The organism is Pseudovibrio sp. WM33 (assembly GCF_001623165.1).
Classification (GTDB): Bacteria; Pseudomonadota; Alphaproteobacteria; order Rhizobiales; family Stappiaceae; genus Pseudovibrio.
The window spans coordinates 57,672-115,342 of the sequence record NZ_LMCK01000110.1; the positions used below are offsets into that span (position 1 = coordinate 57,672).

Consider the following 57,671-nt stretch of genomic DNA (forward strand, 5'->3'; position numbering starts at 1 on the left):
ATGCCTTCCACGCCCATAAACTCCAGCAGCTTGGTGAACAAACCGAAGTTGGGGGCATAAAACCATGAGAAGATGAGGCCAACGACGATCTGGCTGATGACAAACGGGAAGAAAAACAGAGACTTATAAATACGGATGCCAGTCACAGTCTGATTGAGGAAAATCGCAATCAGCAGCCCGGCAGGCACTGCCAGCATATACAGCACGAGCCACAACACGTTGTTGTACAGTGCGGTGTAAAACGCCTCGTCATCTATAAGCTCAATATAGTTTGCAATGCCGATGAAGGTTTTGACGCCGATGCCATCCCACTCATACAAGCTGATCCAGAGTGACTGGCCGATTGGCGCGATCACATAGACCAGAAACATCACAACACCCGGCGCTAAAAACAGCCAGGGTGCAAGTTTGCGCTGGTTGGCAATCCACTTTGACGATCTGGTTTTGCTGGCGCCTGATGTGGCAGGTCCTCCAGAAAACTTTGGTGAGTTTCTGGAAGATACAGGAGCCAAGGCCTGCTCGCTCATCTATGTCCTCCTGCAGAAGATCATGCTTCTGCGCTATTCATTCCTAGAGCATAGGGCGGCGAAATCTTCCGCCACCCTACTTAAGAATTCCGCCTATCTACTACTTGTAGACACGGGTCCGGATCTTCTCGAGACGGTCCAGAATGGCGTCAGCCCGCTCTGGCTTCACCATGAATTCCTGGAAGCCTTCCATGCCTGCTTTTGCCATTGCTGCCGGAGCATCACGGTCGTAGAACTGCGCCAGCGCATACGCATTGGAGAGCATGTCGAAGCCCTGTTGCAGGATGCGCTCTTCAGGACGCTCTGCACCGGAGTTTACTGGCAACTGACCGAGCGTGACGTTTGTTGCTGTCTGCACATCTGCACGCGCCATGTAAGCAAGGAACTTCTTCGCATCCTCCTTGTTTTTGGCATTTGCCGGAATGTGAATGGTGTCGGTCGGCGCATCTTCAGCCATTGGAATGCCCGGTGTGATTTCCGGGAACTGCATAAAGCCGATCTGCTCTTCCTTCAGGCCACCGTTCTTGAATACGTCAACCGCGAAGTTGCCCATCAGGTACATTGCTGCTTTGCCCTGCACGAGTGCTGGCACAGCTTCCTGCCAGTCCAACGCTGCATGGTTTGCGTTGTAGTAGCCTGGCTTGACCAACTCGGCCCACTTGTCGAAGGTCGCTTTCACACGCGGGTCGGTGTAAGGCACCTTGCCTGCGGTGAGGTCCATGTGGAACTCGTAGCCGTTGACGCGCAGGTTCATGTAATCAAACCAGCCGCCTGTTGGCCAAAGTGCTTTTGTGCCGATTGTGAACGGGTCAATGCCAGCTGCTTTGAGCTTTGCGGAAGCTGCAACCAGCTCGTCCCAGCTGGTTGGAACAGCAATGCCCTTCTCTTCGAAGATATCTTTGCGGTAGTAGATGCCCCACTGGTAGTACGTGTAGGGAACACCCCATTTTTTGCCATCAATGGTCATGGATGCGGCGGCTGATTTCAGCTGCTCGTTAAGGCCGTTTTCCTCCCAGACATCCGAGACGTCTTCAAACAGACCGGCATTGACGAAGGGTGCCATGCGGTTGCCTGCGTACCATGTTGCCAGGTCCGGCGCGTCTGCTGTGAGGAAGTTGCGAATGGAGGTTTTATAGCCCTCCTTATGCATCGTGTTGACGATGACGTTCACATCCGGGTTCTCCTTGGAGAAGCCAGCCACGATGTCTTCAAATGCTTTTTTTGGAGCCGGATCCGTCTGGTCGAGATTGATAATCAGATCGCCAGCGGCATATGCGGAACTTGAAATCATAAATGCTGCAGCGAAACCGCCCGCAGCTACTTTGCTAAAATTAAACACCTAAACCTCCCAATATCGCCAAGAAATAAGTTCCATTGAATGAAACTTCGTTTTGACCATTGAAATAGTTACGTGCTAGTGCATAATTGTCAACCAAAGGAACTAGGAAGGGATCTGTATGAAAATTGCAGATTTCCGGAACGGGTAAGGAAACAGCAGGAAATGGGCGCACAAACTCTGAGTATCTCTGAGGAAACCGAGCAAGACCTCACAAGCCCCATTTCCAAGGCACTGGTGGTGCTGGACGCGGTTGCAATGGCAGAATCACCCCCTCGGTTCGTAGAGCTTTTGAATGCTTTGCCGCTGAGCCGGGCCACGTTGCACCGTCAGCTACGGCAATTGGTAAAGGAAGGCATGCTGGTGCATGACGAGGTGCATCAGACCTATTCCATTGGCATGCGGGTGCTGCGGCTGGCCCATTCTGCCTGGAGCCGTGCCAGCCTTGCCAGTGTGGCGCGGGATACGCTGGACATGCTGAGCACGCAGATTCCGGAGACCATTCATCTGGCTGTGCTGGACAACAATCAGGTGCTTTACGTGGACAAGCGCTTACCACCACGCAGCGTTTCCATGTTCTCCAGTCCCGGCAAGATTGGTCCGGCCTACTGCACAGGCGTGGGCAAAGCGATGCTTTCTGCTCTTCCTGAGGCGCGGCTTATTGAGGCGATCAAGGCGCAATCATTCCAGCGCCATACAGATAAAACGCTGGTGAACGAGACAATGCTGCGCGATGAGCTGGCTCGTATCCGTGAGCGCGGACATGCCTATGACGATGAGGAGCATGAAGGCACCATCATTTGTGTGGCCTTGCCGATCCTGAACAAGCGCGGGGAGTCAATTGGCGCGCTTTCCGTGACCAGTACAACCTATGTGACCTCGCTCGACACTATGGTCGAAACCTATTTGCCTGCCATGAAGGCAGCAACCAATGAGATTTCAGAGAACGCTCAGATTGCACTGGGTGTTTGATTTGCGGGGCTTTGGGAGGCCCTTGCTCAGATATTGAAGATATTTTTCGGGAGGGGAACAAATGACCGCAGTTGTGTTGCGCGATCTAAAGAAGAGTTATGGCGACACGCAGGTGATCCACGGTGTGGACCTGGACATTGAGGAGGGCGAGTTTGTTGTTTTCGTTGGACCCTCTGGCTGCGGAAAATCCACCTTGTTGCGGACCATCGCCGGATTGGAGACCAGCAACAGTGGAACCATCCATATTGCGGATGAGGATGTGACGGACATCGATCCCTCCCAGCGCGGCATTGCCATGGTGTTCCAGAGCTACGCGCTCTACCCGCACATGACAGTTGCGGAGAACATGGGCTTTGGCCTGAAGATGACCGGTCATCCCAAAGCCGAGATCAAGCGGCAGGTGGATGAAGCAGCGCGTATTTTAAAGCTGGAAGAGTATCTGGACCGTCACCCGAAAGCGCTTTCCGGCGGCCAACGGCAGCGCGTGGCGATTGGCCGGGCGATTGTCCGCAATCCGAAGGTCTTCCTGTTTGACGAACCGCTTTCCAACCTTGATGCAGAGCTTCGCGTGCAAATGCGCATTGAGCTTGCCAAACTGCACAAGGACGTGGCAGCCACGATGATCTACGTGACCCACGATCAAGTGGAGGCCATGACACTGGCTGACAAGATTGTGGTGCTGGAAGGTGGTTACATCCGGCAGGTAGGCAAGCCGTTGGAGCTTTACGATAACCCCGCAAACCAGTTCGTGGCAGGCTTTATCGGTTCTCCCAAGATGAACTTCCTGAGTGGTAAGGCTGTACGCTCAACCGATGCCGGACTAGAGATCTCCGTATCCGGTTTTGACGGGCAGACGCTGGTCGTGCCGGGGATCACCTCCTCCGTGGTGGAGGGCGCAATGGTGAGCGTTGGCATTCGCCCGGAACACTTTGTGGTCGGCTCAGGTGAAGGCGGAGTTGGCGCCGATGTGAGCGTGTCACTGGTCGAGAACCTTGGCGAAACCAGCTACGCCTATTGCACCTTGCCCGGAGGCGTTCAGGTCATTGCAGAAAGCCGCGGCAACCGCCTTGAGCAAAACAGCAACACCCTGCACCTGACCCTGCCCGCCTCACGAGCATTGCTGTTCAAGCCCGATGGCGAGCGGTTGCGTTGAGGGACATGATGTGCGTTGACCTGCGGTTGCCAGCCAGCATGATTTGCCTTCACTTGTGAAACTCGGTCGAAGCGGATTTTCACTGTAAGTATGAGAATTCAGGTAAACTAAATGAAGTTGTTCGCATCAAAGGATAACAACGGAACTTTTGGTGGTTATGCTATCAAAGGGAAAGGTAGTTTAATACAAAACAGCTGGCATCACTCTCGCAGTACATTTGTCATCACATTGTAACGCAAAAACGAAAACTCAACTTCAGGCAAATAGAGCTAGAGATGACGGCCACACGAGCCATAGATGCAATCCATGGCTCCTGGAAACCTGGGCTTCAAATCACTAACAATGATTGGTTGAATACCATCTGCGAACAGAGTGTTTACGCCTTAGATCAGCATAAGAAAAGCAAAAAAGATCAAGGTCATGCCATCGTAGGATTAAAGCTGGACTTCAGGACATGAGGCTAATGAACCGTACCATAGTGCTCCCCACAAAAAAATAGCAAAGACAATTCCTAGCCAGTTGGCGAGTATATCCCACCTACCGCTAAACCCAACTTTTTTGCTGCTGCTGTCTATGTAGTCTACAAGATGACCACATAATCAGATGCTGTTCTGTAGCCCTGTAAAGACCTCTTGCAATTTCTGTCTCCTGACGGAATTTATAAGCAATTTGTATAAAACCCTACCCCAATAAACATTAGTATGAATGCATAGCATCATATTCTTTTAAGAAATAATATCTGTGAAACGAATCTCTAGAGGGGCTGATCCCAAAAGCCGCTTCAGATGCATCTCCAAGACTGGCAGGGCTGGGGTGACAAATCAAATCCACTATCACGATGAAACAACGGGATTAACTTTGGTTCTGGCAGAGGCAAAGACTTCACCGGAATTGTGGCAGGCGTTTCTGGCTGGTGCGCGTCGGCGCTACAAGCTCTACGATGCAGAAGAAATGGTTTTTGCTTCACAAACTGCGGTTTTGAGGGGAATTGAGAGGTTTTCCGTTGTGATGCTGGATGGCAGGCCAATCGCCGGGGCCAGGACCCGGGGGGCTCTTAGCGAAAATGACCTTCCGGTTTGTAAGGAGCTTGATGGTTTCCCTGCTTTCGAAATGATCCACAACAAGGTTCGGTCGCGCCTGAGCGAAGGTGTTCTGGAAGGCAAGACCGGATGGATGGATAACGAGTTTCGTGGTGACAGCACATCGATTGCCCCACTTTTGGTCGCGGGCCTTTATCTGCAGTTGCCTCAAACGGGCTGCCGCTGGATCGTTGCTGCCCTTTCACCATTCTCAGTTCCGGTTTTCACCCGCTATGGCGGGGTAATGGACAGTGATATCAAGCCGGTTCCCTTCCCCAAGCCTGATATTCTCACAGGTGTAGTTTGGTTTGACAGGAACCGTCTTGAAGCACAGATCGCCAAGTTCCTACCAGTCTCACATAGCATGAATGCAGGATGTTTTTGACGATGACAACACTATGGAAGCCAGAGATCCTTGACCCGGCAAATGTCAGCGATGCCGCACGCATTAAAGAGTTGATGTCAGATTCTGTTCAGCTTGTTGATCACGGTCCAGCCTTGCAGGATGAAATTGGCAAGTGCCTGCCGGACGTGAAAGAAGTCTCATACCGCATAGTTTACTACCCGTGGCGCAATCTTGCGCTGCGCCTACCAGAAGCGGGTGCATTTCATGGCATCCGTGAAAACCGGAATAGATTGAAAATCGATGATCATGCGGCGGAACTTATTCATGCAGCGCGCGTGGGGATCGTTGGGCTTTCAACTGGCTACGCGATTGCAATAGCGATGGTTTCTCTTGGGTTCCAGCGCTTTCGGCTTGCAGATTTCGATGCGTTGGAGCTGACTAATCTTAATCGCATTCCTGCCTCCCTCATGGATATTGGTCTCAATAAATGCGTTTCCGCAGCGCGGCGCATGGCTGAGATCAATCCCTATTGTGACATTGAGATCTATCAGGACGGAGTAAACCCTGACAATTGCACTGATTTCGTGGCTGGGCTCGATCAATTGATCGAAGTTTGTGACAGCTTTTCCATTAAGGTGGCTCTTCGCGAAACCTGCCGTACAGCGCGTGTTCCCGTCATCATGAATACTTCTGACCGCTGCATGTTAGATGTGGAACGTTATGATCAAGAGCCCGAGCGTGCCTTGTTTCATGGTCTTGCTGGCGATTTGAATGTTGCAACCCTCTCAAATATGGGAGCTGATGAGCGCGTGGGGCTTGCTTTGCGGATCATCGTTGCCGACAATGTTTCGACCGGGTTGGGCGCTTCGTTGTTCGAGATTGATCGGACCCTGCAAACCTGGCCGCAACTCTCCAGTGATGTTACCTCAGGTGCGGGAGCGGTGGTGGATATTGCCCGGCATATCGCGGTCGGCCTGCCCGTGGCCTCGGGGCGGTCATTTGGTCAATCTTATCTCGACCTTGTTCAACCTGAGCCAGACTACGCGTCGTTCCCTTCTGCCCCGCCGCGCGATACCAATTGTGCAACCGGCGATTTAAAACGGGATATGATCGCTGCTGCAAAACTGGCCCCGTCCGGGGGCAATGCTCAACGCTGGCATTTCGAGTGGCAGGATAACCAGCTTGAACTTGCAGTCAGCGACGGGGTGCAGGTTGCCATGGACATTGACCAACGTGGTAGTCTGGTTGCGGTGGGGGCTGCCTGGATGAATGCCCGTGCACTGGCTGCCTCCCGGCGATCACTTGGGGATGCCCGATTGAGTTCAGGTGATCGTGCACTGGTAGAACTGGGTGACGGCGACGGTGGTTTGCCCAACTATCTGGCTGAGTTTATACCAAGGCGAATGACCAATCGGCGGCATCTGGAAGCCCGTGGTCTTTCAGTGGAAGACATAGCCGCGCTCAAAAATGCTGCCTGGGCTGAGGGCGGAGAGCTTGTTCTGTTTGAGGGGGAAGCACGTAACAGCTATGCCAATTTTCTGGCACGAGCCGAGCGACTGAGGTTTCTTTCACCGCAATTGCATGATGATCTGGCCCGCGAACTGGTCTGGCCTGGAGAAGAGCCGGTCCGTCAGGGACTTGATGTGCGAACACTTGAGCTGAGCCCACCCGATCTTGAAAAGGTGAAGCTTGCCATGCGTCCAGATATTATGGCAGCGCTTCGGGAACGGAACCTTGGGGCCGCCCTCGGTGATCCAGTAAAAGATGCTTTTGCGGCTGCCGGACTGGGGTTTGTGATTACGATTGAGGGTGAAGGGCAAGAGGCCTATATGCGCGGAGGTGCCGCGCTGCAGCGTGTTTGGCTCGAGGCTACCTGCCGGAGGCTCTGGGCGCAGCCATGGTCGCCCTGTTTCCTTTATGCGCAAACAGGAGATGAGGCGGCATCACTAATGCCTGAAGAGTTAAAGGTTGAAGCCAGAGCTTTGCACGAAGAGTGGGTGGAAACTGTTGGTCTTGGCGCTCGTAAGGCAGTCTTATCATTGCGTATGGGATATGGGGCTCCGCCAACTGCCGTAAGTATGCGTGAGTAATCCCAAAAAGCTATGGCAACTCGGACGATGTTCGCTCCCGCAATCATAATTGGCCCATTGGGTACATAGCTGTCGTTATTTGAAACCCGTTTGCTCGCCCAAGTGTTTTTGTTCAGGTTAGAAAAGAGTTATATAGAGGTAGTCTCGTGTATTTGCGCACGTTGACGGTCAGATTGAAATGAAATATTTTAGCCGGATCTCAGCTTGCCTTAGGAACAGCAAACCAATCTTTTGTTTGTCCTCCCTTTATCAAAAGCAAAAGTGGACGCCCTGCTCAAACGCAAGTTTTGTGAGCGTAGCAATGCTCCGGCTTATAACATCACTCTGGCAGGGAACTTGCCAAGTAAGTTCGTAGGTCCACTTTGGTCACCCAACGCCTCTCTACACCGCGAAGAGTTAGACACTGTCGAACTTCCGTGAAGGGCTCAGCATGAAAGAGTTTCCCACACCCACGAAGGCATGCCTGAGGGAAGACCTCAGGCGATTTCTTCTGCGTAGAATGGGAGATGTTTGCGGAGGCGGATGTAGGTGATTTCGCATTTGAGGTCTTCGTCGAACTTGGTGGCCTCGCGCACATCCTCGTATCTCATGTGGTGATAGAGGCCCAGAGCGCGTTCGTTCTGGATGAGGACCGAGATTTCTGCGGTGTGGTAGCCACGGGCGGCGATGCGGCGTTCCGCTTCTTCTGCCAGCGCGGTGCCCAGTCCGCTGCTCTCGTAGTCCGGATCAATCCAGAGGTCAGTGATGAAGTTGTCGGCATGTTCTGTTGCAGCAAAGCCGAGCACACGATCTTCTTTGACTGCCACCACAATCTGATCCAGACAGGCGCTTGCAAAATCGGTGAAGGAGGCTTTGCTCATGGTATCGTGAGCAACCTGTGGCACGTGGGGGCCGATGCCCCGTTTCCATGAGGCGAGACCGACCTCTCCGATCTGCGGGATATCTTTTGAGCGAGCACTACGAATTTCAAAGGACTTCATCAGACTGATCCACCTCTCTGCGGGCCTTTCAACATCTCTCGCAAGTCTCGCTTAAGGATCTTGCCATAATTGTTCTTGGGCAACTGATCCATGGCGACGTATTGCTTCGGACGCTTGAAACGCGCGATGTTATCAATGCACAGCTGATCCAGCTCTGCAAAAGCGACGGTCTTTCCCTTCTCTGGCGAGATGATTGCCACCACCTCTTCGCCCCACTCTTCATGGAACCGACCGACAACTGCGACTTCAGATACATCCGGATGCAGCAGAAGGATCTCTTCCACTTCGCGAGGATAGATATTGGACCCGCCCGAGATAATCATATCCTTCGAGCGGTCGTGCATGGTGAGGAACCCATCCTCATCCAGCGCACCCATGTCGCCTGTTTTCAACCAACCATCGACAATCGTGGAAGCGGTTGCTTCCTCATTGTGCCAGTAGCCTAGCATGACCGCCGAACCTGACACGACAATCTCGCCAATCTCACCGACGGGCAGGTCTTTCATGTCCTCTCCTACCACACGAACATTCGAGACAACTTGAGCTACCCCAACTGATTTCAATCTTTCTTCCCAACGGGGATGTTTTCTGTTGCAGACCTGCTCCCGGCTGAGGACTGTGATGCCCATTGGGCATTCGCCCTGCCCGTAGATCTGCGCGAAGCGTGGGCCGAGAACATCAACGGCTTCAACGATATCAGCGAAGTACATTGGACCGCCAGCATAGATGATGGTGTCCAGCCCCTCACCCGTTGCGCCTGTGGCTTTGGCCACTTCCACCAGCCGGTGCACCATTGTGGGTGCCGCAAACATGGCGATCCTGCCGACCTGTGGGGCGATTTCCAGAATCTCTGCAGCGTCAAACCCGCCAGAGACCGGACAAACGTGGCGACCACCCGCCACAACGTGCATGAAACTGTAAATGCCTGCACCGTGGGACATGGGAGCTGCGTAAAGCGTGGCGTCTTCGTGCGTTGGTGTGCCAATGCCTGCATAATACCCGAGCATCATGCTCTGGATGTTTTGCGAGGACATCATCACCCCTTTAGGGCGGCCTGTGGTGCCGGAGGTGTAAAACAACCAGACCATATCCTGCGCGTCAATGGGTACAGGCTGCGCCAAAGGCTCTGCGGTGAGCATCTGCTTGTAGCTGTCCTGATCTACCGAGATAACCTTGGTTTTGGACTGGTCAATCTCCCTGATCAGATCCTCCCCCACATCATCAGAGATGAAGACGGTGGTGGCCTCAGCATTCTCAATAATCCATGCGGCTTCTTTCGGGTGCAGCTTGGCATTGATCGGAATTGCAGCGGCGCCAGACCACCAAATGCCATAGCTGGCTTCCAGATACTCTGTGCGGTTTTTCATGAAGATGGCAACACGGTCGCCCTTGGAAACACCATAGTCACTTTGCAGAGCACCGGCGATGGCAGCGGAGCGCGCGCCAAACTGACCGTAGGTTGCCACAAGCTGCGTTCCGTGAAAGAGCGCAGGTGCATCGGGTGTTATTCTTGCTGTACGGGCCAGCCATTCTGCCAGGTTCATTCGGTCTCCCCCTCAAATCAGAGTGCTTTCCCTCAAAAGCAATCTGGCTGCTACCGTCTCATCGCCCGTTTTTCTTCTGGCGATCACGCACTGTTCACTCGTCTCTTATTATTGGTCTGGGAGCGTCGTGGTGACGAATTATGGTCGGCTGCTTCAACACAAACTTTCAAACTGCGAATACTATAGTTTTTTGCAAGTCTGGGTATACGCCTCTTGTTTAACGCAATTTGTAAGTTTACGCTGCGGCTTTCTGCACTTTACATTTCTTTGTTGCTCAGAGCATCCCATGTTCTGCCTGAGTTCAATTATGAATATTAAGAGGGACCCCTGCCATGAACCTTCAAAAAGCTGGAGGAATAGCCTCTCTTATTGAAGCGGCCACATACATTATTGGCTTTGCTCTTTTAACCACCTTGCTCGCGGATGCCGGCTTTGGCGAAGACGGCAGTGATGCGAACCTGCTGGCATTCATCGTGTCCAATCAGAGCCTTATGTATCTCTGGAATTTCATCATCTACATCGTCAATGCAGTGCTTCTGGTGGTGTTGGTGATTGCGCTGCATGACCGGCTGAAAGCTGCAACGCCGGGTCTCTCTCAGGTTGCCGCTGCTTTCGGGTTGATCTGGGCGGGTCTGATTTTGGCCAGTGGCATGCTAGCCAACATTTCTCTGGCGGAAGTTTCAACCCTTTACGTACTGGACCATGACGAAGCACTGGTGATGTGGGCAACCCTGAGCAACGTGCAGGAAGGTATTGGCGGGGGCAACGAGATCACCGGTGGCCTGTGGGTGTTGCTGCTGTGCTGGGCTGGCCTGCGTGGCTCCAGTCTTTCCAAGGGACTTGGCTGGCTTGGCATTATCATCGGTCTGGCAGGGATTGCCACAGTCATTCCAGGCATGAGCGATCCGGGCGGTATCATCTTCGGCCTTGGCTTCATTCTCTGGTTCATCTGGGCAGGTATCTATCTGCTCAGACATGGTGAAGCCTCTGGTTAAGCCGGTTGCAGAATGGTCTCAGCGATCAAAGCACCCTCAAGGAATTTGGGCAAGCTAAGGTCGCCAGGCAATGAAGAGGAATTATCTCAATTAAAACAGCATGTTACATGATGCAAAATCTTCTTGAGAATCGACACAGTTATATTTTGGGAAGGAACGTGGCTGGTAACTGGAATGTGCATGCACAGAGAACAGCATTTAAGCCAGTGTTACTGACTGCTCATTACAGGCTTTAGAGAACGCATAAAAGCTATGTTTAACTCTAGGCTAGTCGAATAAATTTTCAGGAGAAAATGGCTGGGGTGGTAGGATTCGAACCTACGGTACACGATACCAAAAACCGTTGCCTTACCACTTGGCTACACCCCATCGCTGTGTGTGGGGCGGGTTATAGCTTTATGATTTGGAATAGGCAACCACTCAATTTCTTTTTGCTGTGAGAAACTTACAAGTGTTCCACAGGTGAGCATAAAAGCGGATTGTGTGAGTGCTGGAACTGGCGTGCTGCTCTGGGCTTTTGCCTTTGTAATTTCTTATCTGAAACCTGCTTCTTTCATTTCCCAGAGGGGTTGAAACCTCAAGGAATTCTGCCGTTTTGAGAGTTTGCCCTGTTTCACTGCGCTATCAGGTTGGGTCTGGTTCACCGTTTCCCTTTGGCAATTCCTCCGCTTTATCATCGGGTTGTGCCAGTTTGGAGCGATCTTGTGCAATGAGCATGTAGACATTTGGGACGACGAACAAAGTGAAGAGTGTTCCGATGGACAAGCCAGTCGCAATCACCAGCCCCATGTTGAAACGAGAGGCTGCGCCTGCTCCGCTTGCCAGCACTAGCGGGATCACGCCAAGCACCATGGCGGCGGTTGTCATCAGGATAGCGCGCAGGCGGATTTGCAAGGCGCCAATCACGGCTTCACGTTTGGTTGCGCCCTGATTTTCCTGGAGTTCGCGGGCAACTTCCACGATCAGAATGCCGTGCTTCGAGATCAGGCCCATGAGCGTGATGATCCCAACCTGCGTATAAATGTTAATGCTCGCTCCGCCCAATCCGATATTGATGAAGAACAGCGCCCCTGCGATGGACATTGGAACCGAGACGAGAATTATGATCGGGTCACGGAAGCTTTCGAACTGGGCTGCAAGTGCCAAAAAGATAATAAGCAGCGCAAACACGAATGTGACGACAAAGCCGCTGCTTTCTTGCTCGAACTGGCGCGACTGTTGGGCGTAATCAACATCATAACCTTCTGGCAGTTCTTCTGCCGCTATTTGCTGCAGGACTTGCAAGGCCTCCGCCAGAGGTACCCCAAAGCTGGGTACGCCGGAGAGCGTCATGGAGTTTTGTTGCTGGAAGTGCGGAATGAATTCTGGCGTGACCTGCATATCCAACGTTGCAACGCTGGAGAGCGGCACGATTGTACTGCGCGGAGCATTGCTGCTTGTGTTCGTTCCTGACGCACCTGCTGCCGATGAACTGGCAGCGGAGCTGGGTGACGAGCTTCCGCTTTGCGCCGCACTGCTTGGAGTTGCCGAGCTGTTCGGCACCCGGATATAGGTGTCCAACAGCTGTTCCGGATTTAGGCGGTCATACTGAATGATTTGCGGGATGACCCGGTAAGAGCGGCCATCAAAATCGAAGTAGTTGATGTAACCGCCACTCATGAGCGCTGTGAGGGATTGCCCCACATCCTGCAGAGTGAGCCCGAGCTCGGCGACTCGATCCCGATCGATGTTGATTTTGCCCTGCGGCTTATCGATCTTCAAGTCCTTATCAATAAAGATGAACTTACCCGTGGCCTGCGCTTTTTCCAGCACTTGTGACCCAACAGCGTTGAGTTTATCGACGGGTTGGGTGGTTTTGATGACGAATTGCACGGGCAAGCCGCTGCTGCCCGGTAAGGGCGGGTTTTGGAACATCACGGTTTTGAAACCTGCCACGCCTTCCATCGGGGGCTGCATGGCGTATTGCAGTTCGGTGGCCGTTTTGTCGCGCTCATCCCACGGTGTCAGCAGAACGCCAGACAGCACGCTAGAGGACAGTACCAGCTGGAACACGCCTTCAACCTCAGAATACTTTCGGGCGATGCGATAGATTTCTTCTGTGTAGAGCATTTTTTGTTGCAGGGTGGCCGAAGGTGCTGGCGTTGACTGCGCCAGAACAAGGCCCTGATCTTCCTGAGGTGCAAGCTCTTGCTGGGAGGTGGAATAGAGTGTGGGAATACTGGCGAGGATCAGAAAGGCAAAGGTGAGAACGACCAGTCTGTTGTCCAGTGAGGCTTCCAAGGCGCGCAAGTAGCGTTTGCGGAACCGGTCGTAGATATCATCAACCGTGCGGGTCATGGCATCATCCCAGCCTGAGGTCTCCTGTGATCTCGCTTTCAGGATCTTGGAGCTCATCATGGGTGTCAAAGTGAGCGCTACAATGGCTGAAATGGTCACCGAACCAACCACTGTGAAGGCGAATTCTGTAAACAGGGCTCCCGTCAAACCGCCCTGAAAGCCAATGGGGGCATACACTGCTACAAGCACGACCGTCATCGCGAGAATGGGTCTGCCGAGATCTTGTCCGGCCTGAATAGCAGCCTGAAACGGGGTACTGCCTTCCGAGATGTGTCGTTCCACGTCCTCCACCACGATAATTGCATCATCCACCACGAGGCCGATGGCGAGCACCAGGGCCAAGAGTGTGAGCAGATTGATGGAGTAGCCCAAAACCAGCATGATGAAGAAGGTGCCTATGAGCGATAGCGGGATCGCGATGATGGGAATGGCTACCGTGCGCAGGGAGCCGATGAAGAGGAAGACCACGAAGGTTACGATCACTAATGCTTCAAGAAGGGCGCTGATTACCTCATCAATTGCAGCGTTGATAAAGAGACCGGAGTCGTAGACGATCCGTGCTTCCAGTCCCGGGGGCATTCCATTTTGGATTTTGGGCACGACTTGACGTACTTGGTCCAACATGGCAAGCACGTTTGCGGCTGGCGCGGCCTGCACCCCAATATACACGGCCACCTTGCCGGAATAGAGCACAGCCAGATTATAATCTTCTGACCCCAGCTCCACTCTGCCCACATCACGCAGGCGAATGATCGCACCATCACTTTCTGCCACAGCAAGCTGACGGAAATCTTCAACATCTGTCAGATTGGTGTTGGCAGTGAGTTCCACCTGCACCATCTGGCCCTTGGTGTTGCCTACGCCGGAGATAAAGTCATTGCGGGCCAGAGCATTTGCGATGTCTGTGCCAGTGAGGCCATAGGCAGCCAGTTTATCCGGATACAGCCAGGCGCGGATTGCAAAGCGTTTTTCGCCAATAAGTTCGGCGGTTTGAACTCCGTTGATCGCCTGTATTTGAGGCTGAACAACACGGACGATGTAGTCCGTGAGCTGGTTACGGTCGATCACGTCGGATGTGAAACCGATGTACATAGCATCGATGGTCTCACCGATTTGAATTGTGAGTACCGGGTTCTGCGTTTCCTGCGGCAGCTGGTCCAGCACCGAACTGATGTGAGTGTTGATCTCCGTAAGGGCTTTGTCCGCGTCGTAATTGAGCACCAGATTGACTGTGATGGTACTGACCGTGCTGGCACTGGTCGAGGTCATGTAGTCGATGCCGTTGGCCTGCGCGATTGCTTCTTCCAGCGGGGTGGTGATGAAGCCCGCGACAGTCTCAGCGCTGGCGCCGAACAAGGTGGTTGAAATGGTGATGACAGCGTTTTCCGTCTTTGGATACTCCAACACCGGTAGTAAGAAGATTGCGCGCAAGCCCAGCGCCAAAATCATCAGGCTGATGGTGGAGGCCAGAACGGGGCGACGAACATAAATTTCTGTGAAACTGTTCATGGCCCACCTATTGCTCTACGGGTTTCGGGTCAGGGTCATTGAGTGGCAGCACTGAGTTGTCGATGACGACCTTGGAGCCATTGCGGAGCTTGAGCTGCCCTGCACTCACTACGAGTTCATCCACCTTAAGACCTTTTGAAATCACGATCTGGTCACCTCGTTTTGCACCGACCTCGATGAAGCGCTGCTTGGCAGTGTAGACAGGTTTATCCATGTGCTTTTCGTCGGTCTTAGTCAGCACATAAACGTTGACCCCATAGGAGTTGTAGGTGATTGCCGTTTGCGGCACTGTGACCTGCTCTTTTGGCGCAGATATCACTGTTTGCACATCGACGAACATGCCCGGGATCAGTTCTTTATTCGGATTTGCAAAGCGACCACGTACTCTGGCGTTACCGTTGTTGATGTCAACCTGCGCATCTATGGCAACCACTTTGCCTTTGATGGACTTTCCCGGATAGGTATCAGCCGAGACCTCAATTTCCTGAGCGCGCTTGATGGTGCCCAGAAAGCGCTGGGGGATGTAAAAATCAACGAAGAGATCATCAAGCTGCTGAAGGTTGACGTAGGGCTGGGCCACATTGAGATACTGGCCAACGCTAACCTGGCGGATGCCCAAACGGCCTGAGAATGGAGCACGGATGTTTTTCTTGGCAATGATCGCAAGCTGGTCTTGCACTTGTCCCTGAAAGTCTCTCAGGCTCGACCAGTCGGAATCGATCTGCTGTTTGCTGACGGCGTTGACTTTGTATTGCTTCAGGTCTCTGTCCAGTGTTTGACGCGCCAGAGTTTCCTGAGCCTGTAAGGACTTTAGTTGCGCAATCTCCTGTGTGGTATCCAACTCAATCAGCAGCGCGCCTTTCTGGACGTCCTCACCAGATGCGAAGTTGATATGGGTCACCGTACCGGGAAGTTCAGGCGACAAATCAGTACCCATGATTGCTACAAGCGTGCCAACTGCCGAGACTTTTTCGGTCCAGAGTTGTTTGGTGGATTTGTAGGAGGAGACGGTCTCGATCTTGTTTTGCAGACCTGACACGACCTTCCCAAGTATTCTGGATTTGTAGAGCTGAAATCCGTAGAGCCCACCAAACGCTATACCGACGCAAATCAGCATAATGATCATGTGTTTTTTGGTGTTGGGCTTTTTGCGTTCATTCATGGCTGGTTCACCGGCTGAATCTGTTTGCGATTGAACGGCGGGACAGCCGAGATGATGGTCAGAGGTCTTCCATCCCTTATTGGTGCGGCATTGGGACGGTTCCACCACCCTCCGCCGAGCGCAAAGAACAGTGCGACAGTGTCTGTGAAACGTGCGGCTTGTGCCTGCACCAGATTTATCTTCGCTTGCTGATAGGTTTGGACTGCAAGCAGCAGTGTTGTGAGATCGATAGCGCCTAAATTGTACTGTTGCTGGGTCAGGCGCAGGCTCTTTCTGGCAGAGCGTTCGGCTGCAAGACTGGCCTTCAGGGCGCGGGCATCATTCTTCAAAGCGCTGACCGCATTGGAGGTGTCGCCAAATGCGGTCAGCACAACCTCGCGATAATTAGCGGCAGAGGACTCGAACGCTGCAACCGCAGCTTTACGCTGACTGTTGAGCGCTCCAGCATCAAACACGGTTTGAGCTACGGATGTTGTTATTTGCCAGGCACCCGTTCCGGAGAAGAACAGACGGTTGAACACGTCGGAGTCGTTGCCCACGTTGCCGGTAATCTGGAAGCTTGGGAGCTGGTTGGCTAATGCAACACCGATGTTGGCACTGGCTTGCCAGAGTTGCGCCTCAGCAGAGCGGATGTCTGGCCTTCGCGCTACGAGCTGCGAAGGCAAGCTTAGCGGCAGTTTTCTTGGCAGTTTCAGATCAGAGAGATCAAACTCCTTCACGATGTCCTGGGTGGGGTAGAAGCCGCCCAACGTTTTGATCTGATTTTTCTGCACCACCAATTGTTGCTGGAGTGGTGGCAAAGTCGCCTTGGTTTGCTCAAGCGTTGCCAGTTGTTGCAGGACCTGACTTTCATCCACGCCGCCTAACCTGAACTGTGCTTGGAGAATGGAGAGTTGCCGCTGTTGTGCCTTGATTATCTCTTCAGTTGCGCGGATCTGACCTCTGAGTGAGGCTTCCAAAATGACGGCATTCAACAGGTTGGATGTGAGCGTCAGGTGTGCTGCCTCGACCTGAAACTGCGAGTACTGAATGTTAGCGACCTGAGATTCAATGTTCCGGCGTGTGCCCCCCCAAACATCAAGTGTATAGGAGATGGCCAATGACAAGCTGTAGGTCGTGAAGAAAGGGTTCAGGTTCGCAACAATCTCACTTGCTCCGCCGCCACCTATGGGGAACTTCTGTCTGTTACGGCTTGCATTGCCAGTGACGGTTGGGTAGAGCCCAGCACCAGCCACATAGGCATTTTCCTGTGCCTGTCTGAGATTGGCTTCTGCCTGCGCAATTGTGGGACTGTTGGCGACGGCAAGGCTGACATACGTGTTGAGGGCATTTGACTCAAACAACTCCCACCATTCGCCTGGCAGATCTCTTTGGGTAGAGAAGGATTGAGAGGCTCCGCCTTGTATGTCTGCGGACACAGTTGCTCCGGGATCATTGCGGGTAAACTTGGCTTCTGGTGAGAGCTCTGGCCTTTTGAAATCCGGGCCTACCATGCAGGCTGACAGCAGGAAGAACAGCATAAGAGAGGAACGCCGACGCACCGTAGGCGCAGGAGAACTCCTCGTCTTGCTACAAAAACCGAACCAGACACTCAACAGTGGTGCTCCAATGACCTGTATCTATTGTTAGCGGAGAACGAAGCTGTACGCACACTCAAACACTGGCCAAGAACACGGCTGACCTTATGGTACTTGATGCAGATTTTGCAGGTCAAACACGCTTGTGGTCTGTGCCGGGTTATCCCACGTTAATGACGTGAGGCACCCTATTTTACCTAGTTATATTAACTAGTTAGGCTGAAAATTCCATGGAGGTCACTCTTAGTGCAGATCTGTGACACGCTCAGAAATCATGGAGAGGAGCAGTTTCTCATAGGCATCAATTGCACGTTCCTGAGAGAAATCACGTGCTCTGGTGGCCAAAGTGTCGTCAGATCTGTCGCATTTCACTGCGGCGAGGATCGCTTCTGATAGTTTGTCCGCATCACCTGATGGAACGAGCCAGCCATTGCGGACATCGCTGAGCACTTCGCGGGCACCAGCGCCACTGTCGAGCGCTATGATGGGTGTTCCCAGGGCCATTGCACGCACCAACTCGCCGGACACGCTGTCTTGTTGAGATGTTGAGACATACACATTGGCTGCTCTAAGGAACCTCTCCGGTTTGACGACTTCGCCCGGCATGGTGACGATATCATCGAGTGCCAGATTGGATGCCAGCAGCTGGAGTTCTTCCTGCTCCTCTCCCTTACCCAACAGATACGCCCGCAGATTATCCTTGTAACGGCTGAGTGCCATGGCGCGGAGGAGTTGGTGATGGGCATTGCGACTGGACGGGGCCCCGACGCTTATCACCTTGCTGGTGCCGTGCGTTTCGAACCACTCCTCTTTAATCGGCTCTGCTGCCGTTTCAAACACATTCATTTCGACAAGAGGATTGTAGATGACACTGATCTTTTCTTTGGGCACCTGCTCGCAAAGATCAACGACATGTTCGATAGACTTGAGCGTACAGATCACCCGCTCTGCTTCACTGTAAATCAGCGGCACTGCTATGGTGGCTGCGCTCTTTTGGGTTTTCAGTGCGAGACGATCTGAAATGTTAACCGACGAATGGAGCGTGATCGCCACAGGCACCTTCAAACGCGAGCGTGTCTTGACCGCGGACAGACAAGCTATGTTACTGCCTGTGCCGTGAGAGAGAATGATATCCGGCTTCTCTTTCTCGACCAGTCTGGCAACCCCTGCTGCTGCGGCTGCAGCTCTGGCCTTTTCCAGAAAGACCGGCGTAATTCGCGGTGAGTAGTGGGAAAGGTCTCTTGGTTTGCCCGTCAGAGTGATCAGAGTGATGTTGTGTTGACGCGCAGCAAGGCCGTTGGAGACCACCTCGGTGATCTCAGTAATGTCTTCATCAAGGAAGCTTTCCTGTACTATAAAGAGCTTCATGACGCGCCCCCGGCCCACCGGTCGAACAGATGCGCCTCCAGACACTCGAAAATCTGGTTTTAAGAGCACGCACCGAAGCTCAATCTAGAAATCTACGGTGTTGTTCTCAATCTGGTTGATTTGATACCCAATTATCTCCCAATGCATTTATCAGGGTAATTCTCTACTTGGCACCCTATCTCCTGTGTATCTGGATCTGTCTGCACAAGCTTAGTGGTTTTAGTGGTTTCTACCGTGAGTATGAAAAAGAATCACATTGTTGCAGCACAATGCTTTTTTCTGCGTCCCAGTGTTGATTTACCCTTTAAAAATTAGGTACTCCCGCCTATTGTGCGCGGCAGCAAATTCAGTTCAAACGTGTAGATTAAGCCTCTTATGAACACCAAGGCCAACTATGTGCTCACCCTTTCCTGCGGAGACAGAAAAGGGATCGTGGCAGCGGTTGCAAACTCAATCGCTTCTCAAAACTGCAACATCTGTGAAAGCGCTCAGTACGGCGATGCAGAGACAGATCGCTTTTTTATGCGCATCTCTTTCAACGCACCGGACGGGATGATCAAAGAACAGTTTGAAGAGGGCTTTGGCCCTGTTGCAACCGGCTATGGTTTTGACTGGAAGGTGCATGATCTTTCCAAGAAACCTCGTGTTCTGGTGCTGGTCTCACAGATGGGGCACTGTCTGAACGACCTGCTCTACCGCAACTCCACTGGACAGCTGCCGATGGATCTTGTGACGGTTGCTTCCAACCACACTAAGTATCAGTCCCGCGTTGAGCATGAGCAGATTGCCTTTCACTATCTGCCAGTGACCAAAGAGACCAAAGCGGAACAGGAAGTCCAGATTGTTGATTTGGTAGAGCGCGAAAACATCGATCTGGTGGTGCTCGCGCGTTACATGCAGATTCTCTCCAATGAGCTCTGTGAGAAGCTTGCGGGCAAGGTGATCAATATCCACCACTCTTTCCTGCCAAGCTTTATAGGTGCAAAACCGTATCACCGGGCCCATGCACGCGGCGTCAAGATGGTTGGAGCCACAGCGCACTATGTAACCGCAGACCTTGACGAAGGACCAATCATCGAGCAAGACGTGAGCCGGGTTGAACACTTCCATTCGGTGAACGAACTCATCGCCCAGGGGCGTGATACGGAAAGTCAGGTTCTTGCTCGCGCTGTCCGCTATCATCTGGAGCACCGAATTCTCCTTAACGGTGACCGTACCGTGATCTTTAAATAGGACTTACCATGAGTGAGGCTCTTATTATCGACGGCAAAGCCATTGCTGCATCTGTCACTGACGAGATTGCTGCACGTGTCGCACGCCTTGAATCTGAGACAGGTATAAAGCCGGGTTTGGCTGTTGTGATTGTGGGTGAAGACCCTGCCAGTCAGGTTTATGTACGCAACAAGGGCCGAACCGCAAAAGCATGTGGTTTCAACTCCGTCACACACACGCTATCAGCTGATGTGAATGAGGAAGAGCTTCTGGCTCTTGTCGCATCACTGAACGAAGATGACACCATTCACGGTATTCTGGTTCAGTTGCCTTTGCCGAAGCACATCAGCGAGAATAAGGTCCTCGATCTCATTAAGCCTGAGAAAGACGTCGACGGGTTCCATCCGATCAATGTTGGCCTGCTGGGCAGCGGTAATACGGACCGTGCGCTTGTGCCATGCACCCCTGCTGGCAGCGTATTGCTGGCAAAGAAAGCACTTGGCAACAACCTTTCCGGCAAAACCGCTGTAATCGTTGGCCGTTCCAACATTGTTGGTAAACCGATTGCTCAGCTGCTGCTGCAAGAGCACTGCACAGTGACGATTGCTCACTCCCGCACCAAAGATCTTCCTGATGTGGTTCGTACTGCAGATATTGTTATCGCTGCAGTGGGACGCCCGCAGATGATCAAAGGCGACTGGTTGAAGCCGGGCGCGACTGTTATTGACGTGGGCATCAACCGCATTCCAGCGCCTGAAAAAGGCGAAGGCAAGACCCGCCTGGTGGGCGATGTGGCGTTTGATGAAGCACTCGGTCACACAGCTGCTATCACCCCAGTTCCGCGTGGTGTCGGGCCAATGACCATCGCAATGCTGATGAGCAATACCCTGACCGCCGCGCGCCGCCTGATGGGACTGGACGAAGAACCGCCGCTCTTTGAAGCCCTGAACGGTTAAGGCACTGCGCCAGCCAGACAAACATTCTTTGTCTCTGGCTCACCTATACAGTTGCAATCGATTTATAGATAAGGCTCCGAAACATCTTCGGGGCCTTTGTTATTTGTAGTGGTGTTCAAGTTCAAAATATCTTGAGCTTTCCAGCACTTTATTTTTATTTGCATTTTCAAATAGATTGTTTCTTTCAGCACATCGCAGGCACTGATGACTCGCTAACTTCTTCTTAAGCAACGTATTTGAGGGGAAACACGATGCATAACGCAAACCGAGACATCACAGGTATTCGCAAGATAGGTAGTCTACCAGAACTGGTGTACCACGAGGCTGATCATGTGGTGCAGCTTGTCGATGGCCGACGTTCAGGGCGGCACTGACTGCAACAATCTGAAATCCATCCAAGCTCGCATATTGAAAGCGCTACTTGCCGGAACTGTCTGTCGGCTTACTGATGGCCAGAACAGGATTGTCGCAAAAGGAATGCTAGTCTGATTTTAACAGCAGAAAGTGTTTAAGCCGCAAGGTTTGTCTGCTTCAGGAAAGTTGAGAAAGTCATGCATCAACTACTAGATGAACTCTTTAACGAGATCGGGCGAAGGATTGGCCTTGATGGTCTGTCTTTGAATGAAGACAACACGCTCTTGCTTGGGCTGGAGCATGAGCTCTTTATGAACGTGCAGTGGCGCGATTCGACACAGACGCTCTTGTTCAATGCCGTGCTGTGCACGCAGCCTTGCAGTGACCTGGAGAAGCTGCAGGCTCTCATGCAGACAAACTGTGTCCTCACACACGGACACGGCATGAGCTTCAACCTTGATCCGGCGACAGATCACATCAATCTGTCTCAGGTGGTTAGCATTGCCGATAAGTCCTCTTTTACGCTGCAGGAAAAGCTGGATCTGTTCATCAGTACATCTGCCGCCTGGCATGAACGACTGAACAGTACCGCACCTCTTCAAATGGACTGGCAACACTCTACGCCTGTTATCGCTGAACCTTCTTTTGAAACTTTGGGTATGAGAGTATGACAGCAATTAATCTGAGCATTTTTCAAGGTATCTCTGATTTTGTCGGTCGGGATCAGAAACTAACTATCACTGATGGCAGCTTAGCAAAACGGGAAACCCAAACGACACATTTGGGGCGTGTGGTTTCCTGGGTTAAGCAGCACACAGTTGATCATACTCGAAAAACAGTCGATCAAGGCACTTTTCGTACTGCACTGCAAAACGAATACGGCAAAAGGTCGGGTAGTCAGGCTTACCAGTATGCTTGCAAAGCCTGCGGTTATACGGATGGAAAATCACACAGTTTGACTGCAAAGCAGATCTCGGCAGGCGTCTACTTCGCTGAACAGCGTAAACAAGAAGCTGAAGAGCAAAACAAGAACATCATTCAGCACTTTATAAAGAACCCAGATTTGCTGAAGAGCGTGGGGATAGCTCGTGTACCTGGTCAACGGGCTAGTATTCAGCAGCTGATTGCCGCTCGACACTCCGTGGATTTTGAAAGCTTTTCAGAACACGACCTCACAAGTGTTTTCAAGCAAAATCTGAGAGATAACCTGACAAATACTGAATCTGCAAAAATGTTGGCCTTCATGAGAGACTTCGATCTTCCCCTTTCGTTACTACCGGGACCCGGAAACTTGCCACCGGTAAATGAGTTACCCGAAATGGTTCAAGACGCTGTCAAGTTTTCAACGATGGTGCTCGAACATCAATCGAAGAATAAAATGGATGCACGAAACATTGGAATTGTAATGGCTCCCAACATTGCTGAAGGCAACAACGCGGACCCGATAAGGGCACTTGCTCTCAAAACCAATTTCTTCAATGCACTAATTAACCGCGCTGACTAGCAGTCATCACTCATACAGAATAGGCCGCTGAGTTTTATTCTCAGCGGCCTATTCTGTAATTCTCAGGCTGAATTACTTGCTCAGTTTTTCAGCCATGATCTGGATTGTTTTGACATATACGCCAGCACGATTCCAAGAGCGGATCACCCCGTAGTTAGGTGTGCCCGGTCCCCAAGGTTGACCCGGCCGCCAACCGTAAGACATGAGGAAGTGCGCGGTGGAAGCCAAAGTATCTGAGGTGTTGTACAGCAGATCCCGTTTGCCATCACCGCTGTAGTCAATCGCGAACTTGATGTAGGAGGATGCAAGGAACTGGGTCTGGCCCAACTCACCTGCCCAAGCTCCCTTCATTTCGCTCGGCTTCAAGTCGCCCTTCTGGACGATGAGCAGCGCATGATAGAGCTCATTGCGGAAGAAATCAGCACGGCGGCAATCATAAGCCAAAGTTGCCAGAGAGCGTATGGTGCTCATATTGCCTATGCCACGCCCGTAACCAGTCTCCAGGCCCCAGATGGCGGTGATGATCTCACGAGGAACTCCAAATTCGTTCTCTATACGCGTGAAAAGCCTGTCGTGTTTCTTCATCAATCTACGGCCCTTGTTTATGAGGGCGTTGTTGACGCGGAGCTTGTAGAACTCCTTAAAGCTGAGCTTGAAAGATTTCTGATTCCGGTCGTAACCGATCACCTTGCGGTTATAAGTTACGCTACTCAGAGACCTGTTTAACGTTGCTTTTGAGATCCCCTGGGACTGGAGCGTCTTTTTGTAGGATGACAGCCAGCGGTCAAAGCCTGCCCCTGTATCGCCACAGGTTGCGGCTTGAGCAGAAGATACGCCTAGCAACACCAGACCAGCGCCAAGTAATAGCCCGGCTTTTCTGGTTTTGAATTTAACCTTGTCAATAAATGATTCGAACACCCCAAACTCCTGCATGTTCACTAAGCAATTTTGATCTTTCTAACGAATAAAAGTAGCCAAATTGGCGGATAACTGAAAATTTTTGCAGTCCTGATATATTTATTCGCATTTTAACCTTGATCCTACCACCGGCATGTGTCCAACTAAAGACCGTACACATAACTGTTTTCAACATGCCTGATCGTTTTGGACAACCTATAAGCGCATAATTAAGGACAAGCTAACACTTAGCTGGACTTACGCAGGGGAAGTTATGCACTTAGACGTTCACCTCAATGAGGTGAGTCTCCAGGTTGGGATTTAGTGGTGAAGACGGACTTGGTGACGGGGCAACGTGAAGATTTCCCATTGGGATATAACGGAGGAATGGGTATGAAATCCATCAAAACCATCGCTGCAACTGCAGTATTGGCAGCAGCAATGAGCACAACTGCTATGGCAGCGGACTTTAAGCCTGCAGTTATCTTTGACATGGGCGGCAAGTTCGACAAGTCATTCAACGAAGCTGCCTATAATGGTGCTGAGGCTTTCAAGGCTGAGACCGGTATCGAGTATCGCGAATTTGAGATCTCCAACGCTTCCCAGCGTGAGCAGGCTCTTCGCAACTTTGCGCGCCGTGGCATGAACCCAATCGTTGCAATGGGCTTCGCGCAGGCTGCTCCAGTGGAAAAAGTTGCTAAAGAATTCCCAGATGTCAGCTTTGCTATCATCGACTCTGTTGTAGATCTGCCAAACGTACGTTCTGTTGTCTTTAAAGAGCAGGAAGGTTCTTACCTTGTTGGTATGATGGCAATGCTCTCATCCGAGACCGGCAAGGTTGGCTTTGTGGGCGGCATGGATATTCCGCTGATCTCCAAGTTCTCCTGTGGTTACAAGCAGGGCGCACTGACCACCAACAAAGACGGTGAAGTCTTCGCAAACATGACTGGTACTACACCAGCTGCATGGAACGATCCGGTTAAAGGTGGCGAGCTTGCTAAGTCTCACTTCGCACGTGGCGCAGACGTAATCTTTGCTGCTGCTGGCGGTACCGGCCTTGGTGTTCTTCAGGCAGCTGTTGATGAAGACAAGAAGTTCATCGGCGTTGACTCCAACCAGAACCATCTGGCTCCAGGCAAAGTGCTAACCTCCATGGTTAAGCGCGTTGACGTGGCGGTTGCAAATGCATTCATGGATGCAAAAGAAGGCAACTTCACCACCGGCATCCAGTCTCTTGGCCTTGCTGAAGACGGTGTTGGCTACGCAATGGACGAAAACAACGCTCCACTGGTTAGCGAAGAAATGAAAGCAGCAGTTGAAGCAGCTCGCGCAGACATCATTTCCGGCAAAATCACCGTTCATGACTACATGAGCGACATGGCTTGCCCATACTAAGATTTGCTTAGTATGCTGGCTTAGGTCAGAGATTAGCCCCTGCCTGAACACAGGCGGGGGCTTTTTTTATGCTCTACCCCACCATTGGTCTTGGGGTCTGTATGACTTCCAGATGTTCGATTGACGCTTTCAGAAGAGATATCGCTTCTTCAAAGTGCTTATGATGCGCGATCGTTGACAGGCTGACACGCAATGCGTTGATGTCCGTGCGTGGCATTGCCTGAAAATTGCGGTGCGACAGGACTTCCACGCCCCTCAAAAGAGCCGCTTGCGCCACCAATTCTGCACTTTGCTGTTCTGGGAGTTGCAGCCATGTGAAGAGTTTTTCCTCACCGCCTTGCAGCACGTTGTTTGGAAACATCTCTTTGATGTGCAGATAGCGTTGCCTCAGAACTTCTCGTTTTCTCTGCAGCGTTTCTTGCAGTTCCCCACCTGTAATCCATCTGGACACAATCTCCACGTTGAGCGGAGCTGCCATCCATGTGCTTTCACCAATGGCGTTGGCAAAGGCTGTTTTGACATTGCCCGGGACATGGATGTAGCCAGTGCGCAACCCAGCTGACATGACTTTGGAGGGGGAACCGATCAGAACAGTGTTCTCTGGCACCAGCTCAAGAAAGCTCTTCTGCTTGCGGGAAATGAAGGGCGTATAGGGATCGTCCTCAATAACCGTGAGGTTGTGCTTTTCGATCACAGTTGCCAGTCTCTGGCGCTCGGCATTACTCAGCGTATGAGTTGTCGGGTTCTGTGCGTTTGGTATCAAAAAGACGCCACGGATGTCATGCTTAGTGCAAGCCTCCTCCAATGCATCAGCAGACATAGCCCCCATATGCCCGTTCTCATCCCGTTCGGCTTCAATGGGTACAATTTGTAGGCCCAGAGCCGGGAGCACAGACAGAATAGGCGGATAGATCATCTCATCTACAGCAACGACATCACCACGGTTGAACATGGCTAACATGGCGATCTGAATGCCATGTTGTGCCCCACATGTAACGAGTGTCTGGTTGGCATTCGCAGGCGCGCCATAGAACTCTGAGAGAAACTGCGCGCCTATCTCCCGATGATAGAACGTCCCCTCAGACGGACCGTATTCATTCAGTGAGTTGACCAGAGGGTCATTGCTCAATTGCTTGAGTATTTGGCCAAGATCCGGGTTGAGGTGTGCCAGACCCAAGTTGCGAGCTAAATCATAGCTCTGAATGCCTTCTGTATTTGGCATCAGCATCAGTGGTGAATGCACATTTGCTGTCTTGGCAATGAATGTGCCCCTGCCCGTTTCTCCACGCACCAGTTTTCTACGCTCAGCCTCGGCATAAGCCCGCGTGATTGTACCAAGCGTTACTCCAAGCTGATAGGCGAGCTCGCGCTGAGGCGGAAGCTTGTCACCTTCCACAAGGCGGCCAGTTTGGATGTCTTGTTCCAAAGCCGTTGCAATACTTAGGTATTTTGGGCTTGAGAGCTTGTTTGGGTCAGGCTTCCACATTGTATTCATAACAATAAAGAGATTGATAGATACGATCGATACAATAATTTAGCACATCGTGTAGATTGTATCAATTGACTGGAATAACAATATGGATTGGGCAACGCTCAGCGCATTCGCGATTTTTGTAGCCATTATGACCGGCACTCCGGGGCCGGGAAACCTCACCTTCATGGCGATTGGTGCCAGCGCGGGTTATCGCACTGCCTTTCCGGTTATCATAGCGGCAGAGCTGGGCAGCCTCCTGCTCAACCTCTGTGTGGCTTTCGGACTGGGGCAATTAATGGCGCGCGGGGGGCTGATGGTCAATGCCTTAAAATTTGCCTCGATGGCCTACATGACATACCTAGCCTGGCGCATTGTGCAGCTGAACATCAAGCCAAAGGGCGAAGTTAGCTTGCCGACATTTTGGGAAGGTTTGCTCATTCATCCACTTAGCCCCAAAACCTGGGCAATGAGCCTGGTGGCGTTTACCAGCTTCTTCGCGGCCAATGGTATGGGGCTTTATGAGAATGCGGCGATCCTGACAGCTGGCTTTTTGATCGGCGGAATGATCTCTCACAGTGTGTGGGCAATGGTTGGGGTTTCAATTCTTAAGGTGATTGGCGAAGGCGCTTTGATGCGCGGCATCACAATAGCTATGGCAGTCGCGATGCTTGCAGCAACTGCATGGTCCTTGCTGCTCTAATGTTTTCACTGGTGGCGCGAGGCAAGCGCTGCCAGTGTTCCTTCCAATATACGTTCCACTTTAGGGCGGTCTGCCCGCTCCATGATGCCGATAATAGGTGCCTGCGTTTTACCCTCGTGATCCAGAATAGTCGCACCGCGGGCAAACTCTCCACCTGTTTCAACGAGTACGCCGCAAACAATGGTTCGGGCTATGACCTCAGAGTCCAACAGGGCAGCAGCGGCCAATGGATCAGGCAGGATGAGAAGGTCTTCGTGGTACCACGTCTTGCCACGCTCTCGCATGAACGTACACATATGCTCTGCAAACTTGGCTGGGATCGTATCTCCCAAACGCTCAAATATACCATCGACCACATCCCCCGGGAGGGCATCATGGAGGCTTGGTTCCCATGGAATGAGCGTTGTGTTGATCGCCTGCGAAAACACTGCTTTTGCCGCTTCCGGGTCGCAGAGGATGTTGAACTCAGCGGCAGGCGTAACGTTGCCGCGTCCATGGCAGGTTCCACCCATAGACCAGATGCGATCAACTCCTTCGACCAGATCCGGCTCCTCGCGCAAAACTTCTGCCAGATTTGTGAGTGGTCCAATGGTCAAGATCTGAAGTTTTGGCCCACCGAGTGCAGCTTTGCGCAGAACATCCCGGAGAGCATTGTGTGCTGTCTCACCTGAATGCCTCAGGAGGTGCCGGGGGCGTTCCACTCCGCCTAATCCGTCTGGTCCATGAACATAAACCGCATCGATACGCTCACCAGAAATTGGATCAGATGCACCTTTATGGACCGGAATATCTGCATTGCAGATGGCGAGCGTGTCCAGAATATTCTTTGTTGCCTGCTCCAGATCGACATTGCCAAATGTGGTCGTGATGAAATCTATCTTCTTGCCTGAACCAATGAGCATCATGAGCGCGATGGCGTCGTCAACACCGCCATCCGTGTCCACTGCAAAAACAAAATTATCCGGCACGTCATTCTCCTGGCACGCCTTTTTGGCAGTGCGTATCCGTCAATCAAAGCCAGTTTCAGCATTTTGCGTTGGTGAGCAAGCCCTCGTTTCCTCAGGTCTTCAGGCCACCTTGCCGTTATCCATATAGGGCGGAAGATACCACGAAGGGTTATTCAAATGATTTAACTGCACATTTGCCAAATTCAGCCGTCTTGCAACATCCCCCCAGGGGGGATAAAAGCGAGATATGACTGAAAAGCACACACACCAGTCCCATCCGGGAATTGTTAATCGCCTTAAACGCGCTGATGGGCACCTCAAATCCATTATTGGTATGATTGAAGATGGTCGCCCGTGCGTGGAAATAGCCCAGCAACTTCATGCGGTTGAGAAGGCTGTCATGCAGGCAAAGAAGACCCTGATCTACGATCATCTGGACCACTGCCTTGATGACACGGTCAACAATCCGGATGCAAATTCCGAACAGACGATTGAAGAGTTCAAAGCAATCTCCCGTTACCTCTAGGGGGATATAGTCAACTCAAGAAAACAAGAAGCCAAAGGAGTTTCCGCGTGCTGTCCGTACTCGCGAACCGAACCTATCGCCACCTGTTTCTTGCTCAAGTCATTGCCTTGTTTGGTACTGGCCTTGCCACTGTCGCCCTAAGTCTTCTGGCATTTAACATCGCCGGAGAAGACGCCGGTTCAGTGCTTGGAACTGCCTTTGCGATCAAGATGATTGCCTATGTTGGGCTGGCCCCGATTGCAGCTGCGTTTGTTGAACGGTTGCCGCGACGTGCTGTGCTGGTGGGGCTGGATCTCATCCGTGCAGTCGTTGCTCTTGCCCTGCCGTTTGTAACTGAGATCTGGCAGATCTATCTGCTTATCTTTGTGCTGCAGTCCGCTTCCGCTGCCTTCACTCCCGCATTTCAAGCCGTCATTCCTGATGTGCTGCCGGAGGAGAAAGACTACACCAACGCTCTATCCTTGAGCCGCCTTGCTTATGATCTAGAAAATCTGCTCAGCCCGACGATTGCGGCTGGCTTGCTGTTGGTGATCAATTTTCATGGTCTGTTTAGTGGCACGGTGATCGGTTTCCTTGCTTCTGCAGCTCTCGTTGTTTCGGTGACTTTGCCAAAGCTCAAACCGGCCAAAAACCAGCGCACCATCAAGCGTATGACGCAAGGCACCCGCATTTACCTCAGCACCCCTCGCTTGCGCGGAATGTTGGCTGTTTATCTGGCTGTTGCGGCAGGTGGATCTATGGTGATTGTGAACACCGTGGTGATTGTACAAGGCACGTTTGGCCTGCAAGCTGATGACGTTGCCATTGCTCTAGCCTGTTTTGGTGCTGGCTCCATGATTACAGCGCTCAGCCTTCCTAAAGTTCTGGAGCGTTTTAAAGACAGAAGCGTCATGATCTTGGGCGCCAGTGTCATGGCCGTTTGCCTCAGCTTCGGATTTATGTTGAGCAGCTTTACGCAGTTGCTTCCGCTCTGGTTCCTGATGGGCCTTGGCTATTCTGCAGCACAAACACCCTCTGGCCGGGTTTTACGACGCTCTGCGAGAGGTGGAGATCTTCCGTCAGTGTTTGCAAGCCAGTTTGCGCTCAGCCATATATGCTGGCTGATTGGTTATCCAATGGCTGGCTGGGTTGGCGCTCGTCTGGGCATTCCGGTCAGCTTTCTCTTCATGGCGGTATTGGCGTGGATCAGTGTTTTCGCAGCAATGCTGCTGTGGCCGAGCAAGGATGCAAAGAAGTTGCGGCATTCCCACGAGGACCTGCCAGACAATGATCCACATTGGTCAAAGGGCGTCGACAAAGTAGGCAAGAGCCACGTGCATGAGTTCAAGATTGACGACCTACACACACGATGGCCTAGCAGCCTATAAAGCAGCTGTTGCTCAGAGACGGCCCAGCCGCATTGCGATGGGCCAACTGATCTTGCGGGGTTGCTGTAGATCTCCCCAAAGGCTGGTCAGCTCTTTTGCAAAGCTCTCCATCAGGCTTTGCTTGCCAGCCTTTGCTGCTACTTTGACAGAGGACCAAGTGCGCACGTAACCGAGGAAGTGCTCCAGCGCCCATTCCCGCTCAATAGACATCTCCGGATACTCCAGCTCCTGAAACGGAAAATCAAAACTGGCGTATCCGTTGTCAACGTGCTGGCGCTCTGGAGGCCAATAAGGACCGATTTCATCGTAATAGAACTGGCGAAAGCGGGCGTTGCATTCGGTATGATTTATGGAGAGAACACCATAGCTGACGAGTGCGAGCACACACTCTGGTGCTGCAACACGTCTGACTTCCTCATAAAAGCTTGTCAGATCAAACCAATGTGCAGCCTGTGCAGCGACAATCAGATTGAGGCTCGGTGTCTTCAGCTGAGCAGCGCTCTGCTGGTTCCACTGCAAAGCGAATGTTTGGAGCAGGTGCTGCGTTTTCGATTTGAGAGACGCTGACATCTGTGGCTAGCACCTGCCTGAAGTGCCTTGCAATCATGCTACTGAACTGACCATTCCCGCAGCCAACATCCAAAGCCAGATTGTGCTGCTGGCATTTTGAGGCCAAAAACTCAACAAGCTCGGAAGGATAGGTTGGGCGATACTTTGCGTAACTCTCTCCAGCATTCTGGAAATGTGATGCAGCCAGATTATCCTGCGTCATGTGCAAGCCTCCCCTATTTACGGCGGGAGACTAACAAAAAACGCGGCCCCAGCAAGGGACCGCGTTCTAAAACTTTTGCCTGTCTGAAAGATTAGTTCAGAGGAGACAGGACGATTTCTACGCGGCGGTTCTGCGCGCGGCCAGCTTCAGTTGCGTTGGACGCGATCGGGCTGGTCAGGCCGTAACCTGCTGCGGAGATGCGTGCACCGTTTACACCCTGATTATACAGGTAGTTGCTGACGGAGTCTGCACGGCGCTGAGAGAGCTGCAGGTTGAACTGAGCGGAACCGGTGTTGTCGGTGTGGCCGTAAACGTTCAGTCGAGTCTGCTGGAACTCTTTCGCCACCAGAGCAACACTGTTGAGGACCTGCATTGCGCGGGAAGACAGAGATGCCTGACCAACAGCAAAAGTCACATCGTTTGGCATGTTCAGCACGATCTGGTTGCCGTTACGGGTTACGGAAACACCAGAGGACTGAAGCTGCTGACGAAGCTGAGCTTCCTGACGGTCCATATAGTTACCGATACCGCCGCCGATCAGACCACCTGCAGCTGCACCAACGAGTGCACCTTCAACACGAGCACTTTTACCGCCAGCGATTGCGCCGATGATTGCGCCAGTGGCTGCACCAAGGCCTGCACCGCCTGCAGTTTTGGAAACGCGGGACTCACCCGTGTATGGATTGGTTGTCGTACATGCTGCAACGGAAAGGCCGAGAACAATAGCAAACGCGGCGTGCATCAGTTTTTTCATTTAAAATTCTCACATCGTAATTTTTGGGGGACAGATGAATCACAATGAATCTGTCTCCCTATCGAACATTAACCCTATCAAAAGCCACTGAGCGCCTAATACAAGTGCCCAATAGGAGTGTGTCCTTGAATTCCACCGGATTTGTCGCTGAAAACAGCCATTTTCTTTGGTTTGTGATGGCAGTCACACAAATCATCACTGAATTAAACAAAGCCTTTTGACACTCTAAAATTTGCCACAATTTCCGCAAGGCAATTTAAAGCATGCTGTTTAACGCCGTTTTTTCCTAAAAGATGAACACTGAAGGAAGCCCAAAAACAAATAAGAAGGTGGGGTTCCATGAAAACGGTGCTTGTCCTTGCATTCAGCATTCTCAGCATGACGTGGTCATTTGCTCAAAGCCCAAATGCAGATGACCAACTGCTTTTTGCCCCTGACCAACCAGCACCGCCTGAGCAGCCCTGCATCACTCTCAGTAATAAGAAGATCCTTTGCGGAAAAGCTGATGATGCCGGAAGCCAGCTTCTTAGCGTGTTCAAGGGCGTGCAGTATGGGCAAGCGACCCGATGGCAGCCTTCCAGTGTGTTTGATGAGTATGAGCCCAACGGCTACGAGGCATTGCAGTACGGCGCTCGTTGCCCGCAACCGATTTGGAATCCCAAAGATCAGCTGCGTGGTGAAGAAGACTGCCTCTATATGAATATCTGGGCACCGGCTGACGCTATCAAGAACCTCAGCAAACTGCCTGTCATGGTGTTTTTCCATGGTGGTGGTTTTATGGCTGGAGGAGCAGACAAGGCCTATCACGCTGCTAATAAAGAGATCATTGAGCTTTATTCCGGCAAGTCTTTTGCTGCTGATCAGAACATTGTGCTCGTAACCGTCAACTTCCGCCTTGGCATTCTCGGCACTCTTGCGACTGACGGGATCACCGGACAAGAGCCTTCCAACGGTGGCAATTACGGCTTGCAGGATCAGCAGACTGCACTGAAGTGGGTGCAGAAGCATATTTCATCATTTGGCGGAGATCCTGAGCAGGTCACGATCTTTGGTGTGAGTTCCGGCGCGATGGCTGTTGGCCTGCATATGTTCAGCGCTGATAGCTCTCAGGATCTGTTCCGCGCAGGCATCATGCAAAGCAGCGCATCTGCCTATAAGTATCGCAACAAAGAGGGAGGGCGTGACCTCTTCTACTTCTATCTAAAATGCCTGAGAGCTGTCATTCGCAATCCAGACTCGGATGAATGTGCATTAACAGCACAGCTTGATGATCTTGAGAAAGCGAATACGCGACAAATTCTTCTGGCTCAGGCTTTGCTTCAGGATACGCTCTTCAAAAAAGGAGTGTTCCTGAGCGCCCTGCCTGGCAGCATAGCCTTTTCCCCCATCATCGATGGCAGTTTCCTAAAAGAGCAGCCCAATGTGCAGATGGAAAAGGGTAATGAAAAGCCCTTGATGTTGGGCTTTAACAAGAACGAAGGCGTTCTGTTCGCGAACACCATTGACGCGACCGGGAAGCTAAACGCTGTAACTTTCAATGGGATATTGGGTCGGGATTACGAAAACCCAATGTTGATTGTAGGCCGTACTGGATATGGTGCACAAACTCCTGCTGCATATGGCTTGCGCCCAAAGACACCGGCCACGGCTCTTTCCAACCTGATTGGGAACTCAGTGCTCACCTGCCCTACTATGTCCGCCAACAGCGAGCGGGAAAAGCCGAGCGATAACACGTGGCTCTATTTCTTTGCGCAGACATCTGTCGAGAATATGGAAAAACCGCCTACAAACCCGAAGGTGAATAATGTTTGCGGCCCACACAACCAGTGGGACAACGCCTGCCATGCTTCGGAATTGCCGTTCGTGTTCAACACTATTCCACCGGACGCGACACAAGAAGACAAAGACCTTGCTGTGAAGATGAACGCGCTTTGGGCGCAATTTGCAAAGACACCCACAGAGGGACCATCCAAAGACTGGAAATTGTGGAGCTGGCCGAAAATTGGCAACCCATCAAACTTCAATGTCCTGCAGGGTGCGAACATCGAAACAACCTATGAGGATCTCTTTGAGCAATCCGATTGCGCGTTCTGGCTTGGGGAAGTTATTGAAAGGAATGCAAATACCATTCTTATTCCCAAGCAGATACCTGAGGAATGATCCAGTCTTTTCAAGGAACTAGGGAAAAGAACTGGCGAAGCAGATGATCTCAACTATCTCACTAAGGAGCCTTAAGAAGAGATGGTACAGACGAGTGGATTTGAACCACCGACCTTCGGAGCCACAATCCGACGCTCTAACCAACTGAGCTACGTCTGCTTGCCAGTGGCGCGGAACATAGGTACAATTTTTGAGGTTGGCAAGTCCCTTGGAACATCAAAATGAAAAAAGTCCACAACACTGATAAAAAACCGCTCGTTACACACTCTAACTAGGTGGTTTCACTCTGTTTTTCAGAGGCTTAAACGCAAAATCCTCCCGTATGAGTTGCAAATTGCTGTGCAATCCAATCGGGAGGATATGTACGTTCTTGAAAAAATTTAGCCGGAATTATGCCAGCTTCATATCTTTCATAGATTTGTCGAAAGCTTCTTTTGCAGGCTGAGACATCGTGGTTGCAAGTTTCGTTGCAGTTTCCTGCATCTCTCTCACCTGTTGGCTCATCGCATCATACTGTTTGCGGCTGTAAGAAGACTGAAGCTCGATTGCTTCAGACAAGCTCTTCACACCGAACATGTCGCGAATATGAGAGAATGCAGCTTCGGAATTGTCTTTCGCTGCATCGACAGCTTTCAGATTGATTTCCATGAAGCTGTCACGTGTCACTTCCATGCTCTCTTCAAGCATTGCAGATGCTTCTTCAGAAGCAGACTTCACTTTGGCATAACCTTCACGCGCCTGATCAACGCTCTTTTCGGTCATTTCCTGAATAAATGCAGGCACTTCCATCTTGTTCATTGCAAACACCTCATTCTCTATAGACTTGGCGGCTTTTGGAGCAGCCTGTTCAGTTTTCTTCTCGGATTTAGCAGTATCAATTTTCGCAGTAGTCATTTGGATTGCTCCTTATCGTCTTGGGAGAAACATAAAGGATCAAGAGGGAGAGAACTGTCTCCCCTTAGGTCAACTTGAGATTAATATAGGAGCTATTTTGTGCATTGCAACATTATTTTGCGGCGCAACAATATCGATCGTGCTTAAGCTGCTGAAACGAAGAAGAAAACTTTTTTATTCTGGTGGTGCAAATCGTGAATTTGCAGCGGTGGGTTTCAATGGCACCTCTCGAACGAGGCGCCAATACGCTTCATTCCACTGTTAAGTGGGGCAGGACTCAGCCCCCTTAAAACCAGGGTTCCTCAAAAGTCTCATGCTTTCTTTGCTGCGTCTTTTACAGCGCGGGAGGCCTTTTCACCCATCTCACGCATTTGTGCTCCACTTTGCTCCATCTGCTTGTGCAAGTACTCTTGCTGCAAGCCTACGAGCTCTTCCATATCGCGCGCCTGAAACATGCGCTGCGCTAATTCAAAAGCGGAATTCACATTTTGCTCAGCAAATGAAAGGGCCTGACGATGCATGTCTGAGGAATCCACATGCATTGTGCTTGATGCATCTTCCATGCTGCTCACCGCATTTTCGGTTGCATCCATGAAATTATCAAAAGCCTTGCGTGCCTGATCAATGCTTCGATCAGCAAATTCACGCATTTGATCCGAAACTTCAAAAGGAACTTTTGTATCTGCCATGCTCAAGCCTCCACCATTGTTGATTAAGGTTTCATTCGCACTGTGGAAAGGGCCTATTCCCTCCCCTATTTGCAACTCGTTTACTCTGATGTGGCAATGCTATACTTAACCATAGGGAAAGAAAATAGGAGCTTAAACGAGCAGTGCAGTTTACGGTACTTTAAGTATACAGGAATTGTGGGGTGAATAATTGGGTGGCTTGTATCTATTGGAATTGACAGATGCGAAGTTCGGCGCTCATTTGTTAAACTCTAAGCCTTTATCAGGATTTAGCTTTTGAAAATGCCGGTGGGTGGGTTGCCATAAATGGCAGGCTCTGGTTTTTCAAAGCTTATAGATAAAGTAGAGTGGGGCTATAATTGGGAAAATATACCCCTGATAAATTGAGGCAGGTTTCTTTAGTAAGCTTACAGCAAAACTGCTGAAGTCGCTTACATGCCCGTTTCAAACCGGATATCATTTGATTGCACCGCCAATTTTGAGTCTTGGTGCCTGTGAAAGAGAGTAGATTGCGTTTCTCAACCAACCCCTTCTTGGGAAACCTTCAGTGTAGGGACCGAGCTCGTGGCTGACTTTGTCTTCAAACGCCGACAACGGCCGATCCGCTTCACTTGGGAGCTGGACCGAAACGGCTGTTTTCGTAGCTTCTCGAAGGAGTTCGCCGAGCTATTAGGCCCACAGGATGCCGCTCTGATCGGCCTCCCCTTCGATGCTGTCCGCAAAAAGATGAGGATTGGTAAGGTCCCGGCGATTTCGAAGGCGATTAAAAAACAACGTGCCGTCAGCGGTGCAACACTACTTTGGCCCGCCTGCAATTCCAATAAGGTTGTTCCTCTCGATTTATCTGCTCAGCCAGTAGAAACAAAATCAGGTGAGTATGATGGCTTGCGCGGATTTGGGGTTATCCGCAGCGTCGATGCAAAGAAATCTGATGAACCTGTTGATCCGCTTGCAGTCCTGATCAAATTACGTGCCTCTTTGAAAGAGGAAAGCGAAGGCGCTGAAGCTACCTCTGAACCGGCAAAGACAGAATCTCCGGTCAGTGAACCTGATGTAGGGCTGACGCTTGAGCACTATCAGCCTGAACGATTTGTGCAGGGAGACGCCGCACCAATCGAAGCACTTTCCGAGGCTGAGACACATCAGGTAACGGAAATTGTTGAGGCACCACTGGTTGAAGGCATTACGGCGCCAGGTTTCTTACAAAGTGAACCTGAGATTCCAGAGTTGATCGTTGATTTCAACGAGGATGCCGAGGAAGAAGAGCAGGAAGTCGTTGAGAGTGCCGAACATCCTGAGCCGGAAACCTCTCCCGAAGCTGATCCGGTTGAAGAGGTGACAGTCGCGGTGGCTCTTGAGCCTGAAGCAGACGACGCTGCTGATGCTGAAATCAACCTCCCACCAGAACCTGATCTACCTGCATCAGACACACAGCCAGATGAAAATGGATTGCACTTTCTTCATGACGAAGAAGCAATTGCTGTTGAGGAGAATGAGGGGTTCCTTCAGCTGACGGATGCTGACGTCCTTCGCGATCCGACAGACCCTCTTGAAATTGCAGCTCCCGTTGAGGTCGAAGCGCAACCTGAGGAGGTTTCTGAGCCTGAAATAGCTGATCAGACTGTTTCTGCTTCGGAAGGTCCAGAGCAAGTGACGGCTGAAACTGATTTGCAGGCTTTTGAAGAGGATCTTACTGAGGCTGAGGAAGCTCCTCCAGAGACTGCAGAACAGGTGAGCGCTGCTCCGTCAATTCCCGAGCCAACCAGTAAAGATGACTTTGAGCGTGCTATCGCAAACTTGCCGGACGCGCCGCAAAAGAAAGTCAGAACTGGTCCACGCAGCCTTGCGGAATTGACCAACAGCATTGTTCGGCTGGTAGATAAACATCCTGTTCCAAGAGAGAATGTTGGACTTTCCAAACCAGAGCGAGATGCCTTCGACAAGATTGCGCGGGCATTGGGTGCTGAGAAGAAAGATGAGCAAACTGCTGTTCCGGCACAAGCTGAAACCACAAAGACAGTTCCTGCTGCACCCGAAGAGACAGCAGCTCTCGCCGTCTCTGAAACTGATGTGGTGGAGACTGAGTTCCACGAAGAACCAAAGCCTACAACAGCGGCGAAAGCTGACAACATTATTCCGCTGCCCGCTGAACCAGCAGCACGTGATGAAACCGTTGCGGCTGAGCCAAAGCAGGATAATGTAACCCATGTAGTTCTGCCGCGCGTTCCACCGGATATTGAAGAAGCTGCAGAACGCGCTCGCGAAAAGACTGGACGTATTCCAGACAAGCCGATTGTAGCGCCAATCGATCCCCGCTTACTGGATCGCCTTCCGATTGGGGTCGCCGTTGTTCGCGACCGCGATGTTGTTTATGCAAACGACACTCTGCTTGAGCTGCTTGGTTACGAGCGCTTTGAAGGATTGAATGAGGCAGGAGGCCTTGAGGCAATCTTCGCAGAACCTGAAGAGTGCCCTACTCCAAGCTCTCAAACTGTAGACCGTATCGTACACGTTCGGCTCGCAGAAGGTGGTGTGCTTTCCGTTGATGCGCGTATGCATGCTGTGCCTTGGAATGGTGCGCAAGCGCTCATGATCTCTGTGGTGGAGAAGATACAGGGTGAAGCAGATGCCCCTGCAGCTTCGGCTCACGTTCAGGCTGCAACTGGCTCCGAAACTCAAATCAAACATCTGCACACGCGCATTGAAGAGCTGGAATCCGTTCTCGCAACTGCGACAGACGGCGTGCTGGTGATGGATCAGCGCGGTATCATCCGCAGTGCAAATCACTCTGCAGAAGCCCTGTTTAATGCCGGCGAAGATGACCTTCTAGGTGCCCCGTTTACGACATTCCTGGCGGATGAGAGCCACATTGCAGCACTGGATTATCTGGATGGGTTGGTCGCCAATGGCGTTTCCAGTGTGCTCAATGACGGACGTGAGGTCATTTGCCAAACACTGGATGGTGACATCTTCCCAACGTTCCTAAGCATGGGACGTGTCAGCCACGCAAACGAGCAGCTTTTCTGTGCTGTGTTGCGCGATATCACGCAGTTCAAACGAGCTGAAGAAGAGTTGGTGAGTGCCCGGTACAAGGCGGAGAAAGCCAACACTCACAAGTCTGAGTATCTGACTAAAATCAGCCATGAAATCCGCACGCCGCTCAATGCGGTGATCGGGTTCTCAGAAGTGATGCAGGAAGAGCGCTTTGGTGAGCTTGGGAATGTGCGTTACAAAGAGTACGCCCGCGATATCCATCGCTCCTGCTCCCATATGCTGACGCTGATCAACGACCTGCTTGATCTGGCCAGGATTGAAGCTGGCAAGATGGATCTGGCGTTTGAAGCTGTTTCTGCAGCCGATGTAATCAATGAGTGCGTTGCACTGCTGCAACCTCAGGCGAATGATCAACGCGTTATTATTCGCGCCAGTACACCTCTGTCTGTTCCTAAGATTGTGGCGGATCCGAAAACGCTGCGCCAGATCACATTGAACCTGCTGTCTAACGCCATCAAGTTCAACCGGTCCGGCGGTCAGGTGATCATCTCGCTTGTGCTTGATCCGAGTGGTGAAGTGCACTTGCGCGTTCGGGATACTGGCCACGGGATGTCGAAGGCTGATCTGGAAGCTGCGCTTCAACCGTTCCGTCGCCTTAATGCCTCTTCTTCAACAGAAGGGTCTGGTCTTGGTCTTCCATTAACCAAAGCCCTTGTGGAAGCGAACCGTGCTTCGTTTTCAATAAATTCTGAAGAGGATGAAGGTACGCTGGCGGAAGTCACTTTCCCACCTCAGCGGGTTCTCGCCGAATAACGCGCTCCTGTGGTGGCCTGACCATCGCAGGAGATTCGCATGCTCACACTGGCTGCTTTGGAAGATGCTTCGCAGGAACTGCGGCGCCATATGGCCCCGACAGCGCTTTACAGCTGGCCCTTGCTCAATGACGCCTTGGGCTGCGAGGTCTTCATCAAGCACGAGAACCATGCGCCCACCGGATCGTTTAAGGCCCGGTGTGCTTTGCTTTATCTCCTACGCCAATCACAACGGCATGTCAGCTCTACAAGCTTTGTTGCAGCCACACGCGGTAACTTTGGACTGGGCATGGCGTGGGCAGCAAAAATGCTGCACCAGCGTGCAGCGATTGTTGTTCCTCAAGGCACTTCCAAAGAAACGACAGCGGCTATCCAAAGCTACGGCGCATTTTTGATTGAGCACGGCAAAGACTTTGAGGAGGCCCATACATTCGCCTGCCAGATGGCCGAGAATTCTAAGCAGGTGCTCTCTCCCGGCTTTGATTATGACCTTGTTCTTGGAGCCGCGACTTACGCGCTTGAGATCTTCCGCGCGATTAAGGATCTGGATGCCATCTATGTGCCTGTTGGTTTGGGCACTGGCATATGCGGACTAATTTCTGTGCGTGACCTCTTTGGCCTGAAGACGAAGATTATCGGAGTGGTTGCAGAAAAGGCGGATGGGTGCGCGCGCTCCATTGAAGTTGGTGAATATACACTCACGTCTTCAGCCAATACCTTTGCTGAAGGGATTTGTGTGCGAGGGCCTGCCCGGGAAGCTTTTGCCTTAATCAGATCAGGTGCTGAGCGCATTATCCGTGTCAGCGAGGATGAGATTGCAGAAGCAATCCGTCTGCTTTATCGCACAACACACAATGCGTGCGAAGGTGCTGCTGCTGCTGGTCTGGCAGGTCTTTCAAAAGAGCGTGCCAACCTGCAAGACAAAAAGGCTTCTTTCATCCTTTGCGGGCAAAACATGAACCGCATCTGGATGGCACGAGTGCTGCAAGGAGACACTCCGACTCCTTAAAATTGGAATCGTTTCTGCGTATGAACACCGGTACTGCACTCTCCCCAGACCCGTTTGTTTTCAACAACTCTGAGTTTTTCAGTAAACTTTTCCTTGAGGCTGACATGAGCCGCAATTGAAAATCATTCGCAATTGCAGATGGATAGCACCTTAAAAGCTGAATTTCACAGTTTAGAATAGTTCTATCTCATTGTTTTCACGAAGTTTATTAGTTGACAGAGAAAGTCAAGTTTCCGATATAACGGCAAATGATAAGCGTTTGCAGACGCGTACAAGATCACTCAGGAGATGTTCCGATGAAGTCGTTGTTTAAGGGAATTGGGCTGACAGCAGCTGGTTTTGCACTTGGTACAACCGGTATGGTCGCATCAGCTCAGGCAGAAGGCGAAGTGAATATCTATTCTTACCGCCAGCCAGAATTGATCAAACCACTTCTCGATGCATTCACTGCTGAGACCGGCGTCAAAGCAAACGTTGTTTTCGCTAAGAAAGGTCTTGGCGAACGTATGAAGGCTGAGGGTAAGAACTCTCCAGCTGACGTTCTTCTTTCCGTAGACATTGGCCGCCTACAGGGTGCAAAAGACCTCGGTGTTACTCAGCCAGTTGTTAGCAATGCAATCAACGGCAACATCCCAGCCAACTTGCGTGACTCTGAAGGCCACTGGTTTGGTCTGACAACGCGCGCTCGTGTCATCTATGCTTCCAAAGACCGCGTTGCCCAAGACAGCATCACCTATGAAGAGCTTGCTGATCCAAAATGGAAAGGCCGCCTTTGCACCCGCTCTGGTCAACACGTTTATTCCATCGGTCTGATTGCTTCCATGATTGCTCACAAGGGTGAAGCTGAGACACAGAAGTGGCTGGAAGCTGTTCGTGACAACCTGGCTCGTAAGCCAACAGGCAATGACCGTGCACAGGTTAAGTCCATCTTCGCTGGCGAATGCGACATCTCATTGGGCAACACCTATTACATGGGCAAAATGCAAACCAACGAGAAAGATCCTGAACAGAAGGATTGGGCAGCGTCAGTTCGCATTCTCTTCCCGAACACTGAAGGTCGTGGCACTCACGTGAACATCTCCGGCATGGTTCTGGCGAAAAATGCTCCGAACAAAGACAATGCTGTAAAGCTGATGGAATTCCTTGCTTCCGATGAAGCGCAGGCTATCTATGCTGCACAGAACTTCGAGTATCCAGTAGAGCCAGGCATCGCACCATCTGAACTGGTTGCCTCCTGGGGTTCCTTCAAAGCTGATGAAGTTTCTCTCAACGAGATTGCTGCTCAACGCGCAAAAGCGAGTGAGCTGGTTGATATCGTTGGTTTTGATAACGGTCCATCCAGCTAAGTTCCAACAGGTAAATTGAGTTGAAGCCATTCCATGACATCCAGACACGGACATAGTGGATCGCCACAATACAGAACCGCCGCCCCCTCTTCTCGAGGGGAGCGGCTTCTTGCGTTTGGGACCTACTTTCTGACCGGCCTCGTTGTGATGCCGGTTCTTGCAATTGTTATTATGGCTATGGGGTCTTCGGGCAATCTGTGGCCGCACCTTGTTTCAACAATTCTGCCACGCTCAATTGCCACCACATTCCAGTTGATGGTTGGTGTTGGTGTGATCGTGTTTGTCGTCGGGGTCAGCACGGCATGGTTAGTTACCATGTGCCGTTTTCCCGGGCGGCGCTGGTTTGATCTGGCACTGTTGTTGCCGTTCGCAGTCCCGACCTACATTATCGCATTTTCATATGTTGAACTGCTGGATTACACTGGTCCGGTGCAAGGTCTGATACGCGATATCTTCGGATTCAAGACCTCTCGTGACTACTGGTTCCCTGAGATCCGCTCTCTTGGCGGTGCCATGTTTGTTATGGGTTTTGTGCTCTACCCTTATGTTTATCTGAGTGCACGCGCCTCATTCCTTATTCAGTCAGCTTGTGCATTGGATGTATCCCGCACCCTCGGTGCTGGTCCATTTCGCTTGTTCTGGAAGGTCGCGTTGCCGCTGGCTCGTCCTGCTATTGTAGTTGGTGTGACGCTCGCCCTGATGGAGTGCCTGAACGACATTGGTGCTGTCTCCTTCTTTGGCGTACAGACGCTCACATTCTCCGTTTATGATACATGGCTCAATCGCTCTAATCTGACAGGTGCGACTCAAATCGCAACAATCATGCTGGTGTTTGTGCTGGCGCTGATGTTCATCGAGTATTACGGCCGTCGTAAGCAGCGTTTTCACCAAGCAACGGGTACCTATCGCGCTTTACCAAGCTACGAGCTGAGAGGCTGGCGTGGCTGGATTGCTGTGACTGTTTGCGCCCTGCCTATCATTCTGGGCTTTGTCTTTCCTTCTCTGCTTCTGATCAGCCGTGCAAGCCGCCGTTTAGAAGATCTATTTGAACCGGCTCTCTGGGCAGCGGCTGGCAACACTCTTTGGCTGGCTGCAGTGGCTGCTGCCGTATCTATCGGCATCAGCCTGACCCTTGCCTATCGCCGCCGCCTGTTCCCAAGCAAAGTGACCACGACACTGGGCCGGGTGGCTTCAATTGGCTACGCTGTTCCCGGAACTATTCTGGCCGTTGGTATTCTGTTCCCCGTTGCTGCGCTAGACAATATGATCTCAGAGGGCTTTGAGGCACTGTTTGGCTTTGGTGCTGGGCTGCTTCTGATAGGATCGGGCACAGCGCTCATCTATGCCTATGTCGTGCGTTTTCTGGCTATGTCATACGGACAGATAGATGGCGGCTTCGGCAAGATCACCCCGCACTATGATATGGCATCTCGTAGCCTTGGTCAGACCGCCTGGGGCACGCTAGGCCGCGTTCACATGCCGTTGATGAAGCCGGTCATTCTCTCTGCGACACTCCTTTCCTTCGTTGAGTGCATGAAAGAGCTGCCTGCAACGTTGCTTCTGCGCCCGTTTAATTTCGAGACACTCGCAACAACGGTTTACAATGCAGCTTCTCGAGAAGCGTTTGAAGACGCAGCTTTGCCAGCCCTTTGCATTGTGCTGGTGGGGATCATTCCGGTAATCATGCTTGCAAAGACAAGCGCTGATACGTTCCGCGAAAAACGCGGCAACAAGCGCTTTTCCAAGGACACATCAATGGTGCCTGCTGAGTAAGAACAAAAAGAATTTGCAATAAAAAGCCGCTGAAAATGTTCAGCGGCTTTTTTGGTATCTAATGCATCTGTATCCGATGTTATCTGGTCGCAGCTGCCAGTTTCAGCGCCATTCCAACAAAAACAACAGAGGCAATCCGGTTCATAACTTTCTGAGCAGTTATAGACTTGCTCAAACGATCGCCGATGGCACCCGCTGCGAAGGCGACTGAACCAAAGACCAGAATTGCAGAGAGCATAAATACCGCCCCCAATTGCAAGAACTGCGGCATAACAGGACCGTAGGCAGGATCAACAAATTGCGGAAAGAACGAAAGGAAGAAGATCGCGACCTTCGGATTGGTGATGTTCATGATCACACCGCGACGATACAGAGGGATCAAAGCAGAATGATCGACTTTATTCTGTTGTACCGGCTCAAGCTTCGCTCTGAAGGCTCCCCATGCAAGATAAAGCAAATATCCAACACCCAGCACCTTGACGAAGGTGAAGGCTAATTCGGACGCCTGAAAAATCGCAGATACACCAAGCGCCACAGCTGTTGTGTGGAAAATCAGGCCAGTGCAAAGACCAAGCGTCACTGCAATACCTGCCATACGACCACACACTGCAGATTGTGTCAGCACGAAAATATTATCAGGGCCTGGCGTCAATGCCAGCAAAACAGTGACAGTAAAAAAACCAGCCAGTACGTCTATTGGGATCACACAGTGCTCCATCCGTTCAGAAAACTGAAGCGCACAATGCCTCAACTTCCCAACCAGAGCAAGTTTCTTAGCTTTATGTGAGCGCTAATGTCGCCTCAATTTCATTCTTAAGATCAGGATGGAAGAGCTTTTTCTTTGAAATAGCTCTGTTACTTTCTCCTAAAAGCAAAAAGCCCAACCAAAAAGGTTGGGCTTTTAATTACATACGCTGAATAGCTGTTAGTCTACCAAATTAGCTTCAGTTTTTTCTTTGATCTCATCTAACGTTACACCCTCTGCCATTTCGACGACTTTCAGGCCGCCGTCGACGATGTCGAAGACACCGAGGTTGGTGATGATGCGGTCGACGCATTTTACACCTGTGAGCGGTAGAGCGCATTTATGGAGGAGTTTTTTGTCGCCGCGTTTGTTGGTGTGATCCATAATGACCACAACGCGTTTAACGCCTGCCACCAGATCCATTGCACCGCCCATGCCCTTGACCATTTTGCCAGGGATCATCCAGTTGGCGAGATCACCCTCTTCTGAGACTTCCATCGCACCGAGGATGGACAGGTCAATGTGACCTCCGCGGATCATCGCAAAGCTGTCTGCAGAAGAGAAATAGCTGGTACGGTCCAGTTCAGTGATGGTCTGCTTACCTGCATTGATCAGATCTGCATCGACTTCATCTTCAGTCGGGAACGGGCCCATGCCCAGCATGCCATTTTCTGACTGCAGAGCTACATTCATTCCGTCTGGAATGTAGTTTGCTACCAGTGTCGGGATGCCAATGCCGAGGTTAACGTAGAAACCATCTTGCAGTTCTTTTGCCGCACGGGCGGCCATTTCGTCACGATTCCAAGCCATGATTACTGCCCTCCCTTAAGCTTCGCGTGTAGTGCGCTGCTCGATGCGCTTTTCAAATGTGCCAACAACGATGCGGTCAACGAAGATACCTGGAGTATGGATATGATCTGCATCCAACTCACCGATCTCGACGAGCTCTTCAACTTCTACGACAGTGGTCTTACCAGCTGTTGCCATGACCGGGTTGAAGTTGCGCGCTGTCTTACGGAAGATCAGGTTGCCTTCTTTGTCAGCTTTCCATGCACTCACGAGAGCTACGTCTGAAACCAGACCGGTTTCCATGATGTAGGTTTCACCGTTAAAGTCTTTGTGCTCTTTGCCTTCAGCAATCAGGGTGCCAACACCGGTTTTGGTGTAGAAGCCTGGGATGCCTGCACCACCAGCACGGATGCGTTCAGCAAGAGTGCCCTGAGGGTTAAACTCTAGCTCAAGATCACCATCCAGATACTGACGCTCGAAAGTTGCGTTTTCGCCAACGTAAGACGACACCATCTTCTTGATCTGGCGCGTCTGCAACAGCAGGCCCAGACCGAAGTCATCAACGCCTGCGTTGTTGGAGATGGCAGTCAGGTCTTTCGCACCAGAATCTCGCAGCGCAATAATCAGGTTTTCAGGAATGCCACAGAGACCAAACCCACCTGCCATGACGGTCATGCCATCAAAGGTAAGTCCTTCCAGAGCAGCGGCAGCACTTGGATAAACTTTATTCATTATAAACTCCCAATACATGAGTTGGTAGAACTCACGCTTCTCATTCTCCAGAACGCAAGCAATACCGCCTTTTCATGCTGGCAATGGGACCTGACCCTCCATCCGGATCAGCATCCTGCCGTTCCCTCCTAGGGAAAATAGGTATAGCGACAGCAATGTTGATAGCTGTGTTTTATGTCCTCGCCAAGTGCTCTTTGTACAGAGAGCGACTATTTATTGAGGTGAAAACCACAAAGCTGGGAGGAATGAGTGTTTGCGGCGCACAATTTTTTAGAATGTAACACTCAGACCCATGAAAATTCTTAAAGATGAGCTGCTGCGAGTCGCTCTTCTTCCATGCGCTTGAACCTCTGCCTTTTGGTGAGGAGAGATGCCAAGATGACGCCAATCGTCACGATAACGACCAGTATCGTGCAAATAGCATTGATCTCAGGTGTTACACCCAATCTCACCTGAGAATAAATCTTCATAGGCAAAGTGGTTGATCCAGGTCCGGAGTTAAAGCTCGCAATTACTAAGTCATCCAGTGACAATGTGAATGCCAGCATCCAACCTGCGAGCACTCCTGGCAGGATCTGAGGGAGGGTGATGCGGAAGAATGTTCTGACAGGAGGACAGCCCAGATCCATTGCAGCCTCCTCTAAGGAGCGGTCAAATCCAGAAAGGCGGGATTGCACAACGATCGCGACGTAACACATGGAGAATGTGGTGTGGGCAATCATGATCGTCCAAAAACCGCGATTTTGATCAATAGCCACAAACAGAAGCAGCAATGACAACCCGAGGATGACTTCTGGCATCACGAGTGGTGCGTAGATCATCCCCGAAAACAGAGTACGCCCGAAAAAGCGCCCTTGCCGGGCTAAGACCAGCGCAGCCAATGTGCCAAGAACCGTTGCAAGAGTTGCTGATGTGAGGCCGATACGAAATGTAACCCATGCAGCTTCCAACAGCTGTTCGTTTTGCAGCAAGGATGCATACCACTTGGTGGAGAAGCCGGCCCAAACCGTGACCAACCGAGATTCATTGAATGAAAAAACAATCAGAATGACGATGGGCAAGTAGAGGAAGCTGAACCCCAAAACCAGTGATGTGAGATTAAACCAACTCGGTTTTGACGGCATTACACGTCCCCTTCGTTGCGTCGGGTCTCGTGCCGCTGAAACAGCAAGATTGGGATCACGAGCAATACCAGAAGAACAATTGCCACCGCAGACGCAACTGGCCAGTCTCTGTTGGAGAAGAACTCAACCCACAGGGTTTTCCCGATCATCAGAGTTGATGAGCCTCCCAACAGGTCGGGAATGACGAACTCTCCTACGGCTGGAATGAAGACGAGGAAACACCCTGCAATCACGCCAGGCATGGCAAGAGGGACTGTTACCCGCCAGAAGGTCTTCCAGGGTGGACAACCCAGATCCTCTGCAGCTTCTATCAGGGTCGTGTCCAGTTTCTCTAAGGAAGAATAGAGCGGGAGGACCATGAAAGGCAGGTAAGAATAGATAATGCCAATGTAGACGGCGATGCTGGTGTTGAGGATAACCAGAGGCTCATTAATGACACCGATCGTGATCAGTGCCTGATTGAGCAGGCCATCGGTTTTCAAGATGCCGACCCACGCATAGACCCGGATCAGAAAACTGGTCCAAAACGGCAGGATGACCATCATAACCAGCGTTGGCTGCCAGCTTCTTGGTGCCCTTGCCATGCCGTAAGCAAGTGGGAAACCAACAAGCAAGGTCAGTAATGTGGATATGAAAGCTATTTGCAGGCTGGAGACATAGGCGCGCCAGTAGAGATCATCCTCTGTTAGCCAGATGTAATTATCTAGCGACCAGCGCTGCGCAGCTTCCCAAAGTCCAAACAGCCCCCTTCCCCAATCGATTACCGGCAAGTAAGGCGGAATTGAAACGGCGGCTTCAGACAACGAAATCTTTGCAACAATCACAAACGGAACAAGGAAGAAGAGCAGCAGCCAGATGTATGGCACACAGATGAGTGCGAAGCGGCCCCATTTTCCGGTTGGATTGGTCGGTGAGTTTTCCGGTGCCTGAAGTTCATGACGTGGCGGTGGGATCGTTTCTGATCTCATGAGGTCGGTTGATGAGAGGTTAGGGTCAGTCATTTGGCACCTCTCATCGTGTCAAGATCACGCCGGCGTCGCTGTCCCATGACAGCCAGACCTGATCTTCCCAAGTGATCGGTCTTTCAACCAGCCGTGCTGTATTGGCAACAATCGCTCGCAGCGTCTCTGTCTCAGCTACTTTGATATGATAGATGGACACGTCGCCCATGTAGGCGATATCCCAGACTTCTCCTTGAATGGCATTGGTACCCAAGCGCTCTGGTTTATCGAAGGAGATACGCATCTTTTCCGGGCGGATGGCTAGAGCAGCATGATCCCCTACATTTGCAGAGGTTGGATAGCACACATCCAAATGGCTACCCAGAACAGATGAGAACATCTTGACGTCCTCAAGTTCCTTATTGGTGACTTGCCCGTCCAGTACGTTGATGTCACCAATGAATTCCGCCACAAATCGGGAGTTGGGTTGCTCGTAGATTTCTCCCGGTGTCGCATTTTGAAGGATCTTGCCCTTATCCATAACCGAGATGCGATCTGCCACGGTCATCGCTTCTTCCTGATCATGGGTCACGATCAGGAACGTCATCCGCAGCTGTTCTTGCAGATTGATCAGTTCCAGCTGGGTTTCCTCACGAAGCTTCTTATCGAGCGCAGCAAGAGGTTCATCGAGGAGGAGCACTTTGGGGCGTTTGGCGAGGGATCTCGCGAGTGCAACACGTTGGCGCTGACCACCGGACAACTGGTGCGGCTTGCGTTTGGCAAATCCTTCCAGCTTGACCAGACTAAGCATCTCCATGACACTGCTTTTGATCTCCCTGGAAGGCAATCCGTCCATTTCCAAGCCAAAGGCGATGTTCTTTTCGACGTTCATGTGCGGGAAGAGCGCGTAGGACTGGAACATCATGTTGACCGGGCGCTTATATGGCGGCACGCCGGCGAGGTCTCGCCCTTCCAGAAAAATCTGACCTTCAGATGGAGCTTCAAACCCTGCAAGCATTCTCATCAAAGTGGTTTTACCGCACCCAGACCCGCCCAGCAGAGCATGGAACTCACGCTTGTAGATTTTGAGAGAAAGGTTATCTACGGCAACAAAAGTGCCAAAACGCTTGGTGATATTCCGAAATTCAATAAAAGGCTGCTCGCTCGGGTCGTCCCAAGGTGAAAATGTACGACGTACGGGGCCAAGCGGTTTCTTCGCCAATACTCCAATCCTTTTCAATGGCCTGCTTGGTCAACGGTTCAAGGTAGGATTGCATCTCACAGAGCAACCCTACGCTTGCAGGCCTATGGTTTTTAGTGACCGGTTTTGACAGTTGTGAAGGTTCGGTTCATCAAGCGCTGTGCTTTGAGCGGCTTGGCACCGATGGTGTAGAGGCGCTGTTTCACCTCATCTGTGGGGTAGATATTTGGATTTGAAGTCACTTCTTCATCCACCAAAACTGTCGCGTCTTTGTTGCCGTTGGCGTAGTAGACATAATCCGACATTTTGGCGATCACTTCCGGGCGCATCAGGTAGTTGATGAACTCGTGCGCTTCTTCAACGTGCTCTGCATCAGCGGGAACTGCGATCTGGTCAAACCACATCTGTGCTCCTTCGTTCGGCAGGATGTAGGTGACCTCAACGCCCTTGTCAGCCTCTGCAGCTCGGTCTGCTGCCTGCAGCACATCGCCAGACCAGCCGTAAGCCAAGCAGATGTCACCGTTGGCAAGGCCGTTTACAAACTCAGAATTATGGAATTTGCGAATGTAAGGGCGGATCGTTTCCAGAAGTTCGCCAGCCGCTCGAATGTCTTTCGGATTGTTGGAATCTGGGTTTAGACTCAGGTAATGCAACGCAGCCGGGAACATTTCATCCGGCTCATCCATCACATATACACCACACCCTGCGATTTTTGAGAGCTCTTCAACGTCAAACAACAAATCCCAACTGCCGATTGGAGCATCCGGATTGAGTGCACGCACCTTTTCCTCATTTACCCCATAACCAGAGGTGCCCCACATATAGTTGACGGAGAACTCATTGCCTGGATCGAACACTTTAATACGCTCTTGCAGAAGCAGATCCATATGCTTGAGATTTGGAAGTTTGTCTTTATCGAGCTTTTGATAGACGCCAGCCTGAATCTGACGCTGCAGGAAGGTGGCACTTGGAACAACGACGTCGTAACCAGTTTTACCAGTCAGTAGCTTTGTTTCTAAAACCTCATTAGAATCAAAGGTATCATAGTTCACTGTGATCCCTGTTTCCTTCTCGAAGTCTTTGAGAACCTGCGCATCAACATAGTCGGACCAATTGTAGATATTTACAATGCGATCCTTAGCGTTGGCGGCAGACAGAGAGAGAGCCAGCGCTGCTGCTCCTGATAGCAAAATTACAGTTTTCATTCTCAAATACTCCAATCTCAAATACAGGGGCTCAAAGCACCTTTACGAAGCGAACCTCTGCATACAGCCGCCATGGTATATCCTTCTAGTGGCAGATTAATTTCGGCCTACATTCCAACCCAATATTTTAGGAATGCCGTAGGTTGGTTGGGTGCCTCAGGTCCTCTCAACACTATCAGGGTTTCTAGTGTGCAGCCTTAACCCGTGTCCAGAAGCTGCTGGCTAGAATCAAAGGTTTTATTGAGAACAATGATTCCGACTTTAATCTCAGAAGCACTAGAAACTTCTTCATCACTGCCGTCTGGTCAACGGTCCGTTATCTGAAGTGTCTTCAACTGTGCTGGGAACCTGAAAGAAGCCACAGAGTGTCATCAGACATTGTTGGCTCTTGTTCATCATTTTAAATTCAGAAAGCAACCAGTTCTCAATGCTATAGGCTGGCTTTGCTCACCAGGTCCTCACCTTGAGTAAGTATTGTAATTACGCTCACGACTGACGTAATTAAACATTCGGAATAATTAAAGAGAGGGTACAATTAAACTTCCATAATACAACATAGTTTCCGACTTGAGCTGACCTCTGCTAGACTACTATCCCAACCAGAAGCAAGCTGGATCTTGTAGCAGCCGCAAAGAGCTGAATTACTTTTCATGAGTGAAACGCTGCCACGAACATTTGGTAGCAAACCCAATTGGAAGTCCTATGAGTTCTGAAATTAATCCGGATGATGAAGCGGCGCTTAATATGCGCGGTGTGAGCGACCTTGAAGAAGCCCGCACCTGGCTGCAAGCCCGGAACATTGGAGATATTGAGTGTGTTGTACCTGACGTTGCCGGGGTACCACGCGGCAAGATGATGCCGACAAACAAGTTTTTCAGTAGCAACACGCTGACAATGCCCTCCTCTATTTTCGCCCAGACTATTTCTGGCGATTACCCTGAGGATGATGATCGGTTTCAATATAATCCGACGGATGGCGATCTTTATTTCAAGCCCGATTATTCAACGCTGACCATTGTCCCTTGGGAGACTGACCCAACAGCTCAACTCCTGCATGATGCTTTTACCAAGGATGGGAAGCCCTTCCCGATTGCTCCGCGTAATGTTCTAAAGCGCGTTCTTGAGCTTTATGATGCTGAGGGCTGGCAACCAATTATCGCCCCTGAGGTGGAATTCTATCTGGTTAAGCCCAATACCGATCCCGATTATCCGCTGGAGCCTCCAGTTGGTCGTTCTGGTCGCCCTGAAGTTGGCAGGCAGTCTTATTCAATCTCCGCTCTTAATGAGTTCGACGAGTTGATTGACGACATCTATGATCTTTCTGAGGCTCAGGGACTGGAGATCGACACCCTTATTCATGAAGAGGGTGCTGCTCAGATGGAAATCAACTTAAGACACGGTCACCCTCTGGAGCTGGCGGATCAGGCGTTTATGTTCAAACGCACCATCCGCGAGGCCGCGTTGCGCCATAACATTTACGCCACCTTCATGGCCAAGGCGATGTCCTCTCAGCCAGGGTCATCTATGCATATTCATCAGTCTATCCTTGACCGGGAGACAGGACAAAACATCTTCAACAGTGCAGAGAACGAGGCAACGCCTGCCTTCTATCATTTTATTGGTGGGCATCAGCGTTACATGCCCGCTTTAATGCCGATTATGGCGCCTTATGTGAACTCCTACCGCCGTTTCGCGCGGGATAGTGGGTCTCCGACCAACCTGTTCTGGGGCTACGACAACCGCACTGTGGGGCTTCGTGTTCCTAGTTCGTCTCCGGATGCGCGACGGTTAGAAAATCGGGTGCCGGGGTCTGATGCCAATCCGTATCTCGTTATCGCTTCCAGCCTTGCCGCCGGATACCTGGGTATCAAGAAAAGGATTGAGCCTGATAAGCCGAGAGACACCGACAACAGTGAGGTGATGAGCAAACTCCCGCGTACATTGCTTCATGCCGTTGATGAGTTTGAAGCAGACGATGATTTGCTGGAGATTTTCGGCGAACAGTTTGTTGCCACATATCGAGCCATCAAACTTGAAGAGTACGAGACCTTTATGTCCGTTATCAGCGCCTGGGAACGAGAATACCTGCTGATGAACGTTTGATTCCCACTGGATGAGGTGTGACTTTCACGCGAAACTGTGGATACCACACCCCTTAGTTGAGTGTATTATGTCCAGCAATTTTAACTTTCATAATATTCACTAGAGCCAGTCACAGCATAGTTCCTAAGAGATACTTCCAGGAAACTTAATTTAAACCGATTTATATTTCGAATTTAACTAATTACAAATACATATGCGGATCGAATTTTCGTCAAAACATCACAAAAATGTGAGATTATACGAAATTATACTTACATATTTTTGAATTCACTGGGTATTTAATTTCAGAATTCCTAGTCTATCATGCAATTTTTGATTTTATTTAATTTTATCACAACTTTATGTCTAATTTTAAATACATTTCAAATGTTGTTTATTACAAACCATATTCGAGGCTATTGATGGCGGTTAATAGGTTGCAAACGCAATTTAAATCGCATTTGCTGGTTTTTGAGGACATCACATGCCAGATCAGAAAAAGAGCATTCTTCTCGTTGAAGATGCCAATTTCTTTGCTCGCGTAACTGAAAGCGAGATTGAGCGTGCGGGGCATTATCATGTCACGACAGCGAAAACGTATGCTCAGGCAAAAACTATTTTAGAAGAAGGTAAGGTAAAGCCATTCCTTGCTCTTGTTGATCTGACGCTTCCAGATGCGCCGGATGGTGAGGTTGTAGATCTCACTATCGACGCCGGACTACCGACAATCGTGTTCTCGGGGCGTTTTGATCAGGGTACCCGACGATCAATTCTGAAGAAGGGGATTGTAGATTACGTCCTCAAAGATTCTCCTGCGAGCCTTGGTTACCTTGGTGAGCTGGTCAACCGTGTCGATAGGAACCTCAGCACCAAAGTATTGATCGTGGACGATTCCTCACATGCACTGGCGTTGTTAAAGAAGCGGCTTCAGCTCTATTGCCTTCAAGTGATCACGGCTACTTCCGGTGAAGAAGCGTTGGAAACACTCAAGCAAAACCCTGATATCAAGCTGCTGATTATTGATCATTTACTGCCGGGAGCGACTGGCTTTGAAGTCATGACGCAGATCCGACGGAGACATAGCTTCAGTACTTTGGCAGTCATTGGAATCTCGGCAACAGATGACCCAGCCCTTACTGCGAAGTTTCTGAAATCCGGTGCTAACGACTTCCTGAACAAGGCGTGCACACCTGAGGAACTGATGTTGCGGGTTTCGCAGAACCTCAATCAGTTGGACCGCATAAGTGAACTGACCGAGATGGCGCATCGTGACCCGATGACAGGCCTGTTTAACCGTCGCCACCTCTACAACGTCGTCGATAAACTTCATAAAGACCAGATGCTTGCTGGCAAGGAGATGCGATATGCCATGATCGACATTGATCGCTTTAAGCAGATCAATGACAAGTTTGGCCATGAAACCGGAGACAACCTGATTATCTCTGTCGCGCATCGCATTTCGGATCTCCTGCCGCCAAGAAGCGTCGCCATTCGAATTGGCGGAGACGAGTTCTGCGTTGCACTGCCCGATATTGATGAACCAACATCCAAGCAGTTTCTCTCTGAGCTTAGAAGTTCTATGCCAGTCACAGATCCCGGTAATGATGAGCATACGTTTGCACCGACGATCAGCGTCGGCCTTTCAGCGGGCACTGAGAACTCACTGGCGAGCGCTCTCAGGGTTGCGGACCGTTGCCTGTACAGAGCCAAGAAATCTGGCCGCAACCGCATTGTAACGTCTTCTGCAACCACTCTTGATGCCATGTAGTCTGGCGGCACTTCTGCCGTCAGATTGTCCTACCTCCGTCGACTTCCAAAGCTACACCGGTGATAAACTGAGCTTCATCTGAAGCAAGCCAGAGTGCTGCGTTTGCAATGTCTTCTGGTTTGGAGAAGCGCCCCAGAGGGATGCTGTCACGAAACTGCTGGCGCTTTTCTGGGGTGTCTTCTCCCATGAAGAGTTCCAGCATGCCGGTTTCTCCGGCCACTGGACATAAAGCGTTGACGCGAATGTTTTGAGGAGCAAGCTCTACCGCCATGGATTTGGTCGCTGTGATGACCCAGCCCTTGGAAGCGTTGTACCAAGTGAGCCCGGGACGAGGACGAATACCCGCCGTGGACGCGGTGTTGATAATGACACCACCGCCCTGCTTTTCCAACTCAGGCAAAGCTTCAAGCGTTGTCAGATAGATGGCTTTGGCATTCACCTCTAGAATGCGGTCAAAGTTGTTTTCATCTACCTGTGCTAAAGGGCAGTTGCGGTGAGTGTAGCCAGCGTTGTTGACGACGACATCCAGCCGCCCAGTTTTCTCAATTGCATAAGCAACCATCGCTTTCACATCGGAACGCACGGTGACGTCTGTCTCAATAGCATGTGCTGTGTCCCCGATTGCGTCTGCAAGATTTCTTGCTGCAACTCCATCGAGGTCAGCGATGATGACCGCTGCCCCTTCTTGTGCATATTTTTGAGCGATGCCTTCTCCAAAACCAGCTGCACCACCCGTGATTATCGCGGTTTTTCCTTCCAATCGTCCTGACACGCTTTTCCTCCCCACGTGTGAAAGTCCGCCTTAAGCGTGACTGACAACAATGGTCTTCAGAACAGAGAATTCTTTAAGTGCTTCAAAGCCTTTTTCCCTGCCGTGACCAGATTTCTTGACCCCACCAAATGGCAGTTCAACTCCTCCACCTGCACCGTAGGTGTTTACAAAGACCTGACCAGAGTGGATGGCTTTGGCAACACGCGTTGCTCTTGCGATGTCTTTGGTCCAAATGCCAGCCACGAGCCCGTAGGGAGTGCCATTGGCAATGCGAATTGCTTCTTCTTCCGTCCGAAACGGAATGAGTGAAAGAACCGGGCCAAAAACTTCATCCAGAGCAAGTGGGTGATCTGTTGGAACCGGACCATAGACTTTTGCTGTGGTGTAATAGCCTTCTGTCGGCGCATCCGGAGCGATTGTACCCTCCCCAATCAACGGAATGCCGTCTGTTTCCGCCTGCTCACAGAAAGCGTTTACACGGCGGAGTTGGCTTGTGTTAATCAGTGGGCCGAGATCCCGGTTATCCTTGTATTGGCCTGAGACAGTGCTTCTAAAAGCGGTTCTGAGTGTATCAACTGTCTCTTCCCAACGACTTTGATGCACCAGAACACGAGATCCGGCAGAACAGGTTTGACCGCTATTCTTCAAAATGCAGTCCTGAATGACAGGTAGTGCTTTATTCAGATCAGCATCTTCGAAGATAATTTGCGGAGACTTGCCGCCAAGCTCCAATGTACACCCGATGTGATTGCGCGCGGCTGCGGATTGGATCAGTGTCCCCACATCTGGCGATCCTGTAAAAGTGATGAAATCTACCTCAGGATTGTAGGAGAGCGCAGCTCCAGCCTCTTCTCCTAAACCTGTCAAAACGTTGAGTGTTCCAGCTGGAAAACCAGCTTCAACTGCAAGATTGGCTGTTTCAATAATGGATAAGCAGGCATCTTCGGAGGGCTTGACGACCAGTGTATTGCCCATGGCTAACGCTGCTCCTGCAACGCGCGCGAAGATTTGCATGGGGTAATTCCATGGCACGATGGAGGCAACGACGCCATGCGGCTCGCGAACTGTCATTGCGAGATAATCAACCGCAATCGGTAGCGTCTCACCCGTGATTTTGTCAGCCGCTCCACCATAAAACCGGAAGTACTGGGCGGCAGCATCGATGTCATCGTAGCCCTGGCTTAAGGGTTTACCGGTGTCACGTGCCTCAAGCTCTGCCAGATGGTCCCGGTTTTGCGAAATCAACTCCGCGAGCTTTAATAAACGCTCTCCGCGTTGCCCTGCAGATAGCGAAGCCCATTCCGTTGAGATGAGCGCTGTTCTTGCAGAAGAAACCGCTTTCCCGACATCAGATGCAGTACACCGAGGAATCGTTGCGTATGGCAAGCCCGTGCTTGGGCAGATCATATCAATGGTTTCTCCAGAGGACGCATCACACTGTAAGCCATTGATAATTGATTGGTATTTTTTAAAATTATGAGAATTTAGTGTCGCGCTAAACTCTGTCATACCGCCCCCCTCGGATGATAAGCTTTGTGCTGGTCATCCAAACGCTAGATCATGTAAGAGGGCGGCGCAATTCTCTTCTTGGGGGAGTTTTACTGGGTTTCTGTTGGTGTCAAATCTGTTACCGAGCTCTTTACTCCATAAAACTGATTGTGCCACAGCTCTGCATATATCCCGTCTTTCGCCAGTAATTCCGCATGCGTTCCTGCTTCAACAATCTGCCCTTTGTCCATCACAATCAGACGGTCCATTCTGGCAACTGTGGTCAGGCGATGGGCGATAGCGAGGGTGGTTTTGTCCTTCATCACATCATTCAGGATCTCCTGAATATCCGCATCCAGCTTGGTATCCAACGCCGAGGTTGCTTCATCCAGTATCAGGATTGGTGGATTTTTCAGGAACACACGGGCCAATGCAATCCGTTGGCGCTGCCCACCGGATAGTTTGATGCCACGCTCACCTACGAATGCCTCAAAGCCTTTTCGGCCTTTGTTGTCTTCCAGTGCCTCGATGAACTCCAACGCATGCGCTCGGCGGGCAGCTTCACGAACATCTTTCATCTCGACATCATCTTTTCCAAGCGAGATGTTGTCGAAAATAGACCTATGAAACAACGAGGTGTCCTGTGTCACCAATCCGATTTCGACACGTAGAGACTCCTGCGTGACACTTCGCAGATCCTGATGATCAATGGTGATAGCTCCACCTTCAACGTCGTACATGCGCAGCAGCAGATTCACGACTGTTGATTTGCCTGCACCTGAGTGACCAACGATACCAACCTTCTCACCGGGTTGGATGATGAAATTCAGATCTTTCACAATCGCGGTTTGCTGGCCGTAGGCAAAGTCGACATTGTTGAACTCAATGAGGCCCTTCTCATAGCGAAAGTTCTTGGCCTCAGAATCATCAACAAGGCCAAGCGAGTGCTCCATGGTTCTGGCGGTGGATTTAAATGAGCCATAAGAGCGGAAAAGACCGGTTAACTGAGCAAATATTTCCAGCAGTTTGCCTTCCAAGCGAATAGCAAAACCAAGGACGATTGCAACTTCACCCGTTGTGATTGCCTGTTGATGCCACAACGTAAGACTTAGGCCTGTAAATGCAGCAAGACCACATGCTCCGACGAGTGCAACAAGCATCCGCGATGTAACCACTGTGGAGCGAAACCTAACTATTGCCTCTTTGAAACCTCTGAGCTGACTTGTGAAATGGCCAAGCGCACGATCATTACCCTGAAAGAGTTTCACAGTCTGAATGTTGGAGTAAACGTCAACAACAGAACCATTCACGGCA

The 57,671-nt window shown here is 51.1% G+C and carries 47 protein-coding genes and 2 tRNA genes (2 of these 49 cut by a window edge); 21 read left to right on the forward strand and 28 right to left on the reverse strand.

The annotated features are described in order from the left end of the window. Positions 1–371, reverse strand: the beginning of a protein-coding gene (locus PsWM33_RS19700; RefSeq protein ID WP_063286965.1) for a carbohydrate ABC transporter permease. 451 nt of this gene lie to the left of the window's left edge; the window shows 371 of its 822 coding nt (coding positions 1–371); the start codon lies at positions 369–371; the stop codon falls past the left edge of the window. Between the two features lie 256 nt (positions 372–627). Continuing rightward, entirely contained in the window at positions 628–1,818 is a 1,191-nt protein-coding gene (locus PsWM33_RS19705) for an ABC transporter substrate-binding protein (RefSeq protein WP_063286964.1), read from the reverse strand. A 210-nt stretch (positions 1,819–2,028) separates the two neighbouring features. Between PsWM33_RS19705 and PsWM33_RS19710 the strand changes: the two genes are divergently transcribed. The 4 genes from PsWM33_RS19710 to PsWM33_RS19730 all read left to right on the forward strand — a co-directional run bounded on the left by PsWM33_RS19710 (position 2,029) and on the right by PsWM33_RS19730 (position 7,503). Then, positions 2,029–2,835, forward strand: coding sequence for an IclR family transcriptional regulator (locus PsWM33_RS19710; RefSeq protein WP_063301361.1), 807 nt, complete (start codon positions 2,029–2,031; stop codon positions 2,833–2,835). 61 nt (positions 2,836–2,896) lie between these two features. Next, positions 2,897–3,988: an ABC transporter ATP-binding protein gene (locus PsWM33_RS19715; RefSeq protein WP_063295319.1), complete on the forward strand. Its 1,092-nt coding sequence runs from the start codon at positions 2,897–2,899 to the stop codon at positions 3,986–3,988. Between the two features lie 813 nt (positions 3,989–4,801). Further along, positions 4,802–5,452, forward strand: coding sequence for a hypothetical protein (locus tag PsWM33_RS19725; protein ID WP_063301363.1), 651 nt, complete (start codon positions 4,802–4,804; stop codon positions 5,450–5,452). Positions 5,453–5,454: 2 nt separating this feature from the next. After that, the gene (locus PsWM33_RS19730) at positions 5,455–7,503 is read left to right on the forward strand and encodes an Rv1355c family protein (protein WP_063295316.1); all 2,049 of its coding nucleotides are present in this window, start codon (positions 5,455–5,457) and stop codon (positions 7,501–7,503) included. A 476-nt stretch (positions 7,504–7,979) separates the two neighbouring features. Here the strand turns inward: PsWM33_RS19730 and PsWM33_RS19735 are convergent, their stop codons facing one another. Beyond that, on the reverse strand, positions 7,980–8,483 hold the full coding sequence (locus PsWM33_RS19735) for a GNAT family N-acetyltransferase (RefSeq protein ID WP_057464785.1): 504 nt from the start codon (positions 8,481–8,483) through the stop codon (positions 7,980–7,982). Beyond that, positions 8,483–10,027, reverse strand: a complete 1,545-nt coding sequence (locus tag PsWM33_RS19740) for a class I adenylate-forming enzyme family protein (protein WP_063301364.1) — start codon at positions 10,025–10,027, stop codon at positions 8,483–8,485. Before PsWM33_RS19740 ends, PsWM33_RS19735 begins: the two co-directional genes overlap by 1 nt. A 332-nt stretch (positions 10,028–10,359) precedes the next feature. Between PsWM33_RS19740 and PsWM33_RS19745 the strand changes: the two genes are divergently transcribed. Continuing rightward, complete coding sequence (locus PsWM33_RS19745) at positions 10,360–11,022, forward strand: DUF4386 family protein (RefSeq protein ID WP_063301365.1); 663 nt, start codon at positions 10,360–10,362, stop codon at positions 11,020–11,022. A gap of 294 nt (positions 11,023–11,316) precedes the next feature. Here PsWM33_RS19745 and PsWM33_RS19750 read toward each other — a convergent pair. The 5 genes from PsWM33_RS19750 to PsWM33_RS19770 all read right to left on the reverse strand — a co-directional run bounded on the left by PsWM33_RS19750 (position 11,317) and on the right by PsWM33_RS19770 (position 18,975). Further along, a tRNA-Gln gene (locus tag PsWM33_RS19750) sits at positions 11,317–11,391 on the reverse strand. Between the two features lie 255 nt (positions 11,392–11,646). Further along, the gene (locus PsWM33_RS19755) at positions 11,647–14,868 is read right to left on the reverse strand and encodes an efflux RND transporter permease subunit (RefSeq protein ID WP_063301366.1); all 3,222 of its coding nucleotides are present in this window, start codon (positions 14,866–14,868) and stop codon (positions 11,647–11,649) included. A gap of 7 nt (positions 14,869–14,875) precedes the next feature. Continuing rightward, positions 14,876–16,030 (reverse strand): efflux RND transporter periplasmic adaptor subunit, encoded by a 1,155-nt coding sequence (locus PsWM33_RS19760; RefSeq protein WP_063295311.1) that lies wholly within the window; start codon positions 16,028–16,030, stop codon positions 14,876–14,878. After that, positions 16,027–17,571 (reverse strand): efflux transporter outer membrane subunit, encoded by a 1,545-nt coding sequence (locus PsWM33_RS19765; protein WP_208985536.1) that lies wholly within the window; start codon positions 17,569–17,571, stop codon positions 16,027–16,029. The genes PsWM33_RS19760 and PsWM33_RS19765 overlap by 4 nt, the downstream gene beginning before the upstream one ends. A 279-nt stretch (positions 17,572–17,850) precedes the next feature. After that, on the reverse strand, positions 17,851–18,975 hold the full coding sequence (locus tag PsWM33_RS19770; protein WP_063295310.1) for a glycosyltransferase: 1,125 nt from the start codon (positions 18,973–18,975) through the stop codon (positions 17,851–17,853). Positions 18,976–19,350: 375 nt separating this feature from the next. Here PsWM33_RS19770 and purU point away from each other — a divergent pair, with 375 nt between their 5' ends. From purU to PsWM33_RS19790, 5 genes are all read left to right on the forward strand, one after another. Further along, complete coding sequence (purU, locus tag PsWM33_RS19775; protein WP_063301367.1) at positions 19,351–20,208, forward strand: formyltetrahydrofolate deformylase; 858 nt, start codon at positions 19,351–19,353, stop codon at positions 20,206–20,208. A gap of 8 nt (positions 20,209–20,216) precedes the next feature. Continuing rightward, positions 20,217–21,143, forward strand: a complete 927-nt coding sequence (locus tag PsWM33_RS19780) for a bifunctional methylenetetrahydrofolate dehydrogenase/methenyltetrahydrofolate cyclohydrolase (RefSeq protein ID WP_063301368.1) — start codon at positions 20,217–20,219, stop codon at positions 21,141–21,143. 251 nt (positions 21,144–21,394) lie between these two features. Further along, entirely contained in the window at positions 21,395–21,517 is a 123-nt protein-coding gene (locus PsWM33_RS28710; protein WP_275078306.1) for a hypothetical protein, read from the forward strand. Between the two features lie 177 nt (positions 21,518–21,694). Continuing rightward, on the forward strand, positions 21,695–22,168 hold the full coding sequence (locus tag PsWM33_RS19785) for a type III secretion system chaperone (RefSeq protein ID WP_063295307.1): 474 nt from the start codon (positions 21,695–21,697) through the stop codon (positions 22,166–22,168). Continuing rightward, positions 22,165–23,001 (forward strand): hypothetical protein, encoded by an 837-nt coding sequence (locus tag PsWM33_RS19790; RefSeq protein ID WP_063301369.1) that lies wholly within the window; start codon positions 22,165–22,167, stop codon positions 22,999–23,001. Before PsWM33_RS19785 ends, PsWM33_RS19790 begins: the two co-directional genes overlap by 4 nt. A 72-nt stretch (positions 23,002–23,073) precedes the next feature. Here the strand turns inward: PsWM33_RS19790 and PsWM33_RS19795 are convergent, their stop codons facing one another. After that, positions 23,074–23,919 (reverse strand): lytic murein transglycosylase, encoded by an 846-nt coding sequence (locus PsWM33_RS19795; RefSeq protein ID WP_244272487.1) that lies wholly within the window; start codon positions 23,917–23,919, stop codon positions 23,074–23,076. 372 nt (positions 23,920–24,291) lie between these two features. On the opposite strand from PsWM33_RS19795, the gene PsWM33_RS19800 reads away from it, so the two are divergent. After that, positions 24,292–25,293 (forward strand): BMP family lipoprotein, encoded by a 1,002-nt coding sequence (locus tag PsWM33_RS19800; RefSeq protein ID WP_063295304.1) that lies wholly within the window; start codon positions 24,292–24,294, stop codon positions 25,291–25,293. Between the two features lie 73 nt (positions 25,294–25,366). On the opposite strand, the gene PsWM33_RS19805 is transcribed toward PsWM33_RS19800, so the two are convergent. Beyond that, entirely contained in the window at positions 25,367–26,788 is a 1,422-nt protein-coding gene (locus PsWM33_RS19805; RefSeq protein ID WP_342585938.1) for an aminotransferase-like domain-containing protein, read from the reverse strand. 82 nt (positions 26,789–26,870) lie between these two features. Here PsWM33_RS19805 and PsWM33_RS19810 point away from each other — a divergent pair, with 82 nt between their 5' ends. Continuing rightward, positions 26,871–27,467, forward strand: a complete 597-nt coding sequence (locus tag PsWM33_RS19810; protein WP_063301371.1) for a LysE family translocator — start codon at positions 26,871–26,873, stop codon at positions 27,465–27,467. A gap of 5 nt (positions 27,468–27,472) precedes the next feature. Here PsWM33_RS19810 and PsWM33_RS19815 read toward each other — a convergent pair whose 3' ends face one another. Next, positions 27,473–28,435 (reverse strand): nucleoside hydrolase, encoded by a 963-nt coding sequence (locus tag PsWM33_RS19815; RefSeq protein WP_063301372.1) that lies wholly within the window; start codon positions 28,433–28,435, stop codon positions 27,473–27,475. Positions 28,436–28,661: 226 nt separating this feature from the next. On the opposite strand from PsWM33_RS19815, the gene PsWM33_RS19820 reads away from it, so the two are divergent. Beyond that, positions 28,662–28,940, forward strand: coding sequence for a metal-sensing transcriptional repressor (locus PsWM33_RS19820; protein WP_063286897.1), 279 nt, complete (start codon positions 28,662–28,664; stop codon positions 28,938–28,940). Between the two features lie 47 nt (positions 28,941–28,987). After that, entirely contained in the window at positions 28,988–30,307 is a 1,320-nt protein-coding gene (locus tag PsWM33_RS19825; RefSeq protein WP_063295300.1) for an MFS transporter, read from the forward strand. A gap of 12 nt (positions 30,308–30,319) precedes the next feature. Here PsWM33_RS19825 and PsWM33_RS19830 read toward each other — a convergent pair whose 3' ends face one another. The 3 genes from PsWM33_RS19830 to PsWM33_RS19835 form a co-directional block, all read right to left on the reverse strand. Next, a complete protein-coding gene (locus tag PsWM33_RS19830) occupies positions 30,320–30,826 on the reverse strand; it encodes a hypothetical protein (RefSeq protein WP_208994652.1) in 507 nt (168 codons plus the stop codon). Beyond that, positions 30,741–31,079 carry a class I SAM-dependent methyltransferase gene (locus tag PsWM33_RS28115; RefSeq protein WP_208994653.1) on the reverse strand — a complete coding sequence of 113 codons (339 nt, stop codon included), beginning with the start codon at positions 31,077–31,079 and terminating at the stop codon, positions 30,741–30,743. Before PsWM33_RS28115 ends, PsWM33_RS19830 begins: the two co-directional genes overlap by 86 nt. A gap of 91 nt (positions 31,080–31,170) precedes the next feature. Then, positions 31,171–31,833: an OmpA family protein gene (locus tag PsWM33_RS19835; protein ID WP_063301373.1), complete on the reverse strand. Its 663-nt coding sequence runs from the start codon at positions 31,831–31,833 to the stop codon at positions 31,171–31,173. A 339-nt stretch (positions 31,834–32,172) separates the two neighbouring features. Here PsWM33_RS19835 and PsWM33_RS19840 point away from each other — a divergent pair, with 339 nt between their 5' ends. Continuing rightward, a complete protein-coding gene (locus PsWM33_RS19840) occupies positions 32,173–33,993 on the forward strand; it encodes a carboxylesterase family protein (RefSeq protein WP_063301374.1) in 1,821 nt (606 codons plus the stop codon). A gap of 82 nt (positions 33,994–34,075) precedes the next feature. Here the strand turns inward: PsWM33_RS19840 and PsWM33_RS19845 are convergent. From PsWM33_RS19845 to PsWM33_RS19855, 3 genes are all read right to left on the reverse strand, one after another. After that, a tRNA-His gene (locus PsWM33_RS19845) sits at positions 34,076–34,152 on the reverse strand. 231 nt (positions 34,153–34,383) lie between these two features. Next, positions 34,384–34,887 (reverse strand): phasin, encoded by a 504-nt coding sequence (locus PsWM33_RS19850; RefSeq protein ID WP_063295296.1) that lies wholly within the window; start codon positions 34,885–34,887, stop codon positions 34,384–34,386. A gap of 311 nt (positions 34,888–35,198) precedes the next feature. After that, the gene (locus PsWM33_RS19855; protein WP_063295295.1) at positions 35,199–35,576 is read right to left on the reverse strand and encodes a phasin family protein; all 378 of its coding nucleotides are present in this window, start codon (positions 35,574–35,576) and stop codon (positions 35,199–35,201) included. Between the two features lie 564 nt (positions 35,577–36,140). Between PsWM33_RS19855 and PsWM33_RS19860 the strand changes: the two genes are divergently transcribed. The 4 genes from PsWM33_RS19860 (at position 36,141) to PsWM33_RS19875 (ending at position 43,510) form a co-directional block, all read left to right on the forward strand. Then, positions 36,141–39,383 (forward strand): PAS domain-containing sensor histidine kinase, encoded by a 3,243-nt coding sequence (locus PsWM33_RS19860; RefSeq protein ID WP_063301375.1) that lies wholly within the window; start codon positions 36,141–36,143, stop codon positions 39,381–39,383. A gap of 39 nt (positions 39,384–39,422) precedes the next feature. After that, a complete protein-coding gene (locus tag PsWM33_RS19865) occupies positions 39,423–40,391 on the forward strand; it encodes a threonine dehydratase (RefSeq protein WP_063301376.1) in 969 nt (322 codons plus the stop codon). 296 nt (positions 40,392–40,687) lie between these two features. Continuing rightward, positions 40,688–41,737 (forward strand): Fe(3+) ABC transporter substrate-binding protein, encoded by a 1,050-nt coding sequence (locus tag PsWM33_RS19870; protein WP_063301377.1) that lies wholly within the window; start codon positions 40,688–40,690, stop codon positions 41,735–41,737. Positions 41,738–41,884: 147 nt separating this feature from the next. Next, on the forward strand, positions 41,885–43,510 hold the full coding sequence (locus tag PsWM33_RS19875) for an ABC transporter permease (protein ID WP_063301378.1): 1,626 nt from the start codon (positions 41,885–41,887) through the stop codon (positions 43,508–43,510). Positions 43,511–43,589: 79 nt separating this feature from the next. On the opposite strand, the gene PsWM33_RS19880 is transcribed toward PsWM33_RS19875, so the two are convergent. The 7 genes from PsWM33_RS19880 to PsWM33_RS19910 form a co-directional block, all read right to left on the reverse strand. Next, complete coding sequence (locus PsWM33_RS19880; RefSeq protein WP_063301413.1) at positions 43,590–44,216, reverse strand: LysE family translocator; 627 nt, start codon at positions 44,214–44,216, stop codon at positions 43,590–43,592. Between the two features lie 219 nt (positions 44,217–44,435). Then, positions 44,436–45,065, reverse strand: coding sequence for a CoA transferase subunit B (locus tag PsWM33_RS19885; RefSeq protein ID WP_063301379.1), 630 nt, complete (start codon positions 45,063–45,065; stop codon positions 44,436–44,438). 15 nt (positions 45,066–45,080) lie between these two features. Further along, positions 45,081–45,776 carry a CoA transferase subunit A gene (locus PsWM33_RS19890; protein WP_063301380.1) on the reverse strand — a complete coding sequence of 232 codons (696 nt, stop codon included), beginning with the start codon at positions 45,774–45,776 and terminating at the stop codon, positions 45,081–45,083. Between the two features lie 302 nt (positions 45,777–46,078). Next, positions 46,079–46,900, reverse strand: coding sequence for an ABC transporter permease (locus PsWM33_RS19895; protein ID WP_063286886.1), 822 nt, complete (start codon positions 46,898–46,900; stop codon positions 46,079–46,081). Then, a complete protein-coding gene (locus PsWM33_RS19900) occupies positions 46,900–47,901 on the reverse strand; it encodes an ABC transporter permease (RefSeq protein ID WP_063301381.1) in 1,002 nt (333 codons plus the stop codon). The genes PsWM33_RS19895 and PsWM33_RS19900 overlap by 1 nt, the downstream gene beginning before the upstream one ends. Positions 47,902–47,911: 10 nt before the next feature. Continuing rightward, positions 47,912–49,063, reverse strand: a complete 1,152-nt coding sequence (locus PsWM33_RS19905; RefSeq protein WP_208994655.1) for an ABC transporter ATP-binding protein — start codon at positions 49,061–49,063, stop codon at positions 47,912–47,914. A gap of 92 nt (positions 49,064–49,155) precedes the next feature. After that, positions 49,156–50,247: a polyamine ABC transporter substrate-binding protein gene (locus PsWM33_RS19910; protein ID WP_063301383.1), complete on the reverse strand. Its 1,092-nt coding sequence runs from the start codon at positions 50,245–50,247 to the stop codon at positions 49,156–49,158. 702 nt (positions 50,248–50,949) lie between these two features. Between PsWM33_RS19910 and PsWM33_RS19915 the strand changes: the two genes are divergently transcribed. Further along, a complete protein-coding gene (locus tag PsWM33_RS19915; protein WP_063290786.1) occupies positions 50,950–52,350 on the forward strand; it encodes a glutamine synthetase family protein in 1,401 nt (466 codons plus the stop codon). 463 nt (positions 52,351–52,813) lie between these two features. Further along, a complete protein-coding gene (locus tag PsWM33_RS19920) occupies positions 52,814–54,097 on the forward strand; it encodes a diguanylate cyclase (RefSeq protein ID WP_063286882.1) in 1,284 nt (427 codons plus the stop codon). A 19-nt stretch (positions 54,098–54,116) separates the two neighbouring features. On the opposite strand, the gene PsWM33_RS19925 is transcribed toward PsWM33_RS19920, so the two are convergent. The 3 genes from PsWM33_RS19925 to PsWM33_RS19935 all read right to left on the reverse strand — a co-directional run. Further along, entirely contained in the window at positions 54,117–54,869 is a 753-nt protein-coding gene (locus tag PsWM33_RS19925; protein WP_063301384.1) for an SDR family oxidoreductase, read from the reverse strand. A 30-nt stretch (positions 54,870–54,899) separates the two neighbouring features. Continuing rightward, positions 54,900–56,378, reverse strand: a complete 1,479-nt coding sequence (locus PsWM33_RS19930; protein WP_063301385.1) for an aldehyde dehydrogenase family protein — start codon at positions 56,376–56,378, stop codon at positions 54,900–54,902. 89 nt (positions 56,379–56,467) lie between these two features. Further along, on the reverse strand, positions 56,468–57,671 hold the 3' portion of the coding sequence (locus tag PsWM33_RS19935; protein ID WP_208994656.1) for an ABC transporter ATP-binding protein. 665 nt of this gene lie beyond the right edge of the window; 1,204 of the gene's 1,869 nt are visible here — the last part of the coding sequence; its start codon lies off the right edge, out of view; its stop codon occupies positions 56,468–56,470.

What these genes read in the sequence shown, in the direction of transcription:
- PsWM33_RS28710 (WP_275078306.1), top strand. Translation starts at nt 21,395, where the DNA reads ATGCATAACGCAAACCGAGACATCACAGGTATTCGCAAGATAGGTAGT.
- PsWM33_RS19735 (WP_057464785.1), bottom strand. Translation starts at nt 8,483, where the DNA reads ATGAAGTCCTTTGAAATTCGTAGTGCTCGCTCAAAAGATATCCCGCAG.
- PsWM33_RS19755 (WP_063301366.1), bottom strand. Translation starts at nt 14,868, where the DNA reads ATGAACAGTTTCACAGAAATTTATGTTCGTCGCCCCGTTCTGGCCTCC.
- PsWM33_RS19770 (WP_063295310.1), bottom strand. Translation starts at nt 18,975, where the DNA reads ATGAAGCTCTTTATAGTACAGGAAAGCTTCCTTGATGAAGACATTACT.
- PsWM33_RS19705 (WP_063286964.1), bottom strand. Translation starts at nt 1,818, where the DNA reads ATGATTTCAAGTTCCGCATATGCCGCTGGCGATCTGATTATCAATCTC.
- PsWM33_RS19910 (WP_063301383.1), bottom strand. Translation starts at nt 50,247, where the DNA reads ATGAAAACTGTAATTTTGCTATCAGGAGCAGCAGCGCTGGCTCTCTCT.
- PsWM33_RS19875 (WP_063301378.1), top strand. Translation starts at nt 41,885, where the DNA reads ATGCCGGTTCTTGCAATTGTTATTATGGCTATGGGGTCTTCGGGCAAT.
- PsWM33_RS19930 (WP_063301385.1), bottom strand. Translation starts at nt 56,378, where the DNA reads ATGACAGAGTTTAGCGCGACACTAAATTCTCATAATTTTAAAAAATAC.
- PsWM33_RS19855 (WP_063295295.1), bottom strand. Translation starts at nt 35,576, where the DNA reads ATGGCAGATACAAAAGTTCCTTTTGAAGTTTCGGATCAAATGCGTGAA.
- PsWM33_RS19805 (WP_342585938.1), bottom strand. Translation starts at nt 26,788, where the DNA reads ATGAATACAATGTGGAAGCCTGACCCAAACAAGCTCTCAAGCCCAAAA.
- purU (WP_063301367.1), top strand. Translation starts at nt 19,351, where the DNA reads ATGAACACCAAGGCCAACTATGTGCTCACCCTTTCCTGCGGAGACAGA.
- PsWM33_RS19900 (WP_063301381.1), bottom strand. Translation starts at nt 47,901, where the DNA reads ATGACTGACCCTAACCTCTCATCAACCGACCTCATGAGATCAGAAACG.
- PsWM33_RS19850 (WP_063295296.1), bottom strand. Translation starts at nt 34,887, where the DNA reads ATGACTACTGCGAAAATTGATACTGCTAAATCCGAGAAGAAAACTGAA.
- PsWM33_RS19870 (WP_063301377.1), top strand. Translation starts at nt 40,688, where the DNA reads ATGAAGTCGTTGTTTAAGGGAATTGGGCTGACAGCAGCTGGTTTTGCA.
- PsWM33_RS19800 (WP_063295304.1), top strand. Translation starts at nt 24,292, where the DNA reads ATGAAATCCATCAAAACCATCGCTGCAACTGCAGTATTGGCAGCAGCA.
- PsWM33_RS19740 (WP_063301364.1), bottom strand. Translation starts at nt 10,027, where the DNA reads ATGAACCTGGCAGAATGGCTGGCCCGTACAGCAAGAATAACACCCGAT.
- PsWM33_RS19915 (WP_063290786.1), top strand. Translation starts at nt 50,950, where the DNA reads ATGAGTTCTGAAATTAATCCGGATGATGAAGCGGCGCTTAATATGCGC.
- PsWM33_RS19920 (WP_063286882.1), top strand. Translation starts at nt 52,814, where the DNA reads ATGCCAGATCAGAAAAAGAGCATTCTTCTCGTTGAAGATGCCAATTTC.
- PsWM33_RS19790 (WP_063301369.1), top strand. Translation starts at nt 22,165, where the DNA reads ATGACAGCAATTAATCTGAGCATTTTTCAAGGTATCTCTGATTTTGTC.
- PsWM33_RS28115 (WP_208994653.1), bottom strand. Translation starts at nt 31,079, where the DNA reads ATGACGCAGGATAATCTGGCTGCATCACATTTCCAGAATGCTGGAGAG.
- PsWM33_RS19890 (WP_063301380.1), bottom strand. Translation starts at nt 45,776, where the DNA reads ATGAATAAAGTTTATCCAAGTGCTGCCGCTGCTCTGGAAGGACTTACC.
- PsWM33_RS19835 (WP_063301373.1), bottom strand. Translation starts at nt 31,833, where the DNA reads ATGAAAAAACTGATGCACGCCGCGTTTGCTATTGTTCTCGGCCTTTCC.
- PsWM33_RS19710 (WP_063301361.1), top strand. Translation starts at nt 2,029, where the DNA reads ATGGGCGCACAAACTCTGAGTATCTCTGAGGAAACCGAGCAAGACCTC.
- PsWM33_RS19780 (WP_063301368.1), top strand. Translation starts at nt 20,217, where the DNA reads ATGAGTGAGGCTCTTATTATCGACGGCAAAGCCATTGCTGCATCTGTC.
- PsWM33_RS19760 (WP_063295311.1), bottom strand. Translation starts at nt 16,030, where the DNA reads ATGAATGAACGCAAAAAGCCCAACACCAAAAAACACATGATCATTATG.
- PsWM33_RS19865 (WP_063301376.1), top strand. Translation starts at nt 39,423, where the DNA reads ATGCTCACACTGGCTGCTTTGGAAGATGCTTCGCAGGAACTGCGGCGC.
- PsWM33_RS19785 (WP_063295307.1), top strand. Translation starts at nt 21,695, where the DNA reads ATGCATCAACTACTAGATGAACTCTTTAACGAGATCGGGCGAAGGATT.
- PsWM33_RS19810 (WP_063301371.1), top strand. Translation starts at nt 26,871, where the DNA reads ATGGATTGGGCAACGCTCAGCGCATTCGCGATTTTTGTAGCCATTATG.
- PsWM33_RS19895 (WP_063286886.1), bottom strand. Translation starts at nt 46,900, where the DNA reads ATGCCGTCAAAACCGAGTTGGTTTAATCTCACATCACTGGTTTTGGGG.
- PsWM33_RS19730 (WP_063295316.1), top strand. Translation starts at nt 5,455, where the DNA reads ATGACAACACTATGGAAGCCAGAGATCCTTGACCCGGCAAATGTCAGC.
- PsWM33_RS19715 (WP_063295319.1), top strand. Translation starts at nt 2,897, where the DNA reads ATGACCGCAGTTGTGTTGCGCGATCTAAAGAAGAGTTATGGCGACACG.
- PsWM33_RS19820 (WP_063286897.1), top strand. Translation starts at nt 28,662, where the DNA reads ATGACTGAAAAGCACACACACCAGTCCCATCCGGGAATTGTTAATCGC.
- PsWM33_RS19745 (WP_063301365.1), top strand. Translation starts at nt 10,360, where the DNA reads ATGAACCTTCAAAAAGCTGGAGGAATAGCCTCTCTTATTGAAGCGGCC.
- PsWM33_RS19840 (WP_063301374.1), top strand. Translation starts at nt 32,173, where the DNA reads ATGAAAACGGTGCTTGTCCTTGCATTCAGCATTCTCAGCATGACGTGG.
- PsWM33_RS19885 (WP_063301379.1), bottom strand. Translation starts at nt 45,065, where the DNA reads ATGGCTTGGAATCGTGACGAAATGGCCGCCCGTGCGGCAAAAGAACTG.